This is a genomic window from Paracoccus sp. M683, from assembly GCF_007096355.1.
In the GTDB taxonomy this organism is placed as follows: domain Bacteria; phylum Pseudomonadota; class Alphaproteobacteria; order Rhodobacterales; family Rhodobacteraceae; genus Paracoccus.
In genome coordinates, this window is sequence record NZ_VKDF01000018.1 from 1 (window position 1) to 42,196 (window position 42,196).

37 protein-coding genes and 3 pseudogenes are annotated in these 42,196 nt (G+C 65.2%); 7 read left to right on the forward strand and 33 right to left on the reverse strand.

Annotated elements, in window-relative coordinates; all coding sequences use genetic code 11:
* Nucleotides 1-320 precede the first annotated feature (320 nt).
* Nucleotides 321-3,200, forward strand: a complete 2,880-nt coding sequence (locus tag FNJ84_RS19500; protein ID WP_221932012.1) for a UvrD-helicase domain-containing protein — start codon at nt 321-323, stop codon at nt 3,198-3,200.
* Nucleotides 3,201-3,379: 179 nt separating this feature from the next.
* On the opposite strand, the gene FNJ84_RS19510 is transcribed toward FNJ84_RS19500, so the two are convergent.
* The 9 genes from FNJ84_RS19510 to FNJ84_RS19550 form a co-directional block, all read right to left on the reverse strand.
* Complete coding sequence (locus FNJ84_RS19510; protein WP_370454613.1) at nt 3,380-3,625, reverse strand: hypothetical protein; 246 nt, start codon at nt 3,623-3,625, stop codon at nt 3,380-3,382.
* Nucleotides 3,622-4,296 (reverse strand): D-Ala-D-Ala carboxypeptidase family metallohydrolase, encoded by a 675-nt coding sequence (locus FNJ84_RS19515; protein ID WP_143794866.1) that lies wholly within the window; start codon nt 4,294-4,296, stop codon nt 3,622-3,624. Before FNJ84_RS19515 ends, FNJ84_RS19510 begins: the two co-directional genes overlap by 4 nt.
* 72 nt (nt 4,297-4,368) lie before the next feature.
* A complete protein-coding gene (locus tag FNJ84_RS19520) occupies nt 4,369-4,677 on the reverse strand; it encodes a hypothetical protein (RefSeq protein WP_143794867.1) in 309 nt (102 codons plus the stop codon).
* Between the two features lie 31 nt (nt 4,678-4,708).
* Nucleotides 4,709-6,634, reverse strand: coding sequence for a DUF2793 domain-containing protein (locus FNJ84_RS19525; protein ID WP_143794868.1), 1,926 nt, complete (start codon nt 6,632-6,634; stop codon nt 4,709-4,711).
* 10 nt (nt 6,635-6,644) lie between these two features.
* Nucleotides 6,645-10,643 carry a glycoside hydrolase TIM-barrel-like domain-containing protein gene (locus FNJ84_RS19530; protein ID WP_143794869.1) on the reverse strand — a complete coding sequence of 1,333 codons (3,999 nt, stop codon included), beginning with the start codon at nt 10,641-10,643 and terminating at the stop codon, nt 6,645-6,647.
* Nucleotides 10,644-10,651: 8 nt separating this feature from the next.
* Nucleotides 10,652-11,086, reverse strand: a complete 435-nt coding sequence (locus FNJ84_RS19535; RefSeq protein WP_143794870.1) for an NlpC/P60 family protein — start codon at nt 11,084-11,086, stop codon at nt 10,652-10,654.
* Entirely contained in the window at nt 11,083-11,967 is an 885-nt protein-coding gene (locus tag FNJ84_RS19540; protein WP_143794871.1) for a DUF2163 domain-containing protein, read from the reverse strand. The genes FNJ84_RS19535 and FNJ84_RS19540 overlap by 4 nt, the downstream gene beginning before the upstream one ends.
* On the reverse strand, nt 11,964-12,590 hold the full coding sequence (locus FNJ84_RS19545) for a DUF2460 domain-containing protein (RefSeq protein WP_143794872.1): 627 nt from the start codon (nt 12,588-12,590) through the stop codon (nt 11,964-11,966). The genes FNJ84_RS19540 and FNJ84_RS19545 overlap by 4 nt, the downstream gene beginning before the upstream one ends.
* Complete coding sequence (locus tag FNJ84_RS19550) at nt 12,590-15,052, reverse strand: phage tail tape measure C-terminal domain-containing protein (protein WP_143794873.1); 2,463 nt, start codon at nt 15,050-15,052, stop codon at nt 12,590-12,592. Before FNJ84_RS19550 ends, FNJ84_RS19545 begins: the two co-directional genes overlap by 1 nt.
* Nucleotides 15,053-15,135: 83 nt before the next feature.
* Between FNJ84_RS19550 and FNJ84_RS19555 the strand changes: the two genes are divergently transcribed.
* The gene (locus tag FNJ84_RS19555) at nt 15,136-15,336 is read left to right on the forward strand and encodes a hypothetical protein (protein WP_132952986.1); all 201 of its coding nucleotides are present in this window, start codon (nt 15,136-15,138) and stop codon (nt 15,334-15,336) included.
* 35 nt (nt 15,337-15,371) lie between these two features.
* Here the strand turns inward: FNJ84_RS19555 and FNJ84_RS22080 are convergent, their stop codons facing one another.
* From FNJ84_RS22080 to FNJ84_RS19625, 15 genes and pseudogenes are all read right to left on the reverse strand, one after another.
* Nucleotides 15,372-15,515, reverse strand: coding sequence for a hypothetical protein (locus FNJ84_RS22080; protein ID WP_185968606.1), 144 nt, complete (start codon nt 15,513-15,515; stop codon nt 15,372-15,374).
* 98 nt (nt 15,516-15,613) lie between these two features.
* A pseudogene (locus FNJ84_RS22480) lies at nt 15,614-15,799 on the reverse strand (hypothetical protein); the annotation flags it as partial.
* A pseudogene (locus tag FNJ84_RS19565) lies at nt 15,778-16,362 on the reverse strand (phage tail tube protein); the annotation flags it as partial. The pseudogenes FNJ84_RS19565 and FNJ84_RS22480, both read right to left, overlap by 22 nt.
* A 23-nt stretch (nt 16,363-16,385) precedes the next feature.
* Nucleotides 16,386-16,808: an acyl-CoA transferase gene (locus tag FNJ84_RS19570; protein WP_143794874.1), complete on the reverse strand. Its 423-nt coding sequence runs from the start codon at nt 16,806-16,808 to the stop codon at nt 16,386-16,388.
* 33 nt (nt 16,809-16,841) lie between these two features.
* Nucleotides 16,842-17,186 carry a type II toxin-antitoxin system RelE/ParE family toxin gene (locus FNJ84_RS19575; RefSeq protein ID WP_097031994.1) on the reverse strand — a complete coding sequence of 115 codons (345 nt, stop codon included), beginning with the start codon at nt 17,184-17,186 and terminating at the stop codon, nt 16,842-16,844.
* On the reverse strand, nt 17,186-17,443 hold the full coding sequence (locus FNJ84_RS19580; RefSeq protein WP_143794896.1) for a type II toxin-antitoxin system ParD family antitoxin: 258 nt from the start codon (nt 17,441-17,443) through the stop codon (nt 17,186-17,188). The genes FNJ84_RS19575 and FNJ84_RS19580 overlap by 1 nt, the downstream gene beginning before the upstream one ends.
* Before the next feature lie 63 nt (nt 17,444-17,506).
* A complete protein-coding gene (locus tag FNJ84_RS19585; RefSeq protein ID WP_143794875.1) occupies nt 17,507-18,136 on the reverse strand; it encodes a DUF6441 family protein in 630 nt (209 codons plus the stop codon).
* A 6-nt stretch (nt 18,137-18,142) separates the two neighbouring features.
* Nucleotides 18,143-18,457, reverse strand: a complete 315-nt coding sequence (locus FNJ84_RS19590; RefSeq protein ID WP_143794876.1) for a hypothetical protein — start codon at nt 18,455-18,457, stop codon at nt 18,143-18,145.
* A 12-nt stretch (nt 18,458-18,469) separates the two neighbouring features.
* A complete protein-coding gene (locus FNJ84_RS19595; protein ID WP_108644479.1) occupies nt 18,470-19,495 on the reverse strand; it encodes a major capsid protein in 1,026 nt (341 codons plus the stop codon).
* A gap of 25 nt (nt 19,496-19,520) precedes the next feature.
* Nucleotides 19,521-19,901: a head decoration protein gene (locus tag FNJ84_RS19600; protein WP_028720892.1), complete on the reverse strand. Its 381-nt coding sequence runs from the start codon at nt 19,899-19,901 to the stop codon at nt 19,521-19,523.
* Nucleotides 19,902-19,954: 53 nt separating this feature from the next.
* Nucleotides 19,955-21,265 carry a S49 family peptidase gene (locus FNJ84_RS19605; RefSeq protein ID WP_143794897.1) on the reverse strand — a complete coding sequence of 437 codons (1,311 nt, stop codon included), beginning with the start codon at nt 21,263-21,265 and terminating at the stop codon, nt 19,955-19,957.
* Nucleotides 21,265-22,776, reverse strand: a complete 1,512-nt coding sequence (locus FNJ84_RS19610) for a phage portal protein (protein ID WP_143794877.1) — start codon at nt 22,774-22,776, stop codon at nt 21,265-21,267. Before FNJ84_RS19610 ends, FNJ84_RS19605 begins: the two co-directional genes overlap by 1 nt.
* A 2-nt stretch (nt 22,777-22,778) precedes the next feature.
* Complete coding sequence (locus FNJ84_RS19615; RefSeq protein ID WP_143794878.1) at nt 22,779-22,994, reverse strand: phage head-tail joining protein; 216 nt, start codon at nt 22,992-22,994, stop codon at nt 22,779-22,781.
* Complete coding sequence (locus tag FNJ84_RS19620; protein WP_143794879.1) at nt 22,994-25,036, reverse strand: phage terminase large subunit family protein; 2,043 nt, start codon at nt 25,034-25,036, stop codon at nt 22,994-22,996. Before FNJ84_RS19620 ends, FNJ84_RS19615 begins: the two co-directional genes overlap by 1 nt.
* Complete coding sequence (locus FNJ84_RS19625; RefSeq protein WP_143794880.1) at nt 24,984-25,520, reverse strand: hypothetical protein; 537 nt, start codon at nt 25,518-25,520, stop codon at nt 24,984-24,986. Before FNJ84_RS19625 ends, FNJ84_RS19620 begins: the two co-directional genes overlap by 53 nt.
* 133 nt (nt 25,521-25,653) lie before the next feature.
* Between FNJ84_RS19625 and FNJ84_RS19630 the strand changes: the two genes are divergently transcribed.
* The 4 genes from FNJ84_RS19630 (at nt 25,654) to FNJ84_RS19645 (ending at nt 27,899) form a co-directional block, all read left to right on the forward strand.
* Nucleotides 25,654-25,869 (forward strand): hypothetical protein, encoded by a 216-nt coding sequence (locus tag FNJ84_RS19630; RefSeq protein ID WP_143794881.1) that lies wholly within the window; start codon nt 25,654-25,656, stop codon nt 25,867-25,869.
* A gap of 111 nt (nt 25,870-25,980) precedes the next feature.
* Complete coding sequence (locus FNJ84_RS19635) at nt 25,981-26,205, forward strand: hypothetical protein (RefSeq protein ID WP_143794882.1); 225 nt, start codon at nt 25,981-25,983, stop codon at nt 26,203-26,205.
* 95 nt (nt 26,206-26,300) lie between these two features.
* Nucleotides 26,301-26,894 (forward strand): DUF3489 domain-containing protein, encoded by a 594-nt coding sequence (locus tag FNJ84_RS19640; protein ID WP_143794883.1) that lies wholly within the window; start codon nt 26,301-26,303, stop codon nt 26,892-26,894.
* Between the two features lie 129 nt (nt 26,895-27,023).
* Nucleotides 27,024-27,899 (forward strand): HNH endonuclease, encoded by an 876-nt coding sequence (locus tag FNJ84_RS19645; protein WP_185968607.1) that lies wholly within the window; start codon nt 27,024-27,026, stop codon nt 27,897-27,899.
* Between the two features lie 17 nt (nt 27,900-27,916).
* Here FNJ84_RS19645 and FNJ84_RS19650 read toward each other — a convergent pair whose 3' ends face one another.
* The 8 genes from FNJ84_RS19650 to FNJ84_RS19685 form a co-directional block, all read right to left on the reverse strand.
* Nucleotides 27,917-29,239: a site-specific DNA-methyltransferase gene (locus FNJ84_RS19650; protein ID WP_143794885.1), complete on the reverse strand. Its 1,323-nt coding sequence runs from the start codon at nt 29,237-29,239 to the stop codon at nt 27,917-27,919.
* Nucleotides 29,239-29,739, reverse strand: coding sequence for a hypothetical protein (locus FNJ84_RS19655; RefSeq protein ID WP_143794886.1), 501 nt, complete (start codon nt 29,737-29,739; stop codon nt 29,239-29,241). The genes FNJ84_RS19650 and FNJ84_RS19655 overlap by 1 nt, the downstream gene beginning before the upstream one ends.
* Nucleotides 29,736-30,998, reverse strand: a complete 1,263-nt coding sequence (locus FNJ84_RS19660) for a site-specific DNA-methyltransferase (protein ID WP_143794887.1) — start codon at nt 30,996-30,998, stop codon at nt 29,736-29,738. The genes FNJ84_RS19655 and FNJ84_RS19660 overlap by 4 nt, the downstream gene beginning before the upstream one ends.
* Nucleotides 30,999-31,184: 186 nt before the next feature.
* Complete coding sequence (locus tag FNJ84_RS19665) at nt 31,185-31,940, reverse strand: SDR family NAD(P)-dependent oxidoreductase (RefSeq protein WP_143794888.1); 756 nt, start codon at nt 31,938-31,940, stop codon at nt 31,185-31,187.
* Nucleotides 31,941-32,279: 339 nt separating this feature from the next.
* A complete protein-coding gene (locus FNJ84_RS19670) occupies nt 32,280-35,522 on the reverse strand; it encodes a type I restriction endonuclease subunit R (protein ID WP_143794889.1) in 3,243 nt (1,080 codons plus the stop codon).
* 15 nt (nt 35,523-35,537) lie between these two features.
* Nucleotides 35,538-36,713: a restriction endonuclease subunit S gene (locus tag FNJ84_RS19675; protein WP_143794890.1), complete on the reverse strand. Its 1,176-nt coding sequence runs from the start codon at nt 36,711-36,713 to the stop codon at nt 35,538-35,540.
* Nucleotides 36,710-38,806 (reverse strand): N-6 DNA methylase, encoded by a 2,097-nt coding sequence (locus FNJ84_RS19680; protein WP_143794891.1) that lies wholly within the window; start codon nt 38,804-38,806, stop codon nt 36,710-36,712. The genes FNJ84_RS19675 and FNJ84_RS19680 overlap by 4 nt, the downstream gene beginning before the upstream one ends.
* Before the next feature lie 162 nt (nt 38,807-38,968).
* Nucleotides 38,969-39,355: an MbcA/ParS/Xre antitoxin family protein gene (locus FNJ84_RS19685; RefSeq protein ID WP_255471316.1), complete on the reverse strand. Its 387-nt coding sequence runs from the start codon at nt 39,353-39,355 to the stop codon at nt 38,969-38,971.
* A gap of 190 nt (nt 39,356-39,545) precedes the next feature.
* Between FNJ84_RS19685 and FNJ84_RS19690 the strand changes: the two genes are divergently transcribed.
* Nucleotides 39,546-41,603, forward strand: coding sequence for a DUF262 domain-containing protein (locus FNJ84_RS19690; RefSeq protein WP_143794893.1), 2,058 nt, complete (start codon nt 39,546-39,548; stop codon nt 41,601-41,603).
* Here FNJ84_RS19690 and FNJ84_RS19695 read toward each other — a convergent pair.
* Nucleotides 41,590-42,066: pseudogene (locus tag FNJ84_RS19695) on the reverse strand (hypothetical protein); the annotation flags it as partial. The gene FNJ84_RS19690 and the pseudogene FNJ84_RS19695 overlap by 14 nt on opposite strands.
* Nucleotides 42,067-42,196: the final 130 nt, after the last annotated feature.

The following is a 42,196-nucleotide window of genomic DNA, read 5'->3' on the forward strand; positions in this document are numbered from 1 at the left end:
ACGCGGCGCGACAATCAGAAACGAAAGAGGAACTTGCCAGCGACAATCAAGATGCTATCGTCGAAGACGCCGCGACATAGAATCTCATCCAGATCGTCGCGCGCGTCTCACCCAGATTGTCGCGCTATAGTTTCGTCGCTTGTCGGCCAATGAAGCTGTAGAACTCCCAACCACGGTCTGTGCACTCGCCAGTTGCAGTTCAAGCCGGTCGCAGCACAAGCTGACAGGACGCGACGACGAGGCCCAGTTCATTGATTCGACTGCAACAACGCCCTTTGCTTGGTTTCCTGATTGACCCCTTCGGGATGTCTGCTCGTGCCATGGCGCTAGACGGGGATCACATCAGGATCACGCGACGCGGTCAGGTTGCGACCGTGTCACTGCAGGCGCTGACCCGTGCACCAGTTCTCCGGAAAGGGATGCTCGGAACTGCGCTGACCTTAAAGTCGCAGGAGCATAACAATGTCACGCTGAAGGGGGCGGGGCACGTCGCAGCCAGGGAGTTCGCGGAAGAGGTCAAGGAAGCCTGGACGCGCGTCAATCTCGCAGCCCTTGAGAAGGAAGCGGCGCGGCTGGACAGAGTTCTTGCCGGGGTGCTGAGACTAGCGGCACCGCCGCACTATCCCTCGGCGTGCAAGATCGCGCCGCTCTTGGATGACGCCAAGGCTCTGGATGCATCGCTTCTGTCAAAGCTGAATGCCGAGGCCATCGGTCCAGAGGTCGCGGCGCGCATCGCACCGGTCCGAAAATTCGCCGCCGACCCGCGATCAGCACGGGCGAATGCCATCGCCGCCTTCGTCACGGCCGAACTGGACCGTTGGAAGGAGTTCTTCGACACTATCGAAAGCAAGCCGCTGACCCCGGAACAGCGCCTTTCGGTTGTCGTCGACGAGGATGCGACTCTGGTCCTTGCCGGGGCGGGATCCGGAAAGACCAGCGTCATCACCGCCAAGGCAGCCTATCTGGTCAAGGCGGGCATCCGCCAGCCGGAGGAAATCCTGCTTCTGGCCTTCGCGAAGAATGCGGCCGAGGAAATGTCGGAACGGGTCGAAGCCCGATCCGGCGTGCCCATCGTCGCGCGGACCTTCCACGCGATTGCCTATGACATCATCGGGATCGTCGAAGGGTCAAAGCCCGCCTTGGCGGATCATGCCACCGACGACACCGCCTTCTCTAACCTTATCAAGCAGATCCTGAAGGACCTGGTCTACCGCCTTTCAGAGGTGTCGAAGGCGATCATCCAGTTCTTCGCGCATTTCCTGGTCGAGCCCAAGACGGAATGGGACTTCAAGACCAAGCATGACTTCTACACCCACATGGAAGCCCAAGACCTGCGGACGCTGCAGGGCGAGAAGGTCAAGAGCTACGAAGAGCTGCAGATCGCCAACTGGCTTTACGAAAACGGCGTCGAGTACGAGTACGAGCCCCTCTACGAACACAAGGTTTCCGAGATCGGCAGGCGCGATTACCAGCCCGATTTCCGATTGACCGAAAGCGGCATCTACATCGAACATTTCGGGGTGCGGCGCGAGAAGGCGCGGGACGGCAGCGAAAGACTGGTCACGGCGCCCTTCGTGGACCGCGACGAATACCTGGCGGGCATGGACTGGAAGCGGAGGGTCCACGCCGAGCATCAGACCACCCTGATCGAGACCTACAGCTATGAACGGCAGGAGGGCCGCCTACTGATCGGCCTCGCCGAGAAGCTGGCACCGCACGTCACCCTGAACCCCCGACCGGTCGACACCATCTATGACCGGATCGTCGAGCTGAAGCAGGTCGATGACTTTTCCAAGCTGCTCGGAACCTTCCTGCGCAAGTTCAAGAGCGGCGGCTACAGCCTGCAGGACTGCGAGACCAAGTCAGATCGGATGAAGCTGGGCAAACGCGCCCGGGCATTCCTCGACATCTTCGCCCCGGTCTTCGAGGAATATCAGAAGCGTCTGGAGGGCCGGATCGACTTCGAGGACATGATCCTCCGCGCCGCACGCTATGCAGAGGACGGCCGCTATGTCAGCCCGTTCCGCCATATCCTGGTCGACGAGTTCCAGGACATCTCTCAAAGCCGGGCGCGGTTGGTGAAGGCGCTGAAGGCCCAGCATCCGGATGTGCGCGTCTTTGCCGTGGGTGACGACTGGCAATCCATCTTCCGCTTCGCGGGGTCCGACATCCACTTGATGCGCCATTTCGGGCGGGAGTTCGGGGGGCGCTTCGATGGCGAGACTGGCGTGCACAGAACCGTCGATCTCGGCCGCACCTTCCGGTCGGTCGACCAGATCGCCTTTGCTGCCCGAACCTTCGTTCTGCGGAACCCCGCCCAGATCGACAAGAGGATCGTCCCGGCTGGAACCGCCACCGAACCGGCGATCAGGGTCGTCTCCGTGTCCAAAAGCGAGGACGAGGGGAAACTCAACGAGGTGCTTGCCGCCCTGTCTGCCGCCGCGGCGCTCGGGGCAAAGCCCGCGACGGTATTGCTCCTTGGCCGCTATCGTTTCAACGAACCGGACATGCCGGGTCTGCGGCGCCGCTTCCCGCGGCTGAAGATCGAATTCAAGACCATCCATGCGTCGAAGGGGCTGGAGGCCGACCACGTCGTCCTGCTGAACGCCGATAGCGGGCGCATGGGGTTCCCGTCAGAGATCGTCGACGACCCGCTCCTGTCGCTGGTTTCGCCGGAGGAGGAGGCGTTCCAGAACGCAGAGGAGCGGCGCGTCATGTATGTGGCGATGACGCGGGCCCGCCATACCCTGACGATCCTTGCCTCGAACGCCCGACCGTCGTCCTTTGTGACCGAGCTTCGGAAAGACCCTGCCTACGGGATTTCAATAGCCCCAGGGGCCGAACCCGAGGCTCATGTCTGCGGTGAATGCGGCGGACGATTGCTGGGCGTGACCGGGCAGGATGGTCGCATCTGGTATCGCTGCGAGCATGTCCAGCACTGCGGAAATCTGCTCCCGGCCTGCCCATCCTGCGGCACGGCCCTGCCACGCCTTGCCGAGGGAGCGGGCGAGGTTCGATGCGGGTGCGGTGCCAGCTATCCGACGTGTCCGGAATGCGAAGATGGCTGGCTGGTCGAACGCAGCGGCAGTTTCGGCAAGTTCCTCGGCTGCGTGCGCTATCCGACCTGTACCGGGAAAGCGAAAATCTCGAACGGCGATCAGACCACCATCCCCAAGCCACGGCGCCGGAAAAGGGTCTGACGCCGAGCGAGTAGCATCCAAGATTTCACTGGCACGCGCGCGCTTGATCACGCAACACGGCGTAGTCGCTTAGCATCCGGACGACGACGGCCCCTTCCGGCAACGCCTCGACCTCATCGGCGGCCCGCGCTTGATCTGCTGCGGTGTACTCGACCACAGGCGGGCAGGGCGCGCTGGTCTCAGAACCTGCCGTCGCGCAGGCGCTCAGCCAAAGCATCGCGATCAGCAGGGCGGCGGGCGGCGGCGTCGAGCATCTGGCGGTGGATGGCATCGTTTCTCTCTTGGGCATCAAGCCGTTCGGCGGCGCGCCCGGCGCGTTCGCCTGCGCGACGCAAGTTGAACAGGAACAGCAGGATCGCTGCGGCGGTGAGGACCAGACCCAGCGCTTTGCGCGCCGGGCCATGTGTGAGGAGCCAGCCGATCACCGCTGGCCCCGTTTCCAGTCGTCGAGCCGGGCGTGGATGGTGACGGCGATACCGATCAGCGCGATGGCGATCAGCACCCAGCGCAGGCTGTCGAGGTAGGGGACCAGCGGCTGGATCGTGGTCTGCGTTTCGGCAAGAAGGTCCTGCAACACTTCCACCCCGGCCGCGCCGACGGTGGCGAAACCCGCCGTCCCGCCACCGCGCAGGGTGCGGCTTTCCGACAGGACTTCGCGCGCGGGCGTCAGTTCCGGCGCGAAGGGCACGGGCCGCGCCGGGAAGGGATCGCCCCAGGACCGGGCAGGCCCGAGGTCGATGTGCATGAAGCCCGAGCGGGGGTAATGGCCGAAGCCGAGGAAGCCCACGGCCCGCGCCGCTGCCTCGAAGGTCACCGGATCGTGGTTCGACATGGCGATGTCGAAGGCGGTGCCCTGCATGTGCTTCGAGGCCGGGGCACCGCCGACGGCGCGGTTGTGTTCCGGGCTGCGATAGGCGGAGCGGATGATCAGCGGCTTGCCCAGCCGGTCGCGCAGGGCCTGCAGCTTGTCCATCGCTTCGGTGTTGATCTTGATCGCGCCGGTGCCGCGGCAGGCGATCTCGGCGGCCGAGAAGTTCGGCCAGCGCCACGTGTTCGCGGGCACATCGCGCCAGTGGGGGTAGGTCAGGGTGGGCATGGTCAGTTCTCCAAATGAAAAACCCGCCTCTTGGGCGGGGGATGTGGTCGTCGTGGTGTGGTCGCCAGGCGGTCAGTCTGATCGGCCGCGCTGGAAGGCGTCGAACAGCATGTCCCGCATCGAGCGGATGTCGGTCTCGATCCGGTCGAGGCGGTCGCCATCAGCCTTGCGGTCCTCGCTGCGTTGGCGGTCGATGCGGTCGCGGTCGGCGATCAGTTCCCTGTCGAGGCGATCCAGCAGAGCCTCGTTGGTGAAGGCCTTCCTCGTGATCGCCGCGATCAGGGCCATGGTGCCGCCAATGAGGGCGGTCAGCGCGGCGGTGATCCCGTGGTCCCGAAAGGCCCGCGCGACCTCCCCGGCGAGAGTGGTCTGGTTATCCATCATGGTCCTTTCCGGCCACGGGCGTGGCGCTTCAGTAATCCGTCTCGACGTAGACGCCGGAGCAGTCGTAGGCGACGGCCGCGGCGGTGCTGCCGTTGTTGAGGTAGTTGCGCGGGCTCAGAAGCTGGGTCGCCGCGGGCATGTCGGTGGTGATTGTGGCCTCCGCCACCGCGCCCGAGACTTCCTCGACCACGCGGATCCCGACCGCGCTGTCGTTCGGGGCCGCGGCGATGTAGAGCGTCAGGACATTCGTCGTGCTGGCCACGGGGAAGCCCGCGCCGAGGTCGATCAGCGTCGGCGCGCCCGCGCCGTCATTGTGGACGATCTGCCAGTTGGCATGGGTGCCGCGCTCGAACCCGATGCCCAGCGCGTTGACGACGGCCGAGAGCGTGAGGGTGGTCGATAGCGCCGCGACCGATCCGAGCAGACCGAAGAACCCCATGCCGGTTGCCTGCAGCGTGACCATCGACAGCCGGTTCACATAGGTGAAACCGCCAAGGCCATCGGCATTGCCGCGCCAGCAGACCCAGCCCGCGGAGCGTTCCTCGGCCGCCGCCCCGGCCGTGGCCGCCGAGGTCATCCGCCAGCGGCGCATGGAGGTGGAGAGGTTGGTCGTGGCCAGCGTCGGCGTCGCCGCCGTGCCGACGGCCGTGCGCGGCATGCCGTTGGTGTTGATCGTGGTGCTGGTCGATGGCGCCCATGTCGCGATCCGGTTGACCCCGAAATGCGGCTGGAGTGGGAAGTGGCGGCCCGAGGGGCGCTCGACATCGAGCCATCCCATCCCCGCGCGGTCGCGGGCATAGAGCGCGAGTTTGCCTGCGGGCGGCGGCGAGGGGACGGCATCATGGGCGGGCAGGACGACCGGTTCGGCCAGTTCGACGCGGCCGCTGCTGCGGTCGATCCTGAAGGCATCGAAGAAGGCGGAACCATCCGGGCTGACCTTGAAGCTGAAGTCGTCGTTGCCCAAGAGACCGATCAGGGCACGGGCGGAGAAGCCGGTCTTGAACGCAAAGGCCGCGTCATTGGCTGGAACGGCCTTGTTGACGGTCGCCTCGATACCTGCACCTGCATTGTTCAGCAGAACGGCCGGTGTGTTGACCGACATCCGGTTGTAGCTGTCGGCCGTGGCCCCGCCGAGGCCGAGCAGTTGCGCGGTCAGGTTTGCCTGCGGCATACCGACCTGCGTGACGGCATTGGCGAAGGTGACCGTGGGCGTGTTCACCACCGTGGTGCCGCCCGCGCCAGCCGTCGCAGAGCCGATGTTCACGACCGTGGTCGATCCGGAGGCGCCGCCGGTGCCTAGGTTCACGGTCTTGGTGACGCCGGTGGTCGTGGCGCCGGTGCCCATTCCGTAGTTCGCGGTCGTCGTGGCCGTGCCGATGCTGGCGGACGCTGCCGAGACGGTGACCGTGCCCGAGGCGGTCAGAGTCCCCGAAAACGTCTTGTTGCCGGAGAAGGTCTGCGTGCCCGCGAGGATCGCCAGCTCCGACGAGGTGTTCGGCAGCGTGAAGCTGCGCGTGGTCCCGGCGCTGATGCCCGCCAGCGAGAAGGTGGCCTTCTTCGTTGGGTCCGCATCGTTGACCAGGCTGAACACCGCGTCCGAGACGTCGCGCGGCTCGCCGACCACTTCCCAGGCGCTGCCTGTCCAGACGAGGAACAGGCCTTCCGCCGCGACCCAGACCATCCAGCCAGTGTGAGGGACGAGGCGGATCCACGCGCCGTCCACCCAGAAGGCGATGTTCAGGTCCCACCCTGCCCAGAGACCCGTTCCGCCTGAGGCTACAATGTGCCGGTTGCCGTCCGCGGGGCTGGCCGGGGGTGTGGTGCGCGTGCGGTCGAGGACCGAGAGCTGCACCATGGCATCGAGCAGGCGCAAAGCCTCGTTGTGGGTGACATGCTTCTGCGCCTGCGCCGCCAGGAGATAGGGCAGGCCCAGATGGGTCGTGGTGTCGGACATGGGGTTCCCGTCAGAACTGGAGGGTCACGGCGGCAGGCGTGCCGCGGCCGAGGCGGTTCGAAAGCTGGAAGATCCGGAGCGCCAGCGTCTGGCCGGGCCCGAGCGGTGCGCCCAAATCGGCGGTCTGCTGCGCGGCGGTGTAGAGGATGGAGGTCGTGGTGCTGGTCAGCGTGCGCTTGACGGCGGCCCCGTCGAGGATCTGCACATCGTAGCTTTCCACGTCCTCGGCCAGCGGCACCTCGACCTGCTCCCAGGCATCGGCGACGAGCGCCCGGGACCGCCGCGTCCAACGGATCGTCAGATCGCCCGGGTTGCGGGCCGTTCGCCACGGCTGCTCGACATGGACCGGGGCGAAGGGAACAAGGCCCCGCCCGGTCGGCGTGAAGCCCAGCGCAGCATAGCTGTCATCCGTGACGGAACGCGCGGCCGGGCCCACGCGCCAGTTCCATGGCAGACCAAGGTCGGCCTCGGGTATGGGCAGGGATGCCAACGTCGTATCCAGTACAACGACCCGCGCACCAGCCGGGGCCGGATTGCCCATCGCATGTTCCGTTCCGCGCTGGCCGCGCAGGAGCCGGGTCAGGCTGTACCTGCTCGGCGCGATCAATTCGGCCGCGCCCGCCTGGACGATCTCCCATTGGCCAGCGGCACTCTCGACCGCCAACGCATTCGCCCCACCAAACAGTACGACGTCCGTCACGCTTTCCAGCGTCCCGGACAGCAGATCGACAACCAGCGCATTGCCCAGATCGAAGCGCGAGGTCGGCCCCGGAAAGAAGTCAAAGGCCAGCATGCCGATCCGCGCCCGACTGCCGAAGGTGGTCAGCAACGCGAACCCGTCGGTGGATGCGCTGCGGAAGACGGCGATCTCGCCGGGCCAGGGGCTGGCATGCGCGGCGATCAGGGGGCGATGGGCGGACTGGTCCTCGGAAATCTGCGGCAGGTCCAGCATCACCACTTCCGGCGTCCCGAAGACGACGGGGCTGGCGAGCGAGGCCGGGCGCGGATCGCCGGGCGGCAGATCGTAGGCTGCCCGGTCCTGACGCACCGCCTCGATTACCCGCGCTTCAGCATCGGCGACGGACACCAGCCGGAACTCGACCTCCCGGCCGTCGTGCGCCAACCTGATCACGTCGGCGGGATCGAGGGCCAAACGCGAGGGCGGCAGGCGGAAGGTGGCGCTCTCCCTTCCGATCCAGGCTTCCATCAGCGCGCGGCGGCAGCGGCGTTCGGCCTCCTCGGGCGGGATCGCCATCGGGAAGGACTCGGATGCGATGCGCGTCGTGTCGACGGTGATGCGGCGAGCCTCGACCAGCGCCGCGTCGTAGTCCTCATCCGCCCGCGCGACCTGCCACTTCAGCGCCTGCGGCAGTTCGGTCTCCTGGCCGCGCGTCAGCTCGAAGGCATCGCCTTCCCGGCTGGCGACCAGATCGTCTATGGCCAGCGTGGCGACCGAGGCGCGGCCGCGCATGACGAAACGGATTACGCCTTCGGTCTCGATGGCATCGAAGCCGAAGTGGCGTGCCAGCGTGGAAATCGACGCGCGCGGACTTTCCAGCGCGCCGATCACATAGCCCTCGACCGCGCCCCAGAGGCCGGAAACGTCGATCAGGTTCTCCGCTAGCCCAGAGCGCAGGCAGAGGTGCCGCACGAGGGCCGCCAGTGACACCGCGCCCAGCCGCCCGGTCAGCCAGTGCCCGAGCCGCCAGTTCGGGCCGTCCGTCCAGATGCCGGTCAGTTCGGGGAAGAACGGATAGGGCCGCGTGTCCCAGGTCCAGGCGGCACATTCGGGGACATGTACCATCCGGCCGCCGTAGAAGGACGACGTCGGGTTGTTGGCGCCCTGACCCCACCAGAGATAGCTCGCCTCGAGATAGGCGCGCTGGATCGCGTCGTCCCGCCAGCCGCGCGAGAAGTAAGGCGTGAAGCTCTCGGACGACTTCGGGTCGAAGAAGACGTTCGGCTGGTTCGTGCCCCGGTCGATGGCGGGGCACCCCAGTTCCGTGAACCAGACCGGCTTCGATTGCGGCACCCATGCCGTGGGCGTGCCGCTCTCCACCCCGCCCGGACGGTTGAAATGAGGGTTCGACCACCAGGCGCGGAGGTCCTTGTAGCGGAACACCCAAGGCTTGCCTGCTGCGCCGTCGGTGATGGGCGTGCGTATCTGTGCCGACCGGTCGGCGGCGCTGGCATAGAACCAGTCGAAGCCTTCGCCGCCCGCGATGTTGGCCTGAAGGTAGCCGCGATCATGGATCGCGGGCCAGCCCTCGAGGGCATCGGCGTGGTCGAAGCCGTCGCGCCAGTCCGAGAGCGGCATGTAGTTGTCGATGCCGATGAAATCGATGTTGGCGTCGGACCAGAGCGGGTCGAGGTGGAAGAACACGTCGCCACTGCCGTCACCGGGCTGGTGGCCGAAGTATTCCGACCAGTCCGAGGCATAGCCCACCTTGGTGCCCGCCCCGAGGATCGCCTTCACGTCGGCCGCCAGCGCCTTGAAGGCGGTGACGGCCGGATAGGTGCTGGCGCTGGAGCGGATCGTCGTCAGGCCCCGCATCTCGGTGCCAATCAGGAAGGCATCGACACCTCCCGCCACAGTGCAGAGATGGGCGTAATGCAGGATCATCCGGCGCAGGCCCCAATCGCCGGAAGGGCCGGTCCAGCTGACGGTGTCGCCCGCAATGGCGAACTGCGCCGGGGCGGCAGCGCCGAAGAAGCTGGAGACCTGCGTCGCTGCAGCGGCGGTCTTGTCGGCCGTCCCGGCATAGCCCGCCGCCGGGGAGCAGGTGATCCGGCCGCGCCAGGGGAAGCTGGGCTGGCCGGGCGTGGCGGCATTCGCGCTGTAGGGGTTCGGCAGCGTGTTGTCGGGCGGCACGTCCATCAGCAAGAACGGATAGAAGGTGACGCGCAGCCCCCGCGCCTTCATCTCGCGGATCGCCTGCACCACCGCAAAATCCGCAGGCGTGCCGCCATAGACCGGCCGGTCTTCGGCATCGCGGCTGACGAGATGGGCGGCCGAGCGGGAAACCCCGTTGACCGTCCAGACCTTGGGGCTGGTGACCTTTGTCGCCACTTCGACGCCGGGCTTGATCGTGCAGTTGCCCGCACGCAGGTCGTTGCCAAACCAGGCGACGACGAGACTGACGCTCTCGACCGCCGGGGCCATGGCCTGAAGGCGATCCAGCGCCACGACGATGTCAGCCTCATCGGGCAGCGCGTTCAGGTTCTCGGCCGATGTGGTGCCGCCGGTCGTCTGGCCGAAGACCGTGGTCGTGGCGCCGACCGTCTTCCGGACAGCCTCCGTCGCATAGGTGAACTCGCCCGATGCCGGGATCATCGTCACCGCCTTCACGAGCCCCTCGGCCGTGTCGGGGTCGGCCAGCGGCCGGAAGACCTCGAACGAAAGCTGCGGCAGGCGGTTGCCGTATGTGGAAAGCGCCAGTTCCTCGAAGACCACATAGGCTGTGCCGCGATAGGCGGGAGTGTTGGCCGCCCCCATCTTGGCCTTGATGAAGGGATCGGCGCCCTGCGTCTCGTTGCCGGGATACCAGCGCCAGGTGATGCCGGTCATGTCGAGCGGCTTGCCATCGGCCCAGATGCGGCCGATGCCGGTGATCGGCCCCTCGCAGAGCGCCACGGCGAAGCTGGCGTAGTACAGATACTCGGTCGTCTGGACCCGGCCGCCGCCACCGCCCTTGCCGCCGCCTTGCGTCGTGGTCCTGGTCTCCTCGCGGAAATCGGTCGCCCAGATGATATTGCCGCCGATGCGCATGCGCCCGTAGAGGCGCGGGATGATCGCGCCCTCGGTAGCCGAAGTGATGCGTAGGCTGTCGAGGCGCTGACCCTCGATCTTCTGTGCGGGCGCAAGCGAGGACACGATCCAGCTGTCGACGACCGATCCGATGGTGGAGCCGATGAAGCCACCGATGGCAGCGCCAGAAAAGCCGAGGATCGCGCCGCCAAAGGCCCCGCCGATAGCGGAACCGATGGCGCCGAGGACAAGCGTGGCCATTGGAAAACTCAGCGTGCGGGGAAAAGGAAGGCGAAAGCGATGCGGCGTCGCCATGCGGGCGTCAGCGGTTCCTCGATCACGCCGAGGCGCTCGTAGGCGTGAAGGAATGTGTCGGGACCGGTCAGGATGCCCACATGCTTGGCGATGGCGCGCGGCACCATGCGGAACAGGACCAGCGCGCCGGGTCGGGCGTCGGATGGATCAAGTTCCGGCATCATCCGTCGCGCCCCATCCGCCAGCACTTCGCGCGGCCCAGTCTCGCCCCAATCCCGGCTGTAGGGCGGGATGGGAAAAGGCTCAGGCCCCACCACCTCCCGCCAGATGCCGCGCGCGAGGCCGAGGCAGTCGCAGCCCACCGCGCGCAGGCTGGCCTGGTCGTGATAGGGCGTGCCGAGCCAGGATCGGGCAGCGGTGATGACACGGGCGGGATCGGCGGTCTTCACAGTACCGCCCCCTCGTGGCCGCCGTCCTTCGTGGCGTAGCGCAGCACGGCGTCTTGGCCCGGGATGTGCGGGAACCCTCGGAAGTTTGCGACATTGGCGAACTTCGTGCCACAAGTGGCGATCCGCTTGTCGCAACCCGCCCGGACCACGAAGGCATCCATCGCCGTGATCGGGCGCACTGGCGCTTCCAGCAGGGTCAGGATCGCCACCCCGTCGACGAGGTCATGCGACAGCACCTCGACACTCCGCCCGGCGTTGGCACCGGTCGACCATTCCACCAGTCCGAAGGCGAACCAGCCCGCCGCGAAGGAACCGAGGCCGGATGCGGTGAAGGCCCGGTCGCGCAGCACATCGATGATCGCGCCGCTGCCCTTGAAGGCCGGGGCCTCGAGGTTCACGCCGCAGCGCGCATCGCCCAGCGCGGCGTCGCAACTGGCCTGGAATGTCCGCCCGACGGTCTGGCCGAGGATATGGGCCAGTGACCGGACCTCCGCCACGAAGGCGAGCCTCCCGCGCCGGATCTGGCCTATGGCCCCGCGCCGAAGGAGTAGGCGCTGCGCCGGAGCCGACCAATTCACCCGCCAGACCTCGACAGACGCATTGTCCCATCGGCCATCGAGGATGTCGGTCTCGGTGATCCGGTCAGACGACAGCACACCTTGCGCATCCTGCGCGTCGACGGACAGGTCGGAGCCGGATCGGACCTCGGAGGCCGTCAGACCGCTTTCCGGTTCGAACTCGGTCCCGTCGAACGACAGGGTCCGGTCGTGGTCGGTGAAGCCAAAGGTCACGCCGTCCGCACGGGTGATCCGCCAGCACCAGGACAGGGTGGTCGTGCCGTCGTCGAGATGAGACTGCAGCGCCGGGTTCAGGGCTTTCATGTGCGGATTTCCACGAGGGGGATCGAGGTGATCGACCCGAGGCGTTCGAGGTCGAGGGTGACGTCGAGGACATCGGTGTCGAAGCGAACGGGGACGTCGAATTCGAAGCCTGCGGTGATGGCCACGCCCGCGGCCGGGGCGGTGGTGAAGGTGATGAGGCCGGTGGTCGTGGAAACCGACCAGCCGGAGGCCAACGGCGTGCCATTCAGGGCGATGGTGACCGTCCCGGCGACAGGCTTGGTGATGGCCCGCGTCCAGGACTGCGCGCCCGAGGTGTAAGGTTTGGCCAGTTGGAACTGTGCGGCCGCCCCGTTGCCGGTGCCGATGGGCTGATCGGTCGGACCGGGCGTCTGCGATGGAAGGCAGGACTTGAAGTCGGCCCAGTCCTTGAAGCGGAAGCCATGCAGGCGGCCGTTGCGGGCCTCGAAGAAGGCGACGACAGCCGCGAGGTCATCGGCACGGCGGACGCCATAGGCGACGTCGTAGCGGCGGCGCGAGTTGGCCCAGCTGGCGTTGCGCTCCTCGGCCCCGCTTGCGAGTTCGACGATCTGGGTGCGCCGTTCGGGGCCGCCCCGCGCCCCGCGGCTGATGTTGTCCGGAAAGCGAACTTCATGGAAGGCCATCACATCCCCCTTCGGCCCAGCGACACGGCGCGGGCGATGTCGCTGGCGACCTGCGTGCGGGATTGCCGGAAACTCTCGGCGTCGCGGGCGTTGATCGTGACGTTGACGGTCGAGGCACCCGCCTGGCCGTACCCTGCCGCTTCCTGGCGCGAGAGAACCCGCTCGCCCCGCTGCAGGATCGCGGGCACTTCGTCGGGGCGTAGCCCGGCCCAGCCGCCGTTGTGCATGCGCGGCGCTCCCGCAAAGGCCAGCGCCGGGACCATCCGGCCGGGACCAGGGGCGCCGACCTTCCCGCCCGAATGCAGGATGTTGGCGAAGATGCCGCCCGCGCCACCCAGCGCGCCGGAAAGGGCGTTCGCAATCGGGCCGAGGATGAAGCGACGTGCCGCGAGCTTGGCGAGATCGGCGATCATCGACGTGACCAGATCGCGGAAATCGAGTTTGCCGGTCTTCACGAAGTCACCGATGGCATTCTCGGCCGAGGTGAAGGCCCCGACCAGCGCGCTGCCGATATCCCCACCGATGTCGCGCGCCTTGGCTGCGTAGTCGGCGAGTGCCGCGGTGACTGCCTGCCAGCCGGTCAGGGCCGTGTCCGCGCCCTCGGCCGCAGCCGCCCCGGCGTCGCGTGCAGCGCCGCCAGCGCCATCTGCGGTGGTGGCGGTGTCGTTCAGCCCGGAAGTCAGGGCATCGGCAGAAGCGGCGGCATCCGACAGAGCGGTTTCGGCTTCGGCCCCCGTGCCGGTCACCGCATCCTTCAGCGCCTGCCAGCTGGCGAGCGGCCGACCGGCAGCGTCAGCCAGCATCCCGGCCGCCTCGCGATAGCCATCGGCACGGGTGCGGGCATCGTCGGCCATCGCGCCAAGCCCGAGATCGGGCGGTTCGAGATAGCTGCGTGCGAGGGCGGCCGAAAAGGCATCCGCGGCGGCGGCACCGGCAGCGGTGGCGGCCCCCTCGAACGGATTGCCAATGCGGCCGAGTTCCACCGGGTCGAGGATGCCGATCCTCACTCCGCCTTCGCCGGTCGCCCATTCGGGCAGCAGCGCGAGGGCCGCGTTCAGGGTCTCGATGAAGCTGTTGATGCGGGTGACGACGCCGTTCAGCATCGCCTCGACGCCGGAGATCAGCCCGTTAGCGGCCTGGAAGGCGAAGTCGCCGATGGCGCCCGGCAGGCTTCCCCAGATCGCGACTGCCGCGTCATAGGCCCCCTGGAAGATTGCGGCTGTCCGGTCACCGAAGCTGACGACGCCCGCGATGGTACCTTCCAGCGCCGAGAGACCCGCCGCCTTCAGCCCCTCCCATCCAGCCGCCATCCGCGTGAGGGCTGCATCCAACGACAGGCCGATGCGGGACCAGACTTCGCGCGCCAGATCGGCCAGCAGCCGAAACGCCTCGCCCACCCCGCCGACCCGGGCGACAAGCTGTGAGAATTGGTAGACCAACTCGCCCGCGCCAACGATCAGCGCACCGATGCCGGTGCGGATGAGGGCGCCGCGGAGGAATACGAGTGCCGTCGCAAAACCACGCACCGACAGGGCCGCCGACGCCAGTCCTGCTACCCACCGCCCGGCCATGACGGCGGCGAAGGTGGCGGCATAGGAGGCGAGACGGCCGAGGTTGCCGATCAGCCCGTCGATGGCCGAGCGCAGGATGCCACCGTCGGACGCGAGGGCCACGAAGGCATTGGCCAGCGCCTCGATGGTCGGGGCTACGGCGACCGCAATCCGGTTGCGCAGGCCGTCGAAGACCAGAGACACCGTGCCGAGCGCTAGTTGGGTGCGGCGCAAGGCTTCCAGCGCATCGCCGTCCAGAACCGCCCCGAGGTCGGAGGCTTGGTCGCCCAGCCGCGCCATCTCCGCTCCGCCGTTGCGCAAGAGCGGCAGCAGGCGCGTGGCGTCGGACGCCATGGCCTCGAGATAGAAGGTCATTTCCTGCTGGCTAAGCCCAGCGCGTTCCAACGTGTCGACGTAAAGTTGCAGCGCCTCCGGTCCCGACAGCCGTGCGAACTGGTCAGCGGTGACACCGACCCTCGGGGCCACGTTCTCGAAGAAATCCGCCATCGGCCCGCCGCCGGTTTGCAGGAAATCCCCGACCCGGTCGTTCACGTCCTTCAGGATGTCCGCCAGTTTCTCCTGCTCGATCCCCACCGTACGCGCCCCGGCCGACCAGCGCTGCAGGGCTTCTGGCGTCGCATTGGCGACCTGCGCGAACTGACGGATCTGCGCGGCGCTCTCGGCGGTGGATCGGACGATCAGCCCGAGCGAGGCCGTGGCGGCGGCCGCCGCTGCACCAAGGGCAAGACCGGCCCGGCGCGCGAAAGCAGCAAGCCGGGTGTTCGCCAGCTCCATCTCGCGCGACAGGCGGCCAAAGCCACGGGCCCCGGCCTCACCGACACCTTCCAGTTCGGCGCGCACGCGGCGTCCGCCCTCCGCCACGAGGCGGACGGAGACCTTCTTTTCGGCCATGAGGAAAACCTTGATTCTGTGGTAAGTGCTTAGGGCGGAGGGCAGGACTTGGAGTCTCTGTTTCAGTTGCCAAAGGACTGACGATGATCGGCCAAAGCCAAAGCACGCAGCACGGCGATGAAGAACCCAAGCCCACCGATCAAGCGGGGCTCGGGTTGCCACTGCGTGGATTTGATGAGGGCGAGGAGGCACAGTCCCGTTCGCTTCCGGCAAAGCAGGACCTGAAGGGACTGGCGCGTGGGGCTGTACCAAACGGCTATCGGGATCGATCCGATCGAACCTGAATCATGCGCGCGGCGCGCCGGTTGGTCTCATGGCGTCAGATCGGGGTCATCGCCGTTGAACGCTCGGCCATCTGCTCGTTGAGTTTGCGCACCATCACCGCCTCGATCTCGGGCAGCAGTTCAGCGGCGATCAGGGGCGGGATGCCCAGCGCCTGTGCAAGCGCGAGAGCGGCGCCCATGTCCCATCCGATGACGGCACCCGGCGCGATGCGCAGCTGGCCGCCGAGACGCTGCGCCAGGTCCCAGACCTGCCAGCCCTCGACCGTCTGCGGCCGGTTCAGTCTTGCGGGGCAGTCGGGGCAGGGGCCTGCGCAGGCTGCGCAGTAGCCGTCGCCCCCGCCGAAGGACCAGTCGGCGAGGGCGCGGAGGCGTTTTTTTCCGCGTCCAGCATCAGGCCTCGGGCGACATATTGCGCCTGGAAGGCCTCGAAGACCGGCCAGATTTCGAGGAGCGCATCGACCCCGGTGCCGTGCCGTTGCGCTTCACCACGCCGTTGAAATGGCCGAAGCGCTGCAGGCCCAGCGCGGTCGGCGTGCCCGCGGCCGTGGTGGCAGCGATGGCCTCGCCCTGCGCAATCAGCCGTGCCGTGGCCGTCAGCAAGCCTGAGCGGCTCATCTGCCAGCTGAGCTGGTCCATCACGCAGCCCGCATACATCGCGAAGCGCGGCACCTCGGGCATGGCCACCTCGATGGCCATGGAGGGCAGGGTCCAGTTTCCCGACTGGAAGGTGTGGGTTTTGGGCGTGGTGCCGGTCGTGGTCGGGGATCCGAAAGCAGCCTTCAGCCAGAAGCCAAATGCCTCCACATCGATCGGCACGACCACCTCGCCATCGGCGGTGACCGCGTCCTTGATGGGGGCCAGGGGATCGCGGCCGTAGCCCAGCAGTTCCGAATTCAGCAGGGGCTGTTCCGCGCCGAGCGTGGTGCGGGCAAAGGGCATCAGCCGATAGCCGCTGGCGGGCGGGGTGCCGTAAACCGTCTCGAACGCAAGCGCCATTTGCGCCCGCGCGCCGTGTGCGCGTGCCATGGGGGTCTCCTATGTGGGGGATGTCAGGCCAGGGGGCCGGTGGTGGTATAGTGCAGGACGACAGTGATCACCGCCGCCTTCAGGGCCGCGGCGCCCTCGACCGGCAGGTCGACCGAGGCCGGGGCTTCGGCTTCGACCCAGTCGCAAAGGCCGCCCAGCGTCCGGTCGGCCTCCAGCGCCGCGCCGATGGCGGCGTTCAGGTCATCAAAGGCACTGGCACGGCCGCTGCCCGCCTGGACGACAACCTCCAGCTCGGCCCGGTGCTGGTAGTGGTAGCGCAGCGGCGACAGCGTCACCTCCGGCTCACCGGGTTGGCCGTCGCGCAGGATGATCAGCCCGGCCGCGGGGATCCTCTCGGGCAGCACCTCGTCACGCAGGGTGAGGGCGGCAAGCGGTTGCAGCCGCGCGTGCAGCGCAGCGAGGACAGTCTCGCGGGTGGTTGGCATCTTATGTTCCGGGGTTCCGGGACAGGCCCGGGGTCAGTGTTCCCTGTCGCCTTTCGGGAGGGGCAGGTTGGCCAGCCGTCGCGGCAGATCAGCGCGGCTGTGCAGGAAATCGATGATAATAACCTGCTCGGCGTCTTCGACGAAGACCACGAAATGCTGGCCTGCCCGCGCGAAGCGCAGATCCTCGACCAGATCGGGGTCGATGAGCCGACGGCAATCCTGTGACAGGGCGGTGCCCGCGGCGATCTCGCGGCAGGTGGAGATCAGGTCATCCTCATAGGCAGCTGCCTGTCGTGGTCCGAAGGTCTCGACGGTCCAGCGTGCAATCTCGATCAGCGATGCCTCCGCCTGTCGTGTCAGGCGCCATGGTTTCGGCATCAGGAATTGGCACGCGCGGCGGCAAAAGCCCGGCGGATGGCATCCTCACCACTTCCCTCCGCCAGATCCCCGCGCCGGGCCTCCTCCAGACCGGTCGTCAGGCGAGCACGCAGATCGTTCAGTTCCGCCTCTTCCCGTTCGAGAAGGCGAAGCCCGGCGCGCAAAGCCTCGGAAGCGTTCTGATACCGGCCGGTCGACACCAGTCGGTCAACGAGGTCGGACTGTGCTTCTGTCAGGACGACGTTTCGGGTGGCCATCGGAAACTCCATGCGGATCATTGGCAATATATGCCAATCCGGCTGGCGTGTCGACAAGCCCCGTCATGATCGTGTTTCAACCCAACCCGCCACGATCCGCCCCGGCACGCCGTCGATGGCCCGCTCGGCATCCCGCGCCAGATCCAACCGCTTGCGCAGCTTGACCTGCGGCACGAGGAGGAAGATTGGCACAGTGGTCAGCCCGCGACCGGTCTTCGCGCGGGATGCCACGGCGCGGCCTTTGCTGTTCAACCGCCCCTCGGCCACCAGCAGGCTCGGGCCGCGGCGGCGATAGACGAACCGCAGCCCCAGCCCCGTGCGGTGTTCCCATTCGCCAGGGGTGATGCGGCCGCCGCGGGTGGATTTGCCAGCGGCAGGGGTGGGGATGGCCAGCCAGAACCCGTTGCGCGACCGGATCAGCGGCCCGGTGTCATGCGCGCCGACGATCACTGGGGCGTTCGACCAGACCAGGGCCGCCGCGTTCAGGCTCTCGCTGCCCTTGGGATAGGTGGCAAGCCGGATCGAGTTGCCGAGCCGGATGCCGAGGCCAGCGCCAGTGATCTGGCCGCGCCATGCGGATTTCAGGCCTGCCCCCGCCTCGCGCATGGCGGTGGTGACGGCCTTCTCGCCCGCAGCGATTTCCGCCTGCATCATCGCAACGATGTCAGGATCGATGGTGAGCTTGAGTTTCATCGCGGTTCACGCCGGGCGGAGATCGAGGGTCCAGATGAGCCGTTCGCGGTCGCGCAGCGGCTCTCCCTGGATAACATGGCTGTCCGCGTTGATGACAATCACGTCGCCCGGCCGTGGGGCGGGCAGGTCGGCGACGCGCACATCCACCACCGTCGTGTCGCTGATGAACCGCCCCGCGCCGAAGTCGGTGACGCGGTCGGGGGCACGGCGGATGATGCGGATCGGGCGTTCCTCGGAGGTGGTGGCCGAGATCCAGAGGGCCGGGGCCGCCAGGGACGCATGGGTGAAGATGCGGTCCATGGCGGCGGCAAAGACGGACATGGGTTGTGTCCGTCAGTTTGAGCTGTGGATCCGGACGGCCAGCCGGGGCCGTTTGTTCACCGGCAGGATCGAGGCCTCGGTCATCACGTCGATCCAGCGGCCTTTCTCGTCGAGATGCTGGCGGGCGTAGAGCGGCAGGCCGATGGTGTTGGCGGTCTCCAACAGGTTCGCCGGGCCGCCATAGGTGGTGAAGGTGTCCATCGTGCCCAAGGGGAAGGCGATGCCTTCGTTCGCGGGGACCAGCCGTTCGGTGGCCTTGGTCGAGAGCGTGACGGTGCCCGAGTATTCCTCGAACAGGATGCCCCCGAAGGGGAAGTTCCGCCGCACATCTTCGCGCAGCGGCTGGGCGCCGGTCGAGGCGTAGAACTTGTAAGCCTCTTCCGTCTTCGGGTGCGCGATCAGCTTGTCGAAGAACTCGCGGCTGACGAGGGCGTGCACGCTGGTCATGGCCTCGCCCAGCAGATTGTCTTCGATGGCCCGCAGCACCTCGCGGACCTTGCCCTGCACGTTCGTGCCTGCGGTGCCGAGGACGAAGTCGACGGAGATTTGCGCCAGGCCGAATTCGGTGAAGTAGTTGTAGAGGGTGGTCCCGGCCCCGTCCTTCACGATGCCACGCAGGGCGTTCATCTCCATGTATTCGCGGGTCTGGGCATGCTTGCGCCGCATGAGGAGCAGCTTGCGGTTCATCACCTCGACGAGGGGATCGGCAGCATCGAACGCGCCGCCCAGCGCGGGCTGCCCCTGGATGTCGGCGGGCAGGACAACGTCGTCATGCGGGATCCATGGCAGCGCGAAGGACCGCATCGAGCGACCCTCGCGGGTGCCGACGGTGGCGGGGCCGCCGAGGGGGACGGAGGGCAGGAGGCTCAGGACACCCTCGTATTGCTCGATGATGACCGACCGCTGGCTGACCCCTTCGAAGCGGAAGAGGCCGATCTGGGCGAGGCGGGTGTAGAGGTTGGGCAGGATGTTGATGGCCTGCGTCATCTCGGCCAGCGAATAGCCGCCAGCGTCGAAGGGATTGCGGACGAGGGTCATGGGGATGCTCCGGGGGATAAGGGGATCAGACGCCGTCACGGGCGATGATGCCGACGGCGGCCAGCTGGGTGATCTTGGCGGCGATCTTGGTGCCGTCATCGACGGTGGCGCCGTAGGCGAGGGCGGCGCGCGAGACGATGGCGGGGCCGCGGACCAGCACGATGCCGATGGCATCGGCCAGCGTCGCGTCAACGGCATAGAGCAGGACGGCCGTGGCGACCTGCGAGCCGTCGGCTCCGGTCGCGGGCGACAGGGTAAACTTGCCGCTGGCCGTGATTTTCCCGAGCACCGAGCCGACGGGATAGGGCATGCCCGCGAGCAGCGTCACCACCTCGCGGGTGTAGTTCGGGTTGACCTCGTATTTGAGGACATCGCCCATGCTGGGCGGTTCCGTCAGGACGGGCATGGTTCAGACTCCAGGATGTTGGGGGATGGGGGCGCCCAGCGCGGGCGGAATTGTCAGCGCGAGGCGGCGGCCGACTTTTTCGCGGCCGCGACGATGGGGCTTTCCTTGGTGCCAGCCGCCGGGGCCGTGGCGATGATGGCCGCGGCATCACTGCGCGCGGCAAGATCGGCCAGCACCTTCGCGCGCAGCGCTTCGGGTTTCACACCCTTGGTGACTGCGTCTGCGGCATCGATCTGGATGCCAAGGCGAGCCGCCTGCGCGCAGACCTGAGCGACCTCGGCCGCCTCCGCCCGGATCGCTTCGGGCGACATGGCGGCCGCTGTGGTTTGCGGCGGCGCGACTGCCGCGGGCGGGGCCGGTTCCGGCGGGGTGCTGGCGGCGGGCGCAGTTGCAGGCTGCGCATGGTCTTCGGGGGCAGTGGTCATCATCGGGCCCTTTCCTCTGGGGGTGGTTTTGCCGCGGGGTGCGGCGGCGAAAGCGCGGAAGGCGGTGACCGGATCGGCCACCTCGTCGGCGAGACCGGCAAACACTGCCGCCTCGCCGCGGAAGACGGCGGCCTCGGTGCCCAGCGCGCGTAGGGTGTTGAGGCGGCGACCACGCCCTTCGGCGACGGTTTCGGAGAAGAGCTGGCGGAGGTCTTCCAACTCGCCCGCGATCCTGTCGCGGACGGCCTCGGGCAGGGGCTGGTAAGGGTTCGCATCGACCTTGCGGGCCCCGGCGTGGATCAGCGTGACGGCGATGCCCTTCTGGTCCAGCGCCCCGCTCATGTCGCTGTGCATGGCCACGACACCGATGCTGCCGACAGCGCCGGTGCGGGGCAGGATGATCCGGTCGGCCTGGGAGGCCAGCGCATAGGCTGCGGACAGCGCGTGATCCGCGACGAAGGCATGGACTGGCTTCTGCGTCCGGGCGGCTCGGAGTCGGTCGGCGAGGTCGAAGGCCCCTGCGACCTCGCCACCGAAGCTGTCAATGTCGAGGGCGATGCCACGAATGGACGGATCGGCCAGCGCCGCCTGGAGCTGCGCCGCGATCCCCTCGTAGGAGGTCAGGCCGGAGGATTGCCCGATCCATGCCCCGCGATGCACCAGCGTGCCCGCGATCTCGATGACCGCGATCCCGTCGACGACTGCGAAGGGCTGACTGCCGTTTCGCGTCTGTCGGTTGGTCAGATCATCACCGAACAACGACGCCCGGACGGGCAGGCTGGCGGCCTCCTGCGCTTCGGAGGCGATTTCGACCCACTCGACGCTGATTTCCCTGCCCATGATCCGCGGGCCAAGCCCGGTCAGGAAGGCCAGCGCCTTGGCGGGATCGACCATCAGGGGCGTGTTGAAGACGCGCTGGGCGATCTGGGTGTGGTGCATCATCCTTCCTCCGCGGGCCGGGGTGCCCGGTTCTCGCCGTCGTCATCCTGATCGTCGCTGTCCTGCTGTTGCTGCCGCTGGCCCTCGGCATCACCTGCCCCAGCGCCGCCACCGACCGCCTGCGCGGGCGATCCCGGCCGCCGGAAGTCGAGGCCGAGTTCCGCCTCGCGTTTGCGTTCGGCGGCGATTTCCCTGTCGACCTGTTCGGCGTCGTAGCCGCGTTCGGCGATGGCTTGCGTGCGGGATTTCAGGCCTGCTTCGATCTGCAGGATTTCCGCCGCGGCATCCTTGGCCGGGTCGATCCAGTCCCATTTCGTGGGGAGCCAGTCGCAGGCCAGGTATTGGCGCCGGTCGGCGGCAAAGCCCGGCAGATCAATGGCGTCTGCCAGCACCGCCATGTCCATCCAGCGCGTCCAGACGGCGCGGCAGAGCTGATAGACCATGACCGAATGCTGGAAGGCCGAGATGCGGCGGCGGAAGTCGACCAGCGCAATCCGCGTGTTCGAGAAGTTCCCTTTGGCCGTGTCACCGGTGAGGTACCCATACGGTACGCCCAGCGCCGCGCCGATCTGCAACAGCGTGCGGTACTGGAAGGGTTCGTAGGTGCTGCCCGAGTCCGGGGTGGACGGTGTCGTGACATCTTCGCCCGGGTCCAGCCGCACGACCTGGCCCGGTTCGACCTCCAGATCGTCCTCGGCGGGATCGAGGGCCGTTTCTGGCGCTGGCGACGTGATGAACATCGCGAACATCGCCGCGGTCTTCTTCCGCTCCAGTTCCGCATCGTCGTAGAGGTCGAGGGTGAAGAGCTTCACGACGGCTGCGGCAAAGCGCGACACGCCGCGCAACTGCCCGGCTTCGACCGGGTCGAGGATGTGGATCACCTCGGATGCGGGCACGCGCACCGTTTCCCCGGCCAGCCCCGGATCGGTCATGTCGCCCGGATGGCGGCGCAGGAAGTGGTACGCCACGCGCCGCCCGATCCCGTCGAATTCGATGCCCTGCCGGATCGACCCCGCGCCGGGCAGGACGCGGGTCATGTCCTGGGGCAGCATTTCCGAGGGGAGCATCTGCAGCTGCATCGGCACGGTCAGACCATCTTCGGGACGCCGGGTGCGGATGCGCAGGAAGACCTCGCCCGCGAGGAACACTTCCCGCGCGGCCCGGCGCTGGAGGCCGAAGAAATCGGTCAGGCCCTCGGCATCGGCCTCGTCCGTCCAGGCGAGCCAGAGCTTCTGCAGCTCCTCCTTCTTCGCAGCATCCGCGATCTTCGACGAGGGCTTGATCCCGTCACCGACGACGTGGTTCGCAAAGGCATCGACCGCGTTTGCGGCATAGCCGTTGTTGCGCACGAGCCAGCGTGCCCGGGCGGTGATGGTTTCGCCCGAGGCGGCGATCAACGTGTTCACATGCGCGCGTGTCGCCCGGAACCCGCGCATGCGCCGGTGGGACTGCGCGGCGTCAAACCCGCCGATGATGCTGCCAAGGCGCTGACGGAATGCGTCGAGAACCATGGTCATAGGCCCTTCGTCGCGACCGTGCCCCAGCGACGGTGGCGGGCAGATGTGCCGCTGGCCGCTGCGATGCGCCCCTCCAAGTCCCGAATGGCTGCGGCCAGTTCGGCATCCGAGCCGTAGGTCACCGTCTTGCCGTCGTAGCTGACGCTGCGCAGCCCGGCGAAGCGGGCTTCCTGCAGCGCGGTCAGCAGGGCCTGCATGCGGTCGAGATCCATCAGTCCCTCATGAAGTTCGGGGTATAGGCCCGCCGTTTCCGGCGCGGCGTGGTCAGGGTTCCGGCCTTGGGCTGGGCCGGGTCTTGTGTGGCGATGTCGGTTGCGACGGCCGTCGGCATGCGCGTTTCCACGCCCGCCTGCGCTTCCAGCCGCCGCCAAGTCGCCTCGTCCCATCGGTCGGCGCCGAGGATCCATGCCGCGGCACGGGCATAGACCCGGCAGTCCAGCGCCTCGTTCCGCTCGCGCATCTTCTGCCATTCCTGATGGGCATAGCCGCGCTTGTTGCGGATCGTGACCAGCTGTTCCGCCACCAGCTGCTTCAGCCATTCGGTGTCGGCCCAGCCTGGGAGGTGGATCGTGCCGGGCGCGTCCAGCACCCCTGTGGCGCGGTCCTCATCACTCGGCCGCTCGATCCGCAGGAACCGATAGGTCTCTGCCTTGAAGGTCGCCGTCGCTACCGACCAGAGCCGCGCGCCCCGGCGCAGGCGTTTCCCGCCGATGTTCGCATCGACGAAGGTCGGGCCCGAGACGGGTGCCGCCCGGTTGAACCCTTCGAGGCCCTTGAGGGGCGCCACCTGTTCGAACCCGACCTTGCGCGACCAGGCATAGACGGCCGCGGCCTCGTAGCCGGTATCGACGCCAAGCCGTGCCACGGTCATGAAGGCGCCGTTGGCGTGCTGCCAGCTGCGCCCGAGCAAGGCGGTCAGCTTGTCCCATGCGGCCGGATCGCCAGGCCCGCCCGGAATGACGATGTGATCGACAAGCCAGCTTTCGAGGCCCCGACCCCAGGCCCAGATGTCGACCTCGATGCGGTCCCTCTGGATGTCGGCACCGGCCGTCAGGAACAACCCCGCCATCGGCACGGTGCCCGGCTTCCAGGAATCTCGCCGATCCGCCAGCCGTTGCCATTCCGGCGCGTCGCCAGACTCGACCCATGTCTCGCCCAGAAGCGTGTTGCGCGCGACGCGCAGCGTCTCGTCTGAGCCTTGGGCCGCGAGCCACTCCCGCGCAACGTCGGACCAGCTTTTCCACCCGAGTGGCGAATAGAGCGCCGAGAGATGGAAGCCGATGGCCTTCGGATCCCTGGAAACCGCTGTTGCCCGCCATTCCCCCTTGGCCAGCATCTCAGTCTTGTGGTGCTCGGCGATGGCGCGTTCGCAGCCCTCGCAGTGATAGGCCGCCGTTTCCGGCTTCCCCTTCGCCCAGCGCAGGCGGTCGAACTGCAGCCACTGCATCGCCCCACAATGCGGGCAGGGCACGAAGTAGCGCCGCTGGTCCGAAGCCTCGAACTCCCGCTCGATCCGGCTCAGCCCCCGGATCGTCGGGGTCGAGACCATGAACACCTTGCGCCGGTGCGAGAAGGTGGTCGTTCTCGCCTCGGCCAGTGTGACCGGATCGCCTTCCTCGTCGGCCGAGGCCGGATAGGCGTCGACCTCGTCCAGAAACACATAGCGCGCGGGCATCGACCGCAAGCCGGTGGCAGAATTCGCGCCGGTCAGCACCAGAATGCCGCCGGGGAATTCCTTCGACAGCATCGAATTCCCGGCATCCCGCGACCGTGCCGGGTTCACCCGTTCGCGGAGCGCCGGGCTGTCCGCGATCAGGGGATCAAGACGGCCGCGCGAGGTGCGCTTGGCCAGTTCCAGGCTCGGCAGCACCGCCAGCATCGGCCCCGGCGCATGGTGGATGACGAAGCCGATCCAGTTGTTGCCCGCCTCGGTCGCCCCGACCTGCGCCGCCTTCATGAAGGTGATGCGCTGCGCCGGATGGCCGGGCGACAGCGCATCCATGATCTCGCGCAGGTAAGGGGCCCGGGCGGTGCGATAGCGCCCCGGCTCGGCCGCGCCCCGCGACGACAGCCAGCGATGCTGATCCGCCCATTCCGACACGGTCAGGTTCGGATCGGGGCGCAGCCCCTGCCGCCAGACCCGCAGCAGGTCTTCAGCGCCGTCGAAGCCGAGGTCGAGACCGGCGGTCAGGTCGTTGTCGTCATCCGAGGGAAACCCGGAGGTCGGCGAGGGCGTCGAGCTGTTCGCGGACATGGGCTTCCAGCACCCTCTGCATGATTGCGGTCTCGATCGTCACCGATGCCCCGGATTGCCGTTCCACCTCCGCCATGATCTGCGCCGCCATCAGCGCGGCCACCCGTCCGGGCCAGGTGACCCAGACATCCCGTTCCTGCCGCGCCAGGCGAAACACCAGCGTTTCCGCCCGCGCGCGGTCGACCAGCGTGCCCTTCTTCTTCTGCACGGCCAGCTGGCGTTCCTGCGCCGCGTAAACCGTCAGCGCCGTGCGCGCCTTGATGTAGGACGTCGTCTCGCCGGGGCCGCTGGCAAGCCCATCCCCACCAAGTGACCGCCGCTGCTGGTCGGGATCCGTCATCTCCGCCCGCCGCACATCCGAGGCCGCGGCGTTGATCGACCCGTCGTCATGGACCACCAGCCGACCGTTCTTGCGCGCCTTCTGGACCCCGCCGCGCGACAGACCGGAATGGGCCGCGTACTCGCGTTCGCTCATGCCTTTCATGGCGCCGTGAAGTCCGTCAAGATATTGAAAATTAACAGGAAAAGACAATCAATCCCGTTGATTGTCTCCCCCTCCGGAGCGATTCTGCTCCCATCAACAGGCCGCATCGCGCCGATCCCAGGAGGGCTTCACCATGACCACGACCACCATCCGCATCGACTACTCCACCCTTCCGGAGGGCTTCGATTTGAGCCGCCCGGACGCCATTGCCGAGATCATCGAGCAGGTACTGCGCGAGAGCGGAATCCCGGCCGAGGCCTCCGACGTCCTCTCGCACCTGAAGATCGAACTGCCCACCGCCCAGCTGGGTGCCGCCAGCCGCACGCTGGCCGAGATGCGGCTGATCTGACCGGCATGATCAGAAAGCACTGATATTGCTCCGATTTGCCTACGATCATCCGCCCGACAGAGCGATGGTGTTCGCACCAGAACGATGCAACTCACCGAAGGATGCCCCGCCATGACCCGCCGCGCCGCCGACAATTCCAAAGCTCTCGACGCCTTCATCGCCGCGAAGGCCGAGATCGACGTGATGCTGGAGCGCCTGAGGGCCCTCAGCGACGACCACTTCGAGACCCACCCCGACGACATCCATTGGGGCCATGTCGGGACGCTGAAGCACTACGCGGGCCTGCTGCGCCAGATCACCGACAGCGCCTTCAAGGAAGGCGAACACGCCGCCTGACGCGCCCACGCGGTGCGACGGCCGCCCCGTCCGAGGACGGGGCTTGCCTCCGTAGAAGGCGCGCACACCGCGCGCCACAGCGCCCGGAGGCCCCAATGACCACCCCGTCCGATACCCAGTCCCTGATCCTGTCCCGTGCCGCGACCCGGCCCGGCAACCTCGCCCTGCCGCTGCCCGAGGGGCTGGTCGGCGCCGCCGCCAAGATGGTGGTCGGCAAGATGATCGCCCGTGGGTGGCTTGAGGAGGTCGAGGCCAACCTTCGCCGCGGCGAGCCGATGTGGCGCGAGACCGGCGACGGCCACGGCACCACGCTGATCGCGACCGAGGCCGGGCTGGAGGTCATCGGGATCGAGCCGTTGGCGGCCAGCGCCGTTGCCATCGCGCGGAAGGCGAAGCCGAAACCGGTGCAGATGCCCGACGACGCCGATGCCTCGAAACCCGTCGCCATCCGCGCTGGCACCAAGCAGGCGCAGATCATCGCCATGCTCCAGCGCCCCGAGGGAGCGACGGTCGCCGAGATGGTCGAGGCCACCGGATGGTTGGCGCACACGGTAAGGGGCTCGATCTCGGGGGCGCTGAAGAAGAAGCTTGGTCTGCCCATCACCGCCGAAAAGGCCGAGGGCAGGGGGACGGTGTATCGCATCGGCATCGGCCTCCGTCACCAAAGCCTCGCTATTCGCGGCTCGTAAAGGTCATTGACTCGGCCATAACGGCTGCGCCAGCTGAACAGAGCAACGCGGGCGCACGGTATGATAAACTTCAGATACATTCGGATGGCTGGCAATGATCAAGGCTGGAGGCGCCCACATGGCGGCCGGATGGGTGGTGACGACTATGTTGGCACTCAGGGCCTTGGGCATGAAGATTGGAATTTTGCCAAGGATGTCTGGAAAGATGGTCGCTACCATCTCTACCTTCGGTCAACACCAGCAGGCTTTGACAAAGGGCAATTCAATTTTGTGCTTGGGGCTCATGCAAGCCCGGTTCCGATGATTTTAGGATTTGTCGAGAATACAACTTATGGCGTTTCGCAACTGCCGGAGCAGATATTGCAGAGGCGCGCTCAAGAGGTGTTTGCGCTCAATGAGGATGATAGCCTCGGATCGATCTATGGGCGGTTAAGCGTTGATCAAATTGCGACACGTCTTAAGCGGGAGGCGGACGATTATCGCGTCTCGGTTGCCCCACAGGATCTGTATATTCTTGCACAGCCTGTTCCGATGCCGACCGATATCTACAAGGTCGTCCATCCCGGTTACCGCGCTCTTCCTATGACAGAAGACCAGTATGCTGCGATCAAAGCACGAGTGCTCGCGAATGATACTGCTGTCGCAGTCGATCAAGAGGAAGCAACAAGCTTCCCTGAAGGGCTCTTGGTCGAAAAGCTGCACAAATCCCGTGAGCGCAGCCGTCGCGTCGTTGAGTTGGCGAAGAAGCTTTTCATCGAGAAGAACGGGCGGCTATCCTGCGAGGCATGCGGATTGGATCCGGAAAAGCACTTCGGATCGTCCAAGATGCGTAATCGGATCATCGAAGCGCATCACGATGTTCCGCTTTCAGACGACAAGCATGAGGGTGCAACCAAGGTCTCGGATCTGCGGATGGTTTGCCCTAACTGTCACCGGGCCATTCACACCATGCGACCGTGGCTAACGGTGAAAGAGCTCAGAAAGATTCTACCGCAGCGACGTTGAGGAGCATCCTTCGTCTGTCAACCTACTTGCTGCACTGCCTTCCGCCCCGTCGCCATCTCCCACCGCCGCACGGCGACGTCGCAATAGACCGGGTCCAGTTCGACCGAACAGCAACGCCGCCCGGTGCGTTCCGAAGCGATCAGCTGGGTGCCGGAGCCGCAGAAGGGTTCGAACACCAGGTCGCCGGGGCCGGTGAAGGCTTCCAGCACCGCCTCGACCAGCGCCACGGGGAAAACGGCCGGGTGCGATCCGGCGGCACCCAGCCCGCCCTTGTGGCGCATGATCCGGAACACGCTGTCCGGGATGCGATGGCTCTGGATCGCGTTGCCGTAGCCGGTCTTGCGATGGACCGTGCCGTCGGCCCCGCGCAGGCCGCCGCCGCCCAAAGTCTCGCCCGCGTGCTTGGACGGCACGGTCTTGTGCGGTTTGCGCGGTGCGCGGTTGAAGTGGAAGATGAACTCGTGCGACGGTGCGAGGCGGCCGTTCCAGTCGCCGGGCAGGCCGGGCCCCTGGTCCCAGACATACCAGCCGAAGCGCCGCCAGCCCTGTGCGCGCATCCAGTCGACCCAGCCCTCCCAATAGGGAATCCACTCGCCATCGCGATGGACGAGGCCGAGGTTGACCAGCAGTTGGGCATCGGCGGTGACGGGGGCCGTGGCGAAGACGCCCTGCATCAGCGCATCCCAATCGCCGACCTTTTCCTTCGCCGAGCCATAGTCGCGCTGCTGCGCGTAGGGCGGGGAAGTGAAGAGGAGCGATGATTGCGCGCCGTTCATCAGCCGTGCGACCACGGCCGGGTCGGTCGCATCGCCGCAGATCAGTCGGTGATCGCCCAGCGCCCAGATGTCGCCTGGGCGGGTGATCGGCTCGGCCGGGGCCTCGGGGATGGTGTCGGCGGTGTCGTCGTCGATGGGCGTCCGGTCGTTGGCATCGTGCAGCAGCGCGTCCAGCTCGCCCTCGGGGATGCCGATCAGCCCGAGGTCGAAGTCCTCGGCCATCAGCTCGCGCAGTTCCTCGAGCAGCAGCGCCTCGTCCCATCCGCCCAGTTCGGTCAGCTTGTTGTCGGCGATCCGATAGGCCCGGCGCTGCGCCTCGGTCAGATGGCCGAGCACGATGACTGGCACCTCCGCCAGCCCGAGCTGTGCCGCGGCTAGGATGCGGCCGTGCCCCGCAATCAACTCGCCATCGGCCGCGACCAGCACCGGCACGGTCCAGCCGAACTCGGCCATGCTGGCGGCGATCTTGGCCACCTGGTCGGCGTCATGCGTCTTGGCATTCCGGGCGTAGGGCCGGAGACGGATTAGGGGCCAGAGTTCGACCCGCCCAGGTGGCATGATCATCACGCAGGGTCCGTCGCCGGTGTGCAGACGATGAGCGTGGTTCGGCCTGGAAGATACCAGCTTGGGAAGTCCTCGGGCCAGGTGACGCGAAGCCCGTAGAGCGCAGCGGTCGCTTCGGTGTCCTGACGCTTCGCGGCATCGAAGTCGCCATAGAGATGCGCGGCCACCGCGGCGGCCTTCCGGTCCTTCCGGTAGAAATAGCCATGGTCGACAAGCTCGTGCGGCCAGGGATCAACGTGATAGCCGCGACCATTGAACAATCCGCGCCGCGCCAGCACCGAGGGCGAAAAGCCCGACCGGGTCAGGTGCCAGCCATGGCGTTCGCCGAAGAGCACGGCCAAGCGCTGGCGCGTCGCCTGCAGATCCTGTTGCAGCGCATTGATCTGGGGATAGCCTTTCGCGTCGCGCAGCTTTTCTTGATCGTCGGTCACCGCGCTGGCGAGCACGGCGATTTCGTCATCGCTGGTTGCAGCCTGCTGGATGGCGAGGACATCGTTCATGTCGCCAGTCTCCTTGACTTGAGGGCGGCGAAGGTCTCGCCGGTTTCCGCCAGCACCGCCTCTTGGCCGGTGAAGGACTGCCAGCGCTCGATGGCGACATCGACATAGGCCGGGTTCAACTCGATCCCGAAGCAGACCCGCCCTGTGGTCTCGGCCGCGATCAGCGTGGTGCCGGATCCCATGAAGGGTTCATAGACCGCCTGGCCGGGGCTCGAGTTGTTCAGGATCGGCCGCCGCATGCATTCGACCGGCTTCTGCGTGCCGTGGACCGTATCGGCATCCTGATCCCGGTTGGCGATCTGCCACAGCGTCGTCTGCTTGCGGTCCCCCGCCCAGTGACCCTTGCCCTTGGCGCGCACCGCATACCAGCAGGGTTCGTGCTGCCAGTGGTAATCGCCCCGGCTGAGCACCAGCCGGTCCTTGGCCCAGATGATCTGCGACCGGATGGCGAAACCCGCGGCCGCCAGGCTGTCCGCCACGGTCGCCGCGTGCAGCGCCCCGTGCCAGACATAGGCGACGTCACCGGGAAACAGCGCCCATGCCTCGCGCCAGTCGGCGCGGTCGTCGTTCAGAACCTTGCCGGTGCGTTTCGTCTTCGCGGCCCCCGCGGCATTGCGCCAAGAGGGATCGTACTCCACGCCGTAGGGTGGGTCGGTGACCATGAGCAGGGGACGCACATCGCCCAACAGCCGCCCGACCACATCGGCCACAGTGCTGTCGCCGCAAATCAGGCGATGCGCCTTCAGCTGCCAGAGGTCTCCCGGCACCGACACCGGCGTGACCGGAAGCTCCGGAACATCGTCCTCGCCCTCGACCGGGCCATCGCCGCCCAGCGTCTCGGGATCCCGCAGCAGCGCGTCGAGGTCATCGTCGCTGATGCCGAGCAGCGTCAGGTCGAAATCCTCGGCCAAGAGCCCCGCGATCTCGTCGCGCAGCAGGGATTCGTCCCATTCGCCCAGTTCTGTTAATTTGTTGTCGGCGATCCGGTAGGCCCGGCGTTCGGCCTCGTCGAGGTGGCTGAGCCGGATCACCGGCACCTCAGTCAGCCCGAGCATGGTCGCGGCCAGCACCCGACCATGGCCCGCGATCAGTTCGCCGTCGTCGGCTACCATGCAGGGCACGGTCCAACCGAACTTGGCCATGCTGCCGGCGATCTTCGCCACCTGATCGTCGCCATGCATCTTGGCATTGCGGGCATAGGGGCGCAGCCGGGCAATCGGCCAGGATTCAACCTGGCTCGGCGCGAAGACGAGGTCCATGGGATGGGGCTCGGGATGTGGAGGAGGAAAAGGAAAAGCGCCCGCGAGGGGGTTCCTCCGGGCGCAATTCTTCGATGATCAAGGGGTAGGTCAATGGGGGCAGGTCTGTCAACCCGAAAAGTGAAGCGGATTCAATCGCTTCTGTCGATTCTCAGTTTTGGCCTGCTGCGTTGACACTGGGTCCCGTTACTGTGCCGTGTAGCCGCCATCGACGAGGTGGTAGGAGCCCGTGATGAAGCTGGCTCGCTCCGACAGCAGGAATACGATCAGCGCGGCCACCTCTTCTGACCGGCCGAGGCGGTTCAGGGCGTGCTTGCCTTCGAGGAACTTCAGCGTGGCCTCATCCAGTGCATCGGCGACCATCGGCGTTTGAATGAAGCCGGGACCGACGGAATTGACCCGCACCCTGCCCGCGGCGTGTTCAAGGGCCGCGTTCTTCGTCGCGCCGACGACCGCATGCTTGGCACTGACATAGGCCGTGGAATTGGCAAAGCCGACTGAGCCGAGGATGGAGGCCACGTTCACCACCGCGCCACCGCCTGCCTTCTCAATCTCAGGGATGGCAAAGCGCATGCCGTAGAAAACGCCCGACAGGTTGATGTCGATGACCTTCTGCCAGCCCTCGAGGTCATAGCTGCCAGTCGGGGCTGCAGGTCCACCAATTCCGGCGTTGTTAACGATGCCGTAAATTGCGCCGGTCTTTGCCACGGCGAAATCGACCATGGCTTTCACCTGATCGGCCTTCGCCACATCGACCGCGAAGGGAGAGGCCTTCCCGCCGTGGTCAGTGATCCCCTTCACCACCTTCTCGGCATGCTCGAGGTTGAGGTCGGCGACAATGACGGTTGCGCCACTGCTGGCCAGTTCCTCTGCCGTGGCTGCCCCGATGCCCGAGCCACCACCGGTGACGATCACCGTCTTTCCGTCAAAACGCAGATCCATGCTGTCCTCCTTCGCCTGCCATTTGTTCGTGGAGCACAGGATAGCCAGCCCAGCGGGAGGATGTCACGCGGTGCGGTTGGCACGATGGAAATTCTACGCTTGTTTCTGTGCCAGGTGGATTCCAATAACTGGCCAGGGTGGATTCCGGTCGGGAATCCACCTCGCCAAGATCGTGATTTGGCAAGCACATGACTTGTAACGACTTTTTGTCTGATGGCATTCGGGGTGGCTTCCAAGTGGATTCCCCGGTGAGGAATCCAGTCGCTAGCGAACTGCCGCGCTGCGCCCCCCCGCATACGTTCAGCGCCCGGGAGGAACCATAGGAGGGGGGAGCGGTCGTCAATGACCGGCGTGCGCGCCAGCGGCAATGCCGTAGTCAAATCGGTGCATGAAGTACTGGAATATGGCGTCTGTCTTTTGTGAAAGCGCATCGTCGTCATACTTGGAAGCCGGAAGTCCCGTCCGGTCATCGTAAAGCAGATCGTAGATCTCTTGGCGAAGTCCGTCACGGGTGCTTTGCTTTTGGAAGAGATCCTGAACCTCCTCCATTCGGCGCTGGATCGCCTGCAGGATTTCGACAGATACAGATTTGATCTGTCGGATTTCTTCTTTCGACAAATCATCCCGCATCAGCAGGTCAAAGACCGGCTTCTGCTCCTGTGTCAGGCCCAGCGCGACGTGACTTTGCGCCTCCTCCTCGAGGTCGGCCGCGATCCGCATCAGCGCTTCGAAGGTCGCCTCGATCGTGTTCTTGTCCTTTTCCTTGTTGTACTCCGTCACAATCGTGTCGAAGCGATCCTGGAAATCGGTCAAGGTTGGATTGGCGGCCAGCATCTTTGCCAGTCGCTCCTGAAGAACCGTCCGCAGATCCTGCACGTCGCTGGCAGGGCGCTCGCTCTTTGCAAATTCCCTTCGAAGCAGTTCGAAATTGACCTTCGAGATGTCGAAGACCCGCTCGCCCTCGCTGTCAGGCCGGATGTCTATGGCCTCCGCCACGATTGCGTTCAGCTTCTGGATGATCGCTGACGTATCAGCGGCCATCTTGTCGTCTTGGAGCGAACTGTAGATGTAGTTGATCGCCTGATAGTCGGCCTTGAAGGTCTCGACCTTCGCGAAGGTCAGGCAGGACTTGTATTTGCGAAACACCGCCCGTGCCGCGATTTCGAAGCGCTTCCGGGACTCGTCATTGGAGTTGATGAATTCCTTGGCATCTTTGAGCGCCTTTAGCTTCTTGAAGCCATCTTCCACGTGCAGCCGTTCTAGGCCGAAGCCATCCGCCCGCAGGCCTTCGCGCACGATCTGGATGGCCTCTGCAAGCTCGGCAAGAAGGGCCTCCTCCGGGTTCAACGGATCAACGGTCGGCTCGTCCTCGCCACCGCCCATCGGTCCACTGCCTCCGGTGTGGCCCGCGAACGTTGCCAGCGCCTTCCGCAGGTTCTTCAGGATCCCGCAATAGTCGACGATCAGACCATTGTTCTTGCCTTCCTTGACCCGATTGGCGCGGGCGATGGCCTGCATCAGCGTGTGCGCCTGCAGGGGCTTGTCTAAATACAGTGTCGACAGTGACGGCACATCGAAGCCGGTCAGCCACATCGCACAGACGATCACGATCCGGAACGGGTGGTCATCGCGCTTGAAAGCGGTTTCCACATCAAGGCGCTTTTCGACCTCCCGTCCGCCAACCACTTCCTTGACCGTGAAGCCATCTTTCATCCGCTTGCGGTGCGGGATGATGTCGAGGCCCCAGTTCTTGAACTTCTGAACCTCGCCTTGCTCGTCGCTGACAACGACGGCCATCTCGGTCTTGCGCATCCATTCGATCTGTTGGGTGCGGATCACGCGTTCCTGGTCGTCGGAGACATGAACCAGGCCCTTCTCCAGTTCCGCGATCCGGGCGGTCCAGGCTTCCGAGATGAAATCATACATCCTGACGGCCGTGACCTTGTCGATGGCGACGAACATCGCCTTGCCGCTTTCCCAGTTCGACGAAAAGTGCCACGCGAAATCCTTCGCGATATGGCGCAGGCGCGGTTCGGCCGTGACGATGTGGTATTCGCGCTTCAGGTCATCCGACAGCTTGGCCGCCACATCCGGGTCGTCGATTTCGGCATCGGCGATGGCGGCGGCCAACTTTTCGTTCAGCCCGTCGCCTGACAGACGCAGTTTGTCGCCGCGTGCGTCGTAGTAAAGCGGCAGGGTCGCTCCGTCCTCGATCGCGTCCTGAAAGTCATAGGTCGAAATGTAAGCGCCAAAGACCTTCTTCGTGACCTCATCATTCGAAAACAGCGGCGTGCCGGTGAAACCGATGAAGGCGGCATTGGGCAGCGCCTTGCGCATGTTCAGCGCCAGCGTGCCATATTGCGACCGGTGCGCCTCGTCCGTCACCACGATGATGTTGTCGCGGTCGGGATAGATGCCCGCCTTCGCCTGATCGTCGGTGAACTTCTGGATCATCCCGAAGATCACCTTCTTCTGCTGGCCCAGCAGATCGCGCAGCTCTTGCGCCGATCCGGCGCGGCAGGGGTCCTTGTCGTTGTTGGCCAGCCCCACGCTGGCGAAGGTCTTGTAGATCTGATTGTCCAGATCGGTCCGGTCCGTCAGCACCAGAAAGGTGAAATCACCGCCCAGCCGCCGATGCACCTTCTGCGTGAACAGCGCCATCGAGAAGGATTTGCCCGACCCTTGGGTGTGCCAGAACACGCCCAGCTTGCCGTCCAGCGCGCGGCGGTTGGCCACTGCATCGACCGCGCGGTTAACGCCGAGGAATTGGTGGTTCTTGGCCAAAATCTTCACCGGGCCGTTCGCGGTGTCGGCGAACAGGATGAAGTTTTCGAACAGGTCCATGAACCGCCGCTTGTCGAAGACGACGCGCAGCAGCGCCTCCATCGGCAGCAGCTCGTCGCGGCGGTCGCGCTCATCCAGCTTCAGCCAGTCCGAGAAATGGTCGTAATCCGCGCTGATCGACCCCATCTTGGCCAGCTCGCCATTGCCGAGGATGACAAAGGCGTTGAAGTGGAACAGGTGCGGGACCGTGTCCTTGTAATCCGACAGGTTCTCGGCATAGGCGCGTTTCAGGTCGCGGTCGGGGCGCTTCAGCTCGCAGAACATCAGCGGCAGGCCGTTGACGAAACCCACGATGTCGGCGCGGCGGCGGTGGGCATAGCCGCGCACCCACAGCTCGCGCACGGCGAGGAAGTCGTTGTTTTCGGGGGCGTCGAAATCGAACACCCGCAGCCGTTCGCTGCGCTGTTCGCCGTCCTGGCGGAACTTTACCCGCACTCCGTCGCGGATCAGGGCGTATTTGTCCTGGTTGATGTGCAGCAGGGATTGCGAGCCGAAGATATCGGTGATCTCGCGCAGCGCCGCCCCATAGGCCATGTCGGGCAGACCGGGGTTCAGCCGCAGCAGCGCCTCGGACAGATGGCGCGTCAGCACCACGTCCTTGTCGGACTTGCGGCCCAGCGTGCCTTCTGCCCCGAAGACCTCCTTGTTCCAGGCCATGACCACGCGCCAGCCATGCTGGGTGGCGAGGTAGTCGGCCATGGTTTTCTGGACAAGCTGATCTTCGGTGAAATCGTTCATGGGCAAAGACTACACTTAAACAGGAATGCGTCCATCCATCAGGCGCGGGAGGAGCAGGTCGCGTGCGCGGGTGAGTTGAAGGTTATAGGTTCTGAGCTTTGCGATGGTCTGAAAGCTCTTGGATGCAATTGCGTCAAACTGATCGGCAACATCGGAATATGGGCGAACCGCAGGCAAACGGTGAACCACCTTCCGATCAAGGGTCGGCACAGATGCGCCGCCATTGTATTTTTCGAGTTCCAAGCTGACCAAAAGGAAATAGCCGAGAGTTGCGGGAATACCCTTCAATTCCTTGACCCAAAGGGCGGTGTTTAACGGCCAACAGGGCGTGTCACTGATGGCAACCTGTCCCAGACTACCGGAACGCCCGGTGATGATCGCTGGCGCAGGAACCTTCGGTTCGTTGTGATAGCCGACAATACCAGTTGAGCCATAGACGGGAACGTCGCCCTCTTTACGGTCGCCAACGGGAAGATCGAAGCCCCTTTGAAGCACGAGCAAGTCTTCAACGGCACAGCGGCTCCACCCCTCCGGCAGGCCATCGACGATCTTTGTCGTCTCATGGCCGGGAAAGCAGAGGTGCACGAACCATTCGCGGTAAAGCAGCCGCGCCGCCTGTTCCAACAACCAGATCCGCCGCCGGTTGTTCTCGATCAGGTCGTCATAGGCCGAGAGTATCCCCGCGATGCGCTGTTGAGTGGGGAGCGGTGGAACAGGAACCTCAAAGTCTTTCAGCGTTCCAAGATTGATGTGCGGAACCCCAGAGGACGAGGTCATGTTTAAAATCGTGTCGACCACGTTCTGGGAGCTAAAAAAGTAGTAGTAAAAGGCTGTGTCCGCCTTTTCAGGGTCAAGGGTTGCCTTCATTTGGCTTTGTGACACGACGAACTCGCTGAAGGAGGCATCGTCGGGGATGATGGCAACCTGACCAAGAGTGCCTCGTTGGGTGAAAATCAAATCGCCCGGTCTCGCAAGATTGCTCTGAAGGTCTTTGCGCTTTTTCTCGTCCGTAACGAACACGAAGTCATCTTCTAGGATGAAGCGCCCATTGCTCATGTTCGCGCCGCGAATGACGGGCACGCCCTCATCGACGTAATCCCGCGTGGTCAGCTTTGAGCCGAAGGGGCCGCCAACCAGAGCATTCCTCGTATCAGCAGCGAGGGTTGCGAACCTCTGGATCGGCCAACTCATCCGAGCAACTCTTCAAAGTTCTTGGCGATCACCTCGGCCAGTTCCGTGGCCTCGGTGTTCAGCCCGTCCAGTTCCAGATGGATTTCGCGCAGCGCCTCTTCAAAGTCGAACTCGTCATCCTCGACCTCTGGCGCGACGCCGACATAGCGCCCCGGCGTCAGGCTGTAATCATTGGCGGCCAGTTCCGCGTGATCCACCAGCTTGACCAGCCCCTGCACATCGCGCAGCACCCCATCGGGGAAGCGCGACAGCAGCCAGTGCGCCTGCCCTTCGAAATAGCGGAACCGTTTCAGGCTGCCCGTCACCACCAGTTGCACCGAAGGATCGCCCGTCAGCGCCACACGCGCCTCTGCCACCGCCGCCAGCAGCTTTTTCCCCTCGGCCGCGACTTTCCGCACCTCGGCCGTCACGCGCTTGGCGGCGGCCTCGCTCGTCTGCGCCTCGATCTGACGGTCGCCCTTGGCCGCCAGCGCCTCTTGCGCCTTTTGCAGGAGTTTCGACATGCCGTCGATTTCCTTAATCAGTGCCTTGGCCGCATCGCCCACCGGCTGCATCACCGACAGCCGCGCATTCAGCGTGGCGATCTCAGCAGGCGCAGCGATCAGGTTTGCGGCCGCCGTGGCGAAGGCGTCGCAATCCGCGCGCAGGCGCTGCGCGGCCTCGGTCACGGTGGCATCGTCCAGATGCGTGGCGAAAAAGGCCGCGCAGGCATCAACCGCCGCCAGCAGGTCGGTGAAATCCGCCCCTTCAGCCTCGGTCCGCGCGGTTTCCAGATAGTCCTGCACAAGGGCGGTGAAGCGGTCAGTCTGCCCGCGATACAGCCAGGTGATCGCCGTCAGGTTGCGCATCTGTTCGGGCAAAAAGTCATAGACCTTGCGCGTGACCTTGCGGAACACATGCCGCGCGTCCAGCATCAGCACCTTGTCGCGCAGGTGGTCGGGCTTGGCCTTGTCGAAGAACCACAGCTCGCACGGCACGGTGCGGGTGTAGAAGAAGTTGCCCCGGATCGCGATCATGATGTCGACATCGCCGGTCTTGACCAGCGCCTGACGGACATCGGCCTCTTTCCCGCCCGCGGAGGAGGCCTGCGAGGACATGACGATCCCCGCCCGACCGCGCGGCGACAGGTAGGAATGGAAGAACGACATCCAGATGTAGTTGCCGTTCGACACCTTGCCGCCCTTGTTGACGCCGGGCAGGCCGAAGGACAGGCGTTTGTCGTCCTTCATCTTTTCGGCGTCGATCTCGTCGACGTTGAAGGGCGGGTTGGCCATCACATAGTCGAAGGGGCCGTGGTCCTTGTGGGGGTCTTCGTAGTAGCTGATCGCCTTCTGGATATCGCCCTCCAGCCCGTGAACGGCGAGGTTCATCTTGGCCAGCCGGATGGTCGTGGGGTTCTTTTCCATCCCGTAGAAGGTCAGGCGTTCGTTCGGGTTGGCCTTCTGCATTTCCACGAAATGCGCCGACTGCACGAACATGCCACCAGACCCGCAGGCGGGGTCGATCACCTTGCCGCGTGCGGGTTCGATTACGTTGACGATGGTTTCGACGATGCTGACCGGGGTGAAGAATTCGCCGTTGTCATGGGCCTTCTGGTCGGCGAACTGGGTCAGGAAGTATTCGTAAATGCGGCCGAACACGTCGCCATCAGCCCTTTGCAGCGCCGGGTCATTGAAGATGCGCAGGACCTGGCGCAGGACTTCGTCGTCCAGTTCCGCGTATTCCTGCTTGGGCAGCAAGCCTTTCAGCGTCTCGTAATCGCCCTCGATGCTCTCCATAGCAGCGATCAGGGCGGTCGCGGCACTCTGACCCTCAGGCAGGCTAACGAGAATGTCGAACTGGGCTTCCGGGCGAAGGTAGATGGAACCGCGGCGGGAGAAGTCTTCCTTGGTCAGGTCACGGACGACGCCGCCCCGGCTTGGCAAGGTGGGGATGATCTCGTCCCGCACCTTCAGGAACCGGGAATAGGCGTGGCGCAGGAAGATCAGGCCCATGACGGGCATGAAGTATTCATTGCTGGCAAAGTTCGAGTTCGCGCGAAGGGTGTCCGCCGAACCCCAGAGGCGTTTTTCAATGTTGCTGATCTGCTCCAAGGAGCGCCCCCTTCAATTCTTGCGGTACGTCCAAGCTATAACCTGTGATTGCGCCAAGGCGCCAGTCTGAGCGGGGCCATTCACGCGCTGATTCAAGTGTTTGGGTGGATCGCGTGGCGCAACTTGGCCTTTGCGGCGATTCAAGGCAGCGGACGTGCGCCTTCACCAGGCGCTTTGCTCTGCATCCAGATACGCGCGCAGGTCGACCAGGTCACTGATCTCACCGCGCATCATCATGTCCAACGCACAGCGTCCCTCGAATGCTTCGTTGGGCAGGCGGATCCATGCGTAGCCCCTGTCCGGCTCAGTGAAGATCGTGCGCAGCGCGATGTGGATCCCCATCAGAGTGGCCATCCGGGAGCGCAAGTCACGGCCAATTCGGCCGACGTCGCCAGCCTTCCTGCGTGCCCATGTGCGCGAAGACAGGTCGCCGAGCAGCACGCGCGCCTCTGCATCTGTCAGGTGCCAGGCGCGGAACAGATTGACGGTCGCGCGCGCCAAGGCCGCAGCCTCATCGTCGGTTATGACCGAATAACCAGCTCGTGCCATCTTCGAAGAAACCGCTGCAAATCGCATCGCACCTTCCCATTTGCCCTCACCATGATCGACGGATCGCCTTTGGCAAGGCTTGAGCTCCTGTGTTGCGCCCTGGGCCGCAAACTGTGCTGCGCCCTCGCTGGTGACTCGCCACCATCAATCACGTAGGGTCTCGAAAACATGAGAAATCTGGAGCCACTGCATGAAAGCTGCCGAAACCCGCGTCGACCGATTCTTGGCCAGTAGCGAGACAGCTTTCGCCATCCCCGTCTACCAGCGGAACTACGACTGGACCCGGGTGCAGTGCCAGCAGCTGTTCAACGATATCCTGGCAATCGGCGCGGACGAGAGCCAGTCTGGGCACTTCATCGGCAGCATCGTCTACGTCCACGACGACGTCTACACGGCTTCCGGCCTTCGCGAGCTGACGATCATCGACGGGCAGCAACGCCTGACCACCCTGACGTTGATTTTCATAGCGCTCTATCGGCACGCTATGGCGACGGGGAAGGACCAACAAGCCCAGCGGATCTTCAAAACCTATCTGATCAATGAGTTCGCAGACGACACAGAGAAGCTGAAGCTGAAGCCCACAGATAATAACAAAGTCGCCTTGGCCCAAATCATGGATCCGAAGGAGGCCGTTAAGGCAACAGGCTTTTCTCGGCTTATCGAAAACTTTCGCTTCTTCCAAGCGCGCATAACGGATGCCAATTTCGACGTCGTTCTCCGCGGCGTGTCGAAACTGATCTTCGTCGACATCGCACTTGATCGGCAGAAGGATAATCCGCAGCGCATCTTCGAAAGCCTGAATTCGACGGGTCTTGAGCTGTCGCAAGCTGATCTGATCAGAAATTACATTCTAATGGGTTTGCCCCGGAAAGAGCAGGAGCAGGTTTTCCGGAAGTTCTGGGAGCCTATCGAGGCGAACGCAAGGAACCGGGAGGTTAACGAGAGCCGAGTGTCGGATTTCATTCGTGATTTTCTGACTCTGAAGCAGAAGGATATTCCGAACAAGGGGGCAGTCTATGCCAAGTTCAAGGAACGCTACCCAGTGCCGAACTCGGCCGACCTTATGGATGCCCTCGAAGAGTTGCGCGAATTCTCTCATGTCTACGCGCGCCTGCTGAACCCTGACCTTGAAAGCGACCCCGAGATCCGACGCGAGCTGGGCTACATCCGGACGCTGGAGGTCAACGTGGCCTTCCCGTTTCTGATGCCAGTCTATCGGGATTTCACCGCCGGGATCATCTCCCGCGATGTGTTCGCGGCCGTTCTGCGGCTAGTGCAGAGCTATGTCTGGCGCCGGTTCATCCTCAGCCTTCCGACAAACGCCTTGAACAAGATTTTTATGAGTTTGTACGACCGCGTGGACCCAGCAGAATATCTGGTGTCGATCGAGCGTTCCTTGATGCAACGCGGCGGCAGCCAGCGTTTCCCGCGGGACGCTGAGGTAATCGCGATGTTGCGGGAGAAGGACATCTACAGCACGAAAAGCCGGACGAGGACATACTTCTTCGACCGCGTGGAAAACCACAACAACAGGGAACTGGTGGACGTCACGGTTCCTGGTATCACCGTCGAGCATATCTTCCCGCAGAACCCGGAGCCTGCATGGCGAAGTGCTCTGGCCGCTGACGAGTACGGCTTGCTCAGCGAAAAGTATCTCAACACGATTGGGAACCTCACGCTGTCCGGAAACAACGGCCGGTTGGGGAACAAACTCTTCGTCGATAAGCGGGACATGAACGAAGACGGTGGCGAACAAGGCTACCGGTTCAGTCGCCTTTGGCTCAACCGCGACCTTCAGGTCCTCGACGGATGGGGCGTGAAGCAGGTCGAAGCGCGCGCGGATCGAATCGCAAAACGCTTTCTGGAGGTCTGGCCCGCGCCGTCTATCGAAGTCGTCGCAGAGACGAACGGAGACGAGATCAACATTTTCGATGCGGAAGAGCCTCGGTTCAAGCGCCTGGAGTATGCGGTCTTCCTCGGTGCCCGCTTGAACGTGACGCAGGTCGCAAAGCTGTATGTCGAGGTGCTGGAACAGCTTCTGGTGCTTCAGCCCGATGCGTTTCAAGGCACCAAGCTTGGTGAACGGATACAGCTGACGTCCGAGCCTGATACGTTGCGGCAAGCCGTTCGGGTGGCGGAGGGGTATTTTGTCGAGGGCAATATCGACTCCACCAACAAGTTTGAAAGAATGAAGTTGGCTCTGTCCGAGTTGGGGATGGAAGAGGAGCTTTTCATCAAGTTCGCGTAGGCGGTGACACTGGTTCGGGTTGCGAACGCAGCCAAGGCCGCGCCTTCGGCATCGCCCCTGTCACCTCGACCTCTCGCAGCATCCCGCCCGCGATAAGCCCGTCCCGAACCCAGCCCAGCGCCTGCCGCCAGTCGTCATATCCCCGCCGGGCGGCCTCGATCTGCTGCGGGTGGGGGGAGAATGTGACCGGGCAGGCGAGGATGTCGATTGTCTTCCAAGTGGCGCGCGCATTCGCGCCGCGCACGCGGATGCGTTCGACGCCCACGATGATGGTTCCCGCATGCGTGCCATGCTGGTTCTGCTTGACGATGCTCGGCACGCAGCGCGGGACGGCGCCGGGCATCCAGTCCGGGGTCAGCCCGGCGCGGGCAAGTTCGGCGACGCGGATCGCCATTCGCTTGCCGCCGAGGTTGTCGGGGATCCCGGCCACGGTGGCGGCGATCACCTCGGCGTCCTCGTGCGTGGTAAGCGTCGCCTGTGCCCCACCTTCCGCATTTTCACGTGACCTGAGATTTCGCGCCTGATGGAGATTGGGCGGGAGTTTCGCGATGGCGACTACGGTGGAGTTTCTCAGGGACTATGGGGTGGACATC

Bases quoted from the DNA above. Each gene is read 5' to 3' on its own strand.
- FNJ84_RS19665 (WP_143794888.1), bottom strand. From the start codon at position 31,940: ATGGATCTGCGTTTTGACGGAAAGACGGTGATCGTCACCGGTGGTGGC.
- FNJ84_RS19685 (WP_255471316.1), bottom strand. From the start codon at position 39,355: ATGGCACGAGCTGGTTATTCGGTCATAACCGACGATGAGGCTGCGGCC.
- FNJ84_RS19610 (WP_143794877.1), bottom strand. From the start codon at position 22,776: ATGGTTCTCGACGCATTCCGTCAGCGCCTTGGCAGCATCATCGGCGGG.
- FNJ84_RS19550 (WP_143794873.1), bottom strand. From the start codon at position 15,052: ATGGCCGAAAAGAAGGTCTCCGTCCGCCTCGTGGCGGAGGGCGGACGC.
- FNJ84_RS19605 (WP_143794897.1), bottom strand. From the start codon at position 21,265: ATGCACCACACCCAGATCGCCCAGCGCGTCTTCAACACGCCCCTGATG.
- FNJ84_RS19555 (WP_132952986.1), top strand. From the start codon at position 15,136: ATGATCGGCCAAAGCCAAAGCACGCAGCACGGCGATGAAGAACCCAAG.
- FNJ84_RS19525 (WP_143794868.1), bottom strand. From the start codon at position 6,634: ATGTCCGACACCACGACCCATCTGGGCCTGCCCTATCTCCTGGCGGCG.
- FNJ84_RS19630 (WP_143794881.1), top strand. From the start codon at position 25,654: ATGACCACGACCACCATCCGCATCGACTACTCCACCCTTCCGGAGGGC.
- FNJ84_RS19500 (WP_221932012.1), top strand. From the start codon at position 321: ATGGCGCTAGACGGGGATCACATCAGGATCACGCGACGCGGTCAGGTT.
- FNJ84_RS19690 (WP_143794893.1), top strand. From the start codon at position 39,546: ATGAAAGCTGCCGAAACCCGCGTCGACCGATTCTTGGCCAGTAGCGAG.
- FNJ84_RS19575 (WP_097031994.1), bottom strand. From the start codon at position 17,186: ATGCCGAAACCATGGCGCCTGACACGACAGGCGGAGGCATCGCTGATC.
- FNJ84_RS19595 (WP_108644479.1), bottom strand. From the start codon at position 19,495: ATGACCCTCGTCCGCAATCCCTTCGACGCTGGCGGCTATTCGCTGGCC.
- FNJ84_RS19620 (WP_143794879.1), bottom strand. From the start codon at position 25,036: ATGTCCGCGAACAGCTCGACGCCCTCGCCGACCTCCGGGTTTCCCTCG.
- FNJ84_RS19645 (WP_185968607.1), top strand. From the start codon at position 27,024: ATGGGTGGTGACGACTATGTTGGCACTCAGGGCCTTGGGCATGAAGAT.
- FNJ84_RS19520 (WP_143794867.1), bottom strand. From the start codon at position 4,677: ATGGATAACCAGACCACTCTCGCCGGGGAGGTCGCGCGGGCCTTTCGG.
- FNJ84_RS19615 (WP_143794878.1), bottom strand. From the start codon at position 22,994: ATGGATCTCGACCGCATGCAGGCCCTGCTGACCGCGCTGCAGGAAGCC.
- FNJ84_RS19625 (WP_143794880.1), bottom strand. From the start codon at position 25,520: ATGAAAGGCATGAGCGAACGCGAGTACGCGGCCCATTCCGGTCTGTCG.
- FNJ84_RS19650 (WP_143794885.1), bottom strand. From the start codon at position 29,239: ATGATCATGCCACCTGGGCGGGTCGAACTCTGGCCCCTAATCCGTCTC.
- FNJ84_RS22080 (WP_185968606.1), bottom strand. From the start codon at position 15,515: ATGGGCGCCGCTCTCGCGCTTGCACAGGCGCTGGGCATCCCGCCCCTG.
- FNJ84_RS19635 (WP_143794882.1), top strand. From the start codon at position 25,981: ATGACCCGCCGCGCCGCCGACAATTCCAAAGCTCTCGACGCCTTCATC.
- FNJ84_RS19670 (WP_143794889.1), bottom strand. From the start codon at position 35,522: ATGAACGATTTCACCGAAGATCAGCTTGTCCAGAAAACCATGGCCGAC.
- FNJ84_RS19660 (WP_143794887.1), bottom strand. From the start codon at position 30,998: ATGGACCTCGTCTTCGCGCCGAGCCAGGTTGAATCCTGGCCGATTGCC.
- FNJ84_RS19640 (WP_143794883.1), top strand. From the start codon at position 26,301: ATGACCACCCCGTCCGATACCCAGTCCCTGATCCTGTCCCGTGCCGCG.
- FNJ84_RS19655 (WP_143794886.1), bottom strand. From the start codon at position 29,739: ATGAACGATGTCCTCGCCATCCAGCAGGCTGCAACCAGCGATGACGAA.
- FNJ84_RS19570 (WP_143794874.1), bottom strand. From the start codon at position 16,808: ATGCCAACCACCCGCGAGACTGTCCTCGCTGCGCTGCACGCGCGGCTG.
- FNJ84_RS19600 (WP_028720892.1), bottom strand. From the start codon at position 19,901: ATGCCCGTCCTGACGGAACCGCCCAGCATGGGCGATGTCCTCAAATAC.
- FNJ84_RS19675 (WP_143794890.1), bottom strand. From the start codon at position 36,713: ATGAGTTGGCCGATCCAGAGGTTCGCAACCCTCGCTGCTGATACGAGG.
- FNJ84_RS19590 (WP_143794876.1), bottom strand. From the start codon at position 18,457: ATGTCCGTCTTTGCCGCCGCCATGGACCGCATCTTCACCCATGCGTCC.
- FNJ84_RS19545 (WP_143794872.1), bottom strand. From the start codon at position 12,590: ATGGCCTTCCATGAAGTTCGCTTTCCGGACAACATCAGCCGCGGGGCG.
- FNJ84_RS19580 (WP_143794896.1), bottom strand. From the start codon at position 17,443: ATGGCCACCCGAAACGTCGTCCTGACAGAAGCACAGTCCGACCTCGTT.
- FNJ84_RS19585 (WP_143794875.1), bottom strand. From the start codon at position 18,136: ATGAAACTCAAGCTCACCATCGATCCTGACATCGTTGCGATGATGCAG.
- FNJ84_RS19530 (WP_143794869.1), bottom strand. From the start codon at position 10,643: ATGGCCACGCTTGTCCTCGGCGCCATCGGTTCCGCTATCGGCGGGGCC.
- FNJ84_RS19515 (WP_143794866.1), bottom strand. From the start codon at position 4,296: ATGCCCACCCTGACCTACCCCCACTGGCGCGATGTGCCCGCGAACACG.
- FNJ84_RS19540 (WP_143794871.1), bottom strand. From the start codon at position 11,967: ATGAAAGCCCTGAACCCGGCGCTGCAGTCTCATCTCGACGACGGCACG.